The sequence below is a fragment of the Flavobacterium sp. WC2509 genome (assembly GCF_052683105.1).
This window is the reverse complement of record NZ_JBQZFG010000001.1, coordinates 1,787,815-1,845,485: the sequence shown is the minus strand read 5'-3', so window position 1 is coordinate 1,845,485 and position 57,671 is coordinate 1,787,815. Positions and strand designations below refer to the sequence as shown.

At 33.4% G+C, this 57,671-nt stretch carries 47 protein-coding genes, 4 tRNA genes and 3 rRNA genes (2 of these 54 only partly in view); 35 read left to right on the top strand and 19 right to left on the bottom strand.

The features are described from left to right. The 4 genes from ACUN3A_RS07700 to ACUN3A_RS07685 all read left to right on the top strand — a co-directional run. Positions 1–592, top strand: partial view of a hypothetical protein gene (locus ACUN3A_RS07700; protein WP_445550719.1) — the 3' portion only. The gene continues 8 nt to the left of window position 1, outside the view; only the last 592 of its 600 coding nucleotides appear in the window; its start codon lies beyond the left edge, outside the window; it ends in the stop codon at positions 590–592. Positions 593–615: 23 nt separating this feature from the next. Next, a complete protein-coding gene (locus tag ACUN3A_RS07695; protein ID WP_445550718.1) occupies positions 616–1,023 on the top strand; it encodes a GNAT family N-acetyltransferase in 408 nt (135 codons plus the stop codon). Further along, on the top strand, positions 1,023–1,388 hold the full coding sequence (locus ACUN3A_RS07690; protein ID WP_445552819.1) for an MmcQ/YjbR family DNA-binding protein: 366 nt from the start codon (positions 1,023–1,025) through the stop codon (positions 1,386–1,388). Before ACUN3A_RS07695 ends, ACUN3A_RS07690 begins: the two co-directional genes overlap by 1 nt. A gap of 84 nt (positions 1,389–1,472) precedes the next feature. Then, positions 1,473–2,183, top strand: a complete 711-nt coding sequence (locus tag ACUN3A_RS07685; protein WP_445550717.1) for a PH domain-containing protein — start codon at positions 1,473–1,475, stop codon at positions 2,181–2,183. Between the two features lie 102 nt (positions 2,184–2,285). Here the strand turns inward: ACUN3A_RS07685 and ACUN3A_RS07680 are convergent, their stop codons facing one another. The 6 genes from ACUN3A_RS07680 to ACUN3A_RS07655 form a co-directional block, all read right to left on the bottom strand. Beyond that, positions 2,286–3,386: a DUF4407 domain-containing protein gene (locus tag ACUN3A_RS07680; protein ID WP_445550716.1), complete on the bottom strand. Its 1,101-nt coding sequence runs from the start codon at positions 3,384–3,386 to the stop codon at positions 2,286–2,288. Between the two features lie 265 nt (positions 3,387–3,651). Next, positions 3,652–4,734 carry a phytase gene (locus ACUN3A_RS07675; protein ID WP_445550715.1) on the bottom strand — a complete coding sequence of 361 codons (1,083 nt, stop codon included), beginning with the start codon at positions 4,732–4,734 and terminating at the stop codon, positions 3,652–3,654. A gap of 29 nt (positions 4,735–4,763) precedes the next feature. After that, a complete protein-coding gene (locus ACUN3A_RS07670) occupies positions 4,764–6,032 on the bottom strand; it encodes a right-handed parallel beta-helix repeat-containing protein (RefSeq protein WP_445550714.1) in 1,269 nt (422 codons plus the stop codon). A gap of 23 nt (positions 6,033–6,055) precedes the next feature. Next, entirely contained in the window at positions 6,056–8,824 is a 2,769-nt protein-coding gene (locus tag ACUN3A_RS07665; RefSeq protein ID WP_445550713.1) for a TonB-dependent receptor domain-containing protein, read from the bottom strand. Positions 8,825–9,173: 349 nt separating this feature from the next. Then, on the bottom strand, positions 9,174–10,775 hold the full coding sequence (gene pckA, locus ACUN3A_RS07660) for a phosphoenolpyruvate carboxykinase (ATP) (RefSeq protein ID WP_445550712.1): 1,602 nt from the start codon (positions 10,773–10,775) through the stop codon (positions 9,174–9,176). A 78-nt stretch (positions 10,776–10,853) separates the two neighbouring features. Beyond that, entirely contained in the window at positions 10,854–11,243 is a 390-nt protein-coding gene (locus ACUN3A_RS07655) for a DUF423 domain-containing protein (RefSeq protein WP_445550711.1), read from the bottom strand. A gap of 278 nt (positions 11,244–11,521) precedes the next feature. Here ACUN3A_RS07655 and ACUN3A_RS07650 point away from each other — a divergent pair, with 278 nt between their 5' ends. After that, a complete protein-coding gene (locus tag ACUN3A_RS07650) occupies positions 11,522–12,892 on the top strand; it encodes a saccharopine dehydrogenase family protein (protein ID WP_445550710.1) in 1,371 nt (456 codons plus the stop codon). Positions 12,893–12,991: 99 nt separating this feature from the next. On the opposite strand, the gene ACUN3A_RS07645 is transcribed toward ACUN3A_RS07650, so the two are convergent. After that, positions 12,992–13,522 (bottom strand): energy transducer TonB, encoded by a 531-nt coding sequence (locus ACUN3A_RS07645; RefSeq protein ID WP_445550709.1) that lies wholly within the window; start codon positions 13,520–13,522, stop codon positions 12,992–12,994. A 316-nt stretch (positions 13,523–13,838) separates the two neighbouring features. Next, positions 13,839–15,227 (bottom strand): dipeptidase, encoded by a 1,389-nt coding sequence (locus ACUN3A_RS07640; RefSeq protein ID WP_445550708.1) that lies wholly within the window; start codon positions 15,225–15,227, stop codon positions 13,839–13,841. 110 nt (positions 15,228–15,337) lie between these two features. Here ACUN3A_RS07640 and ACUN3A_RS07635 point away from each other — a divergent pair. The 7 genes from ACUN3A_RS07635 (at position 15,338) to rrf (ending at position 22,806) form a co-directional block, all read left to right on the top strand. After that, positions 15,338–15,419 (top strand) — tRNA-Leu (locus tag ACUN3A_RS07635). Between the two features lie 307 nt (positions 15,420–15,726). Next, positions 15,727–16,653: a glycoside hydrolase family 130 protein gene (locus tag ACUN3A_RS07630; RefSeq protein ID WP_445550707.1), complete on the top strand. Its 927-nt coding sequence runs from the start codon at positions 15,727–15,729 to the stop codon at positions 16,651–16,653. 907 nt (positions 16,654–17,560) lie between these two features. Next, positions 17,561–19,074 (top strand): 16S ribosomal RNA (locus ACUN3A_RS07625). A 165-nt stretch (positions 19,075–19,239) separates the two neighbouring features. After that, positions 19,240–19,313 (top strand) — tRNA-Ile (locus ACUN3A_RS07620). An 89-nt stretch (positions 19,314–19,402) separates the two neighbouring features. Then, positions 19,403–19,476, top strand: a tRNA-Ala gene (locus ACUN3A_RS07615). Positions 19,477–19,657: 181 nt separating this feature from the next. Beyond that, a 23S ribosomal RNA gene (locus ACUN3A_RS07610) occupies positions 19,658–22,540 on the top strand. A 156-nt stretch (positions 22,541–22,696) separates the two neighbouring features. Continuing rightward, a 5S ribosomal RNA gene (gene rrf / locus ACUN3A_RS07605) occupies positions 22,697–22,806 on the top strand. Together the 16S, 23S and 5S rRNA genes with 2 tRNA genes alongside form the textbook arrangement of a ribosomal RNA operon. Positions 22,807–22,868: 62 nt before the next feature. Here the strand turns inward: rrf and ACUN3A_RS07600 are convergent. Further along, positions 22,869–23,069, bottom strand: coding sequence for a transposase (locus ACUN3A_RS07600; protein ID WP_445552818.1), 201 nt, complete (start codon positions 23,067–23,069; stop codon positions 22,869–22,871). Positions 23,070–23,312: 243 nt separating this feature from the next. Here ACUN3A_RS07600 and ACUN3A_RS07595 point away from each other — a divergent pair, with 243 nt between their 5' ends. From ACUN3A_RS07595 to ACUN3A_RS07570, 6 genes are all read left to right on the top strand, one after another. After that, positions 23,313–23,720, top strand: a complete 408-nt coding sequence (locus ACUN3A_RS07595) for a secretion protein (RefSeq protein ID WP_445550706.1) — start codon at positions 23,313–23,315, stop codon at positions 23,718–23,720. A 764-nt stretch (positions 23,721–24,484) separates the two neighbouring features. Then, complete coding sequence (gene pgmB / locus ACUN3A_RS07590; RefSeq protein WP_445550705.1) at positions 24,485–25,144, top strand: beta-phosphoglucomutase; 660 nt, start codon at positions 24,485–24,487, stop codon at positions 25,142–25,144. A 90-nt stretch (positions 25,145–25,234) separates the two neighbouring features. After that, complete coding sequence (locus ACUN3A_RS07585) at positions 25,235–27,538, top strand: glycoside hydrolase family 65 protein (RefSeq protein ID WP_445550704.1); 2,304 nt, start codon at positions 25,235–25,237, stop codon at positions 27,536–27,538. A gap of 143 nt (positions 27,539–27,681) precedes the next feature. Then, the gene (locus ACUN3A_RS07580; protein WP_445550703.1) at positions 27,682–28,368 is read left to right on the top strand and encodes a glycerophosphodiester phosphodiesterase; all 687 of its coding nucleotides are present in this window, start codon (positions 27,682–27,684) and stop codon (positions 28,366–28,368) included. Between the two features lie 78 nt (positions 28,369–28,446). Further along, positions 28,447–29,655 (top strand): NAD(P)/FAD-dependent oxidoreductase, encoded by a 1,209-nt coding sequence (locus tag ACUN3A_RS07575; RefSeq protein ID WP_445550702.1) that lies wholly within the window; start codon positions 28,447–28,449, stop codon positions 29,653–29,655. 81 nt (positions 29,656–29,736) lie between these two features. Then, positions 29,737–30,474 (top strand): hypothetical protein, encoded by a 738-nt coding sequence (locus ACUN3A_RS07570; RefSeq protein WP_445550701.1) that lies wholly within the window; start codon positions 29,737–29,739, stop codon positions 30,472–30,474. A gap of 17 nt (positions 30,475–30,491) precedes the next feature. Here the strand turns inward: ACUN3A_RS07570 and ACUN3A_RS07565 are convergent, their stop codons facing one another. Then, a complete protein-coding gene (locus ACUN3A_RS07565) occupies positions 30,492–30,968 on the bottom strand; it encodes a TspO/MBR family protein (protein WP_445550700.1) in 477 nt (158 codons plus the stop codon). 109 nt (positions 30,969–31,077) lie between these two features. Here ACUN3A_RS07565 and ACUN3A_RS07560 point away from each other — a divergent pair, with 109 nt between their 5' ends. From ACUN3A_RS07560 to ACUN3A_RS07545, 4 genes are read left to right on the top strand one after another with little or no spacing between them, the layout of a single operon-like run. Beyond that, positions 31,078–32,160 (top strand): diphosphomevalonate/mevalonate 3,5-bisphosphate decarboxylase family protein, encoded by a 1,083-nt coding sequence (locus tag ACUN3A_RS07560; RefSeq protein ID WP_445550699.1) that lies wholly within the window; start codon positions 31,078–31,080, stop codon positions 32,158–32,160. A gap of 40 nt (positions 32,161–32,200) precedes the next feature. Next, positions 32,201–32,395: a hypothetical protein gene (locus ACUN3A_RS07555; protein ID WP_445550698.1), complete on the top strand. Its 195-nt coding sequence runs from the start codon at positions 32,201–32,203 to the stop codon at positions 32,393–32,395. A 47-nt stretch (positions 32,396–32,442) separates the two neighbouring features. After that, positions 32,443–33,381 (top strand): mevalonate kinase family protein, encoded by a 939-nt coding sequence (locus tag ACUN3A_RS07550; RefSeq protein ID WP_445550697.1) that lies wholly within the window; start codon positions 32,443–32,445, stop codon positions 33,379–33,381. Positions 33,382–33,424: 43 nt separating this feature from the next. Next, a complete protein-coding gene (locus ACUN3A_RS07545) occupies positions 33,425–34,381 on the top strand; it encodes a geranylgeranylglycerol-phosphate geranylgeranyltransferase (protein ID WP_445550696.1) in 957 nt (318 codons plus the stop codon). Between the two features lie 85 nt (positions 34,382–34,466). Here ACUN3A_RS07545 and ACUN3A_RS07540 read toward each other — a convergent pair whose 3' ends face one another. Beyond that, complete coding sequence (locus ACUN3A_RS07540) at positions 34,467–36,113, bottom strand: hypothetical protein (protein ID WP_445550695.1); 1,647 nt, start codon at positions 36,111–36,113, stop codon at positions 34,467–34,469. A gap of 374 nt (positions 36,114–36,487) precedes the next feature. Between ACUN3A_RS07540 and ACUN3A_RS07535 the strand changes: the two genes are divergently transcribed. Then, on the top strand, positions 36,488–37,396 hold the full coding sequence (locus tag ACUN3A_RS07535) for a pseudouridine synthase (protein ID WP_445550694.1): 909 nt from the start codon (positions 36,488–36,490) through the stop codon (positions 37,394–37,396). 78 nt (positions 37,397–37,474) lie between these two features. After that, positions 37,475–37,837, top strand: coding sequence for a nuclear transport factor 2 family protein (locus ACUN3A_RS07530; RefSeq protein ID WP_445550693.1), 363 nt, complete (start codon positions 37,475–37,477; stop codon positions 37,835–37,837). Between the two features lie 66 nt (positions 37,838–37,903). Here ACUN3A_RS07530 and ACUN3A_RS07525 read toward each other — a convergent pair whose 3' ends face one another. From ACUN3A_RS07525 to ACUN3A_RS07505, 5 genes are all read right to left on the bottom strand, one after another. Further along, entirely contained in the window at positions 37,904–38,512 is a 609-nt protein-coding gene (locus ACUN3A_RS07525) for a DUF937 domain-containing protein (RefSeq protein ID WP_445550692.1), read from the bottom strand. A gap of 273 nt (positions 38,513–38,785) precedes the next feature. Next, positions 38,786–39,121, bottom strand: a complete 336-nt coding sequence (locus tag ACUN3A_RS07520; RefSeq protein WP_445550691.1) for a response regulator — start codon at positions 39,119–39,121, stop codon at positions 38,786–38,788. Between the two features lie 443 nt (positions 39,122–39,564). Then, positions 39,565–40,500: an ISAon1 family transposase gene (locus ACUN3A_RS07515; RefSeq protein ID WP_445552817.1), complete on the bottom strand. Its 936-nt coding sequence runs from the start codon at positions 40,498–40,500 to the stop codon at positions 39,565–39,567. Between the two features lie 40 nt (positions 40,501–40,540). Then, positions 40,541–40,891 carry an ISAon1 family transposase N-terminal region protein gene (locus ACUN3A_RS07510; RefSeq protein ID WP_445550690.1) on the bottom strand — a complete coding sequence of 117 codons (351 nt, stop codon included), beginning with the start codon at positions 40,889–40,891 and terminating at the stop codon, positions 40,541–40,543. 135 nt (positions 40,892–41,026) lie between these two features. After that, positions 41,027–41,102: transfer RNA gene (locus ACUN3A_RS07505), tRNA-Phe, on the bottom strand. 97 nt (positions 41,103–41,199) lie between these two features. On the opposite strand from ACUN3A_RS07505, the gene ACUN3A_RS07500 reads away from it, so the two are divergent. The 7 genes from ACUN3A_RS07500 (at position 41,200) to ACUN3A_RS07470 (ending at position 48,252) form a co-directional block, all read left to right on the top strand. Continuing rightward, positions 41,200–41,934: a type III pantothenate kinase gene (locus ACUN3A_RS07500; protein ID WP_445550689.1), complete on the top strand. Its 735-nt coding sequence runs from the start codon at positions 41,200–41,202 to the stop codon at positions 41,932–41,934. Continuing rightward, complete coding sequence (locus ACUN3A_RS07495) at positions 41,927–43,177, top strand: hypothetical protein (protein ID WP_445550688.1); 1,251 nt, start codon at positions 41,927–41,929, stop codon at positions 43,175–43,177. The genes ACUN3A_RS07500 and ACUN3A_RS07495 overlap by 8 nt, the downstream gene beginning before the upstream one ends. Before the next feature lie 46 nt (positions 43,178–43,223). Continuing rightward, a complete protein-coding gene (gene lptC / locus ACUN3A_RS07490) occupies positions 43,224–43,778 on the top strand; it encodes an LPS export ABC transporter periplasmic protein LptC (protein WP_445550687.1) in 555 nt (184 codons plus the stop codon). A 15-nt stretch (positions 43,779–43,793) separates the two neighbouring features. Beyond that, positions 43,794–43,985, top strand: coding sequence for a hypothetical protein (locus ACUN3A_RS07485; protein ID WP_445550686.1), 192 nt, complete (start codon positions 43,794–43,796; stop codon positions 43,983–43,985). 5 nt (positions 43,986–43,990) lie between these two features. Beyond that, positions 43,991–45,250: a hemolysin family protein gene (locus tag ACUN3A_RS07480; RefSeq protein WP_445550685.1), complete on the top strand. Its 1,260-nt coding sequence runs from the start codon at positions 43,991–43,993 to the stop codon at positions 45,248–45,250. Positions 45,251–45,360: 110 nt separating this feature from the next. Further along, positions 45,361–47,460 (top strand): peptidylprolyl isomerase, encoded by a 2,100-nt coding sequence (locus ACUN3A_RS07475; RefSeq protein ID WP_445550684.1) that lies wholly within the window; start codon positions 45,361–45,363, stop codon positions 47,458–47,460. Between the two features lie 438 nt (positions 47,461–47,898). Beyond that, a complete protein-coding gene (locus ACUN3A_RS07470) occupies positions 47,899–48,252 on the top strand; it encodes a hypothetical protein (protein ID WP_445550683.1) in 354 nt (117 codons plus the stop codon). 54 nt (positions 48,253–48,306) lie between these two features. Here the strand turns inward: ACUN3A_RS07470 and ACUN3A_RS07465 are convergent, their stop codons facing one another. Together ACUN3A_RS07465 and ACUN3A_RS07460 are read right to left on the bottom strand one after the other, a co-directional pair. After that, a complete protein-coding gene (locus tag ACUN3A_RS07465) occupies positions 48,307–49,218 on the bottom strand; it encodes a GYDIA family GHMP kinase (protein ID WP_445550682.1) in 912 nt (303 codons plus the stop codon). Between the two features lie 141 nt (positions 49,219–49,359). Continuing rightward, the gene (locus tag ACUN3A_RS07460) at positions 49,360–50,676 is read right to left on the bottom strand and encodes a hydroxymethylglutaryl-CoA reductase, degradative (RefSeq protein WP_445550681.1); all 1,317 of its coding nucleotides are present in this window, start codon (positions 50,674–50,676) and stop codon (positions 49,360–49,362) included. 466 nt (positions 50,677–51,142) lie between these two features. Here ACUN3A_RS07460 and ACUN3A_RS07455 point away from each other — a divergent pair, with 466 nt between their 5' ends. The 4 genes from ACUN3A_RS07455 (at position 51,143) to ACUN3A_RS07440 (ending at position 57,266) form a co-directional block, all read left to right on the top strand. Further along, positions 51,143–53,320 carry a S9 family peptidase gene (locus ACUN3A_RS07455; RefSeq protein WP_445550680.1) on the top strand — a complete coding sequence of 726 codons (2,178 nt, stop codon included), beginning with the start codon at positions 51,143–51,145 and terminating at the stop codon, positions 53,318–53,320. Between the two features lie 37 nt (positions 53,321–53,357). Further along, positions 53,358–55,049, top strand: coding sequence for a peptide MFS transporter (locus ACUN3A_RS07450; RefSeq protein ID WP_445550679.1), 1,692 nt, complete (start codon positions 53,358–53,360; stop codon positions 55,047–55,049). 91 nt (positions 55,050–55,140) lie between these two features. Further along, positions 55,141–56,652: a peptide MFS transporter gene (locus ACUN3A_RS07445; RefSeq protein WP_445550678.1), complete on the top strand. Its 1,512-nt coding sequence runs from the start codon at positions 55,141–55,143 to the stop codon at positions 56,650–56,652. A 110-nt stretch (positions 56,653–56,762) separates the two neighbouring features. Beyond that, on the top strand, positions 56,763–57,266 hold the full coding sequence (locus ACUN3A_RS07440) for a thioredoxin family protein (RefSeq protein ID WP_445550677.1): 504 nt from the start codon (positions 56,763–56,765) through the stop codon (positions 57,264–57,266). Positions 57,267–57,272: 6 nt separating this feature from the next. On the opposite strand, the gene ACUN3A_RS07435 is transcribed toward ACUN3A_RS07440, so the two are convergent. After that, a protein-coding gene (locus ACUN3A_RS07435; RefSeq protein WP_445550676.1) for a ComEC/Rec2 family competence protein crosses the window boundary here: on the bottom strand, positions 57,273–57,671 show its end. Its footprint extends 1,638 nt past the window's final position; the window shows 399 of its 2,037 coding nt (coding positions 1,639–2,037); its start codon lies beyond the right edge, outside the window — the gene reads right to left on this strand; the stop codon is at positions 57,273–57,275.

The following is a 57,671-nucleotide window of genomic DNA, read 5'->3' as shown; positions in this document are numbered from 1 at the left end:
TAAATTTGGATTATTAGCTTTAGTTACTTGTGTGCTGTTGTCTTGCGGAGACAAAAAACAAGATGTAAAAGTTGAGGAAGGCATAGCAAAAGATGGTGCTAGTACATCAACCGAAGCAAAGGAAAAAACTCCAGAAGTAATAATGGATTCGACAGAAATCAAATTGAAAAATTTCATGATTAATGATTATGTAAAAGGCGATATAAAATTTTTGACAGAAGCGGATCATAAATTTCAATATGAAAATATTGATTTGAATGATGATAATATACTAGAGACTTTCGTTCGTTTTTCTTCTCCTTACTATTGTGGTTCTGGCGGTTGTACCTTTTTACTTTTAGACAATCACCAAAAAATAATTACTAAATTTACAGTTATGGAAGCCCCGATTTATGTCGAAAAAATGACTAAAAATGGCTGGGCTGTCTTATTAGTAGATGATCGAGGTGTTTTTAAAGAATTATCATTTAATGGAAAAAAATACCCTTCCAATCCGTCTCTTTTGCCAAAATCTGCTTATGATGACACAAGTGACCATTCGACAATTTTATTCGAAAAGCCTTTTGCAGAAGGAAAAATAAGTACATTTTAAAATTAAAAATTTCAAGCGTTCGTATGGAGAATACTATTTATGTGTCTACCGATAAAAATAAATTAGATGTTGCTTTTATTCAACATTTTTTGAAGGATATTTATTGGGCAGCAGGAAGAACGATTGATGAAGTACAAAGAACAATTGATGCTTCGGTTTGTTTTGGAATTTATTTAGATGAGGTTCAAATTGGTTTCGCCAGAGTGATTACCGATTATGTAGTTTTTGCATATTTAATGGATGTTTTTATTACCGAAGAACATAGAGGAAAAGGATATTCTTCCATTTTAATTGATACAATGATGAATGAACCGCAATTGCAAGAAGTGAAAATATGGCGTTTAGCAACATCCGATGCTCATTTTTTATATGAGAAATTTGGTTTTAAAGCCTTGGCACACCCAGAAAAAATGATGGAAAAAATAGTATGATGAATCTAGAAACTTATTACGAATATTGTCTTTCTAAAAAAGGAGTTACCGAACATTTTCCATTTGATGAAGATACTTTGGTTTTTAAAGTAGGTGGCAAAATGTTTGCTCTTTCCTCTTTGTTGCAATGGGAAAAAGGAAATCCATCCGTTAATCTTAAATGCGATCCGGAACGGGCACAAGAATTACGAGCAGAGTATGATTCAATCCAACCAGGTTTTCACATGAACAAAGTGCATTGGAATACGATCGCAGTAAATGATATTTCAAATGATTTATTAAAAGAATTGATTGATCATTCTTATGAATTGGTTTTTAAAAGTTTAACCAAGAAAATTCAGATCGAAATTATTGACTCGAAGTAAAATATTTATCGTACAGGCGAAGCAATTAGAAAATTAGGCATTACTTTTGCTTAAAAAATATCAGACACTTTCAAATAAAATAGTATGATTGATAATCTTAAAAAATTTCTTAACGAAGAACAAGATCCAAAAGCCATTGAAAAAATCACTTCAAAGTTGAATGATTTATTGATGAAAAATGAAGAAGTTGGTTATATCGCTGTTCAAAAAAAACCAGCTATTACCGTTTTTCCAGATAGCATTGTGGTGACTAATAAAAGAATTATTATTTGTCAGCCCAAAAACATGGGACTTTCAATGAATTTTACCGATTTTACTTGGGACGAAATTGAAGGAACTTTTATGAAAGAGAATATTTTGGGTTCTGAATTTTCATTTTCAACCAAAACACAGATTCAGGTTTCCATTGATTATATTCCAAAAATTCAAGCCAGAAAAATTGCTACGTTTGCCAAAGAACAATTGGATATATTGAAAAATGGTGTAACGACAACTGCAGTTCCTGAATCAGTAATAACCGAAGAAATTGCTCCTTCATTAATAGAAGAATCAGAATTGATTGAAGAAATGGAAACTGAAGAAGTAACCGATTTTGCTGAAATTATGCCTGTGGTTTCTAATTATGCTGAACCTATTATAGAAAACACAACTGCTTCAACAGAGAAAAAAACTAGCGAATTGACACAAGATGAACTTTTTGCAAAGCTTCAAAATTATAAAAAACTCCTTGACAACGGATTGATTCTACAAGGGGAATACGATTCTTTCAAAAAGGAGATTTTGAGTTTGATGTAAGTCAAAAACTAAAAGCCAAAAAAATATAAAGTCGGGAATAGTAATTTACTATTCCCGACTTTTTTTGTATCCTAACAAATTCTTTTGACTTTTAGAGTTATACTAAATCGTCTGTTTTTGTTTTTCTAAAAAGCCATTCGATTGCAGTTCTAGTAATTCTTCAGCATTTTTTCGTTGTAAATCATATAGTCTTTTGTCTTGCGCAATATCTTCGTAAACCTTGTCATGCATTGAGGCATTCGTTTTAATCAACAGTTCGCGTTGGTATTTATTTTGATCCAAAGTCGCTTTGAGAGCCGTTTCCAAATCTTCTAGTTTAAAATCGTATTCTCCTTTTGGAGATAATAATTTGGCAATAATGGGGGAAGTTTCAATCGCTAAAAACAAAAGCATTATAAAAAATGAAGGAATCCAAGGCAGTTGATTCAAAGCGTTGATTCGCGCCATCAGCCCATCAAAACCATCAATGATAGGTCGTGTTTCCGTAACTTTTTTGTCTAAATCGGTTTGCAGTGTTTTGGTGCTTTTTTCCAATACAGCAATTTTGGCTAGATTGTTTTTTCGAATCGTGTCAAGTTCTTGAGAAGCCAAATTATGTTTTGCAATTTTTTCTTTAAAAACAGGGCCTTTACCCATTTTTTTGGTTCCAGCAGTTCCTTCTGCTTCTTGAATATAGGTTTGGTAAAGCGTATTTACTTCTTTTTGTTTATTGGTAATTTCGGCTTTAAGACTTGCAATTTCGGTTTTGTTTTTATCTAAATCCGATTTGAAATAATTAGCAACTTCTTTTTTGTTATTCAAAGCCATCGCATTTTTCTCTTTCAATAAAACGGTGTTGATTTCCTTTTCGAAGATTTTAATCTCCAAAGGTTTTGAAATTACGATTGCAATAATAATCGCTAAAATAATTCGAGGCGTAGCTTGCAGCAATTCACTGCTAAAACTGTTTCTTTTTCGAATAGTGGAAACAATAAAACGATCCAGATTAAAAATAAGTAAACTCCAAACAAATCCAAAAAGTAACGCCGGAATAATATTGTCAAAGACTGTGAAAAGCGCATAAGCACTAGCAATAAAAGCCATAACTGCTGTAAAAAAAACAGTAGCGCCAATGCCGACAAATTTGGTTTGTTCACCTTCGGAACAGCCTCCGAGCAGCGGTTTGTCTGCGCCTGAGCACAGGATGAAAAATTGTTTTAACATGATTGATTGATTTTTGATTGATAATTTTGATTGGTACAAATTTAACGTCAAAAATCCATATTTTTCTCAATTGACTGATTTCTTTTATGTTAAAAGCATTTACCCTATACAAAACTGTTGAGGATTGTTTATTGGCAAGAGCATTACAGCCCATAAGATAAAAAAGGACTGATGTCAATTTTTACCTTATGGGCTGTAATAGATTGTATAGAAAAATGTAGAATGATTGGGATTAGGTTAGAAACTTTAAATACGGCAAAATAAACTATTTTATTTTTAAATCTTTGCCAGCTATATCTTCCCAACGATAAAAGTGAAACGTTCTATCGGTACTCATTACAACAAACAGACCATGTTTAAAGGTTGTGTTTAAAGGAATGTTAGTTACTTCAGAACCATCACTTTCCATGGCTGAAACATTAACGGTCTTTAGGTGTTTGTGTTCAAATGGGTTGTCTTTTGTGCCTTCGCGGCTAAAAATCTGGAAACGGTTTGCTCCTTGATCCGAGACTAAAATATAGCCTGTTGTAGCAGTAAGTTTATAAATAGAAATGCCTTCGTGATCTTCGGCAAAACCTGTTGTACCAAATAAAGATAATTGTTCGTTTCCTTTGGCTGGATCAGCATAATACTGGCGCACGCCAAATTGCTCATCCGAATAGTAAACATATCCTAATTCGTTATCTACAGCAATTGATTCTATTTCTTTTTTGCCACTGTATTCTCCAAATTTGCGTACTAAAGTGGCTTTTACATTTCCACTTCCGTCGTCCTCCAATAAATATTGAAAAAGATAGCCGCCTGTTTTTGGCCCGCTTTTACGACCAACAATGGCATATATTTTTGCATCTTTTGCGGTATAAACAGCAATGCCCATTGGGCCATTATAATCGGGTTCGGTTTCATTTTCAAATACTTTTATGCCTCCGTTGTCGACAGGTTTCATATCCGGAATAGAAAATATTCTAATATCCTGGCCTAGTCTTTCGGTCGTAATGGCAACGTCAGTTGGTTTTCCGTTAAGTACCAATCCGTAAGCAATATCTACATTGTTTGGTCTTTTTAGATTTTTAACGGTTTTATCTTTCAGCATCTTCCCTTGTAGGTCAAATATATAAAGTCCTCCATTTATATCTTTATCCGTTCCTATAACCAAACTTTTTGAAACATCAGCTTTATTAATCCAAATTGCTGGATCGTCACTGTCAAATTGTACGGGTTCAGAAATAAAAATTGGTTTTACTACGTTTTTTGGGGTGATTCTGGTTCTTTTTTTATCGGTTTGACAGCTGGCGGATAGCCCAACAAGCGTAAATAAACCTATAGAAAATATTATTTTTTTGATCATTTTGTAAGTGTTAATTGAATGGTTTTGATTTACTTAGTTATGCCATAAGCACCAATAAAAGTTGCTGGCGCTGGTGAAGCGTAAGCCAATCCGTTACTAAAAGTGATAGGATTACTAAAATGTCTCACAAAATTAGTAGTTCCTTTACCAAGTGCAATAGAATTTGATTTTAAATGAAAATCCCAACTGGTATCAAAATCTGGACTGCTCATAGGATTGTTTAGTGGGTAATTAACAAAACTTGGGTCGTTTTGACCAGCAGTTGCTCCTCTTACTTCGTTTGTGCCACCAATTATATCTGCAGACAGTTGAAATTGATTAACGGTTGTTTGATCATAGCCATAATAAAGGTTATTGCTGATTGTAGTACGAGCGTCTTCTTTGTTTTTAGTATCTCTCTTGATACCAAAGCGTGTATTAGCAAACAAATTATTATAGATGTGCGCTATTACTGCACTTTCTACCCAAATTGATCCTCCTTTTGCGGTTGGTCTACGCCAGCCTGTATTGACAAGAGTATTGTTATAAGCAACAATATCAGTTTGTGGGTCTTTTACTCCTGAGTTTGATAATTTAAAAGCATTTGTATTTGTACTATAAACTAAATTGTAAGCAGCATCAATTAAACAACCTGATTTGAAATTCATCGCCTCACCTCCAGAAACTCCCGTAGTGTAGAAAATATTATTCGAAAAAATAATATTTCCACCTTCGATATAAGTACAGTCTTCTTGAAAATTTCTAATAATAGAGTTGGTTACCACCAGTTTTCCCTTAACATTAGAAAACCACAAAGCTGGTAAATTTTCGCCAGCAACGGCTTTGTATAATCCTAATTTTACTGATGTAGATGCATCTGAAGTAGTGCTTCCTCCGTATTCTAAAATAGTATGGTCCAAAATGAGTTCGGCACAAGTTTTAGCAGCTAAAATTCCACCCCATTTTTTTCCAAATTTATTGTCTGCAGTTCTGTCTTTTTCCTGTATAGTAAATTTCACAGGATTATCAGCTGTTCCTAACGAGTATAGATTTCCTTTTACAATAAATTCAGTTTTCGCCACAGGATCCATAATTACAGTAACACCTTCTTCTATGGTTAGCGATTTTCCTTCTGGAATAATCACATCTCCAGTAATGTTGTGCGTAGTTCCTTTTTCCCAAACTCCTGAAATTTCCCCTGAAGAAGCTCCGCTATCTACATTAGTGTCTACGTCGCTATTCGCACTTTCGCAACCTGCTACAATTATTAAAATTATTAATAAAAGAGCAGTACTGATATTTTTAAAGATTGTTTTCATCTGTATATTTTTTACTGTATTAACTAATATTTGTAACGTACTCCAATAAGGTAACTTTGGCCATAATAATCATCTCTTATCATTGTTCGGCCATTATTTTCTAAATTATTTTCTGCAATGTTTGCGTTTGCTGGGTTTGTACCTTTTATAAATAATCTATTTGGTGTGTTTAAGAGATTGTTTGCTTTTACGTAAATACTAATCTTTGATTTAAATTGTTTTTCAATCGAGGCATCCATTTGTACGAAACCTTCTTGCCATAAATCATTATTAACAAATTGAGAAACAGTGTTGATACGAGGACCTGTATATCCAACAGAAAGTTGACCATCCCAGCCTTTTTTGGTGTCTTTATAAAGCATAGAGGCATTGGCGATATGAGCCGATTGTCCATAAAGCGGTCTAGTTTGCATTACTGATATTTTTTCTAAATTTCCGTTAGCATCTAAAACTTTTTTGTCTTTTGGCGTGGTAATTTTAGAGTCGGTATAAGTGTAGTTTACTTTAAAACCAATCTTGTTGAAAAATGTGATATAATCTAATTCTACTCCGAAGTTTTTTGCTGTACCAAAGTTACCAGGACTATAATAAGTGTCTTGTCCACGAGTGGCATCGGCCAAAAAGGTATATTCGATTGGGTCTTTAATGTTTTTATAAAAAGTACCCAAAAATAATTGTGAGCCAGCTTTTGGAAAAAACTCATATCTAAAGTCATAATTATCAGCAACTGCAGGTTTCAAGTCAGGATTCCCTCTTTCTTGATATTCTTCGTTAACTACTTTACTTGGTACAATTTCATAAAATCCAGGACGATTTAACGAACGGAAATAAGAAGCGTGTAATTGTTGTTTGTTGCTTAAAAAATATTTTAAAGTCATGCTAGGCAAAGTGTAGGTGTAAACTTGGTTTCCTGTTGGGCGAGATTCTCCAGCAGGAAAAAGCAGATTGTAACCTTGGTCGGTGTTCTCTATGCGGACACCTCCAATTGCTTGCCACTTGTCTGTTTTAAAATTAAACATTCCGTAACCAGCAGCTGTTTTTTCACTTGCATCATAAGTCAAAGAGTTATTTACTGCTCCTGTTGGGTTACTTACTACTAAATCTAGTTCAGTATAATCTGTAAAATCTATCCCATAAGTGGCATCCGGATTTTTTGGTGCCAAAGTATAATTATTGTAAAAACTGCTTCGCTGCTTGTCTCTGTAAAGACCACCTGCAGAAATATCGATATTGCCACCAAATAAAGGCAGGGTATAAGTTAAATCTAAATATCCTGCTAAATCTTTGTCTGTATTGCGTTCCCAACGATGTGTAATTGGGTTTATAGCTAGTTTTGTGCGCGTGCTTACATAGTTTTTCTCTTCGCCATTAACATTAATATTGGTGTTGTCTGGAACTTGATTACTCGCAAAAGAGTAAGCAGCCGACCAATGAATTTTGAATTTATCATCCAATAAAGAATTATTTCCTTGTAAAGTGTTGTTGATAATTTGCTGTTTTGTAAAACGTGTTCGTGTGGAGTAAAGTAATTTTGCGTTACCAATTTCTGGATGATACTCGGAACTATAATCGGTAGTAAGCGTATTTCTAGTCTGAATATTATCAAGATTTAAGAACACACTGTATAAACTGATTTTATTAGATGGATTGAATTGGTAATCTGCCTTTCCTTGTACACCGTATCTTTTTTGCTGTTCCGAATATTCGCGGTAATTTTTGTTGACAATGCTGGCAAACTCATCCGTACCAACAAGCTGGGTGCTGTAAAGTGTAGAGTTGCTACCTCGGTAAGAGTTTTGGAAACTTCCCGCAAAAAGAACACCAAATTTGTTATCAAAAAACCGTTTTCCTAATGAGATATTAGATAAAAAATTGGGTGCTGGATTGGAGTAAGTATAAGCTAATGTCCCTTTTGGAAAATCTTGAGAAGTGGCTTGATAGCCTTTTGGATTTACTTCATAAGGAGATTTTTTATGTATTTCATTGAATCCGTATGCCATAAATTTTCTATCGAAAAAAATCTGGTTGTAGCCTTCAGAAATATTAACGCTGAAAAGTGGTTTAGTAGCCGGCGCATCTTTCATTACCATATTTACGGCACCACCTATGGCATCGCCTTCCATATTTGGAGTTAAAGTTTTATAAACTTCTAATCGATCTAGTAGGTCCGAAGGGAAAATATCCAAAGGCACATAACGGTATTTATTATCAGGGCTAGGAATTTTTACCCCATTAATCAGCGTGTAGTTATATCTTTTATCCATTCCTCTAATAATTGCATATTGCCCGTCTCCATTGCTGTTTCTTTCTATCGAAACACCCGAAACGCGTTGAATTACATTCGCTACGGTAAGATCCGGAGATATTTCTATTGCTTTACCAGATACGATGTTGACCACTTGGCTATATTCTTTCTCTAATCTTCTAGCAGTATGTTCATCATTTGCACTGCCTTTACCATCTACGATGACTTCATGCAATGATTTACTTTCAGGCTGCAGATAAAATTTTAAATCTTTAGAATTTTCTTTATCAATTGTGATTTCTTGCGAAACATTTAGATAAGATGCATAACTAATTTTTAATGTATAAATTCCAGCGGATAATTCGTTAAGTTTAAAAGAACCATCAAGCCCAGTAATGGCGTTTTGGTTTGTTTTGGTCAACAAAACTGAAGCACCAACTAAAGGTTCCCCTGTTTCCGAATCATAAACATAACCTTTAATGGTTGATGCTTTTGCAGACATTGTAAGAAAAAAAGAAAGTGTAAAAAGAAATATAAATTTTTTCATGTAGTTAATTTTTGTGCAAATGTAGAAGCACGATGTTAAGCCAATGCAACCGAAGGGTTAAAAGTAGTTTACGGTATACGCTGAATTAATTTGTAAGAATAGTATCTTTTAAAATAGATATAGGAATGAGTTAAAAAACTGAATGTATTATGGTTAATGTAACTACTTTGAATTTAGGAGGTAAATTTCAAAAAGCAGATTATTACTTTATCATGTTAAGCAGTGTTTAATTTATTCTATTACTCTTGCTATTCCTTTCTGAAACTTCTGAATTTCTCAAATTGATATCAAAAAAAAGCTGTTCATTACGAACAGCTTTTTTAATTGAATCAATGAATTAACAATTAACTTAGGAAATTGGTGCTCCTGCTAAAATTTCAGCATTAGCAAATGCTGCAAATTTCATAAAATTGTCTTCGAATTTATGCGCTAATTCTATAGCTTTAGCATCATACAATTCGGTATTTGACCAAGTATTTCTAGGGTTTAAAATTTCATTTGGAACCTCTGGACAAGTTTGCGGAACTGCAATTCCAAATACGTCGTGGTTAACAAATTCAACGGAGTCTAATTCTCCTTTTAAAGCTGCAGTAATCATTGCTCGAGTATATTTTAATTTCATTCTGCTTCCAGTACCATAAGGCCCACCGGTCCATCCTGTATTGATTAACCAAACTTTTACATCGGCATCTTTCATTTTATTACTCAACATTTCTGCATATTTTGTTGGATGCAAAGGCATGAATGGAGCGCCAAAACATGCCGAAAAGTTGGGTTGAGGTTCAGTAACACCAGCTTCTGTTCCAGCAACTTTTGCAGTATAGCCTGATATAAAATGATAGGCAGCTTGCCCAGGAGTCAATTTGGAAATTGGGGGTAAAATACCGTAGGCATCGGCAGTTAAGAAGAAAATATTTTTTGGATTTTTACCAATAGAACCCGGCTGAATGTTATCAATATGCTCAATTGGATAGCTTACTCTTGTATTTTGTGTAATAGAAATGTCTTCAAAATCTACTTCATTGGTTCCTGATTTGAAAACTACATTCTCAAGAATAGCTCCTTTTTTGATAGCTCTAAAAATGTCTGGTTCGTTCTCTTCGGTAAGATTGATTACTTTGGCATAGCAGCCACCTTCAAAATTGAAAACAGTATTTTCATTCGTCCATCCGTGTTCATCATCACCAATCAGTTTTCTGCTAGGATCTGCAGATAAAGTAGTTTTTCCGGTTCCAGATAATCCAAAGAATATAGCCGTATCTCCATCTTCCCCAACATTGGCACTGCAATGCATTGGCAACGTATTTTTGAAAACAGGCAAGATAAAATTCAATGCCGAAAAGATTCCTTTTTTCATTTCGCCAGTATAGCCAGTTCCTCCAATTAGTGCTATCTTTTTTGTAAAATTTAAGATGGCAAAATTACTTTGGCGTGTGCCATCAACTGCTGGATCTGCTTCAAATCCTGGTGCACAGATTACTGTCCATTCTGGAGTAAAATTCACTAATTCGTCATTGGTTAGTCTCAAAAACATGTTGTGACAAAATAAATTAGCCCAAGCTGTTTCTGTGACTACACGTACATTTAATTTGTAATTTGGATCTGCACAAACATAAGAATCTCTAACAAAAACTTTTTTATTTGATAAGTAAGCGGTAACTTTTTTATAAAGTGAATCAAAAGCAGTAGGCTCAAAAGGAATATTTACTTTTCCCCACCATACTTTATCTTCGGTAATACTGTCTTTAACGATGAAACGATCTTCTGGAGAACGCCCTGTAAATTTGCCAGTATTAATTGCCAATGCTCCAGTATTATTTTCAAGTCCCTGTCCTGATTGAATCGTAATGTCATGTAACTCATTAGGACTTAGTTGATACTGAATTGCAGCATTTTCAATTCCTAGTTCTTTTAACGAAATCGATTTCGTAAACAAAGCATAATTGTCCATAAAAAAATAAATTTTGTGAGTGTTGTTTATTTCACTGCAAAAGTATAATTTTTTTTATAACTGCATTATGTTTTATTTTTATTTTTTTAAAGGCTTTATTAAGTCAAAAAACAATAAGAACCATGAAAAAATAAGAAATACGCCTCCTATTGGTGTTATGAATCCAAATGGTTTAAAATTAATTGATGTCAATGAACTGGTTGCCAAAAGATAAATGGAACCTGAAAAAAATAAAACTCCTATAATAGTCAAATTGAGAATTGTTTTTTTTAATTTTTGATTAATTAAAGTAGTTGTTCCAACAAATAATAAAAACAAAGCATGATACATTTGATATTTTACGCCTGTTTCGAAAGTAGTAAGTTGTTCAATAGTTAGCACTTTTTTTAGAGCATGTGCACCAAAGGCACCTAGTATTATCGCAATCATTCCAAAAATAGCTGCCGTCGAAATTATTTTCTTATCCATTTCTCTTTAATTTAATTTTAAACAAAAGTATTTCATATATTTTTAAGCTGAAAGCATTTTTTATATGACTTTTGCAGTATTTTTTCGGAAGACAGAGCAATTCTTAAAAATAAAAGCCATCAAAACATTTGTTATAAATAAAACAATAATGTAAGTTTGTGTTATATTTTTATATTTAAAAAATAGCAAATACTTTAAATAAGGATATAAAGCATCCTGATTTTCGATAAACGCATACAGAAATGCCAACTGTTTGAATTTTGAATTAAAGACAACTTATGAGAACAATTCTAATTATAGGAGCGGGAAGATCTGCTTCATCTTTGATACAATACCTTTTGAATAAATCGGTAGAAGAGAACCTGCATCTTATTATTGGAGATTTGTCTTTGGCTTTAGCTCAAAAAAAAACAAACAATCATCCCAATGCGACTCCTATTGCTTTAGATATATTTGATGAAAATCAAAGGAAAACGGCGATTCAAAAAGCAGATATAGTAATTTCAATGTTACCAGCTCACCTTCATATTGAAGTAGCAAGGGATTGTATTGTATATAAAAAGCATCTTGTAACGGCATCCTATATAAGTGATGCGATGCAAGAATTAGATGAAATTGCCCAAGCCAATAATTTAATTTTCATGAACGAAATTGGACTTGATCCAGGTGTCGACCACATGAGTGCCATGAAAGTGATTGACAAAATTAGGGAACAAGGAGGGAAAATGCTTTTGTTCGAATCTTTTTGTGGTGGTCTTGTAGCGCCAGAATCCGATGATAACTTATGGAATTATAAATTTACTTGGGCACCAAGAAATGTGGTGCTTGCAGGTCAGGGAAGAACGGCCAAATTCATACAGGAAGGAACTTATAAATACATACCATATGTGAATTTGTTTCGCAGAACCGAATTTTTGGAAGTAGAAGGGTATGGTAAATTTGAAGCCTATTCGAATAGAGATTCGCTTAAATATAGGAGTGTTTATGGTCTTGATGATGTGCTTACCTTATATAGAGGAACGATTCGAAGAGTTGGTTTTTCTAAAGCTTGGAATATGTTTGTGCAATTAGGCATGACAGATGACAGTTATATGATGGAAAACTCAGAAAATATGAGCTACCGACAATTTGTTAATTCTTTCTTGCCATATCACCCAACAGATTCAGTTGAAATTAAAATGCGTTTGATTTTAAAAATTGACCAAGATGATATCATGTGGGACAAACTTTTGGAATTGGATTTATTCAATCCCAATAAAAAAGTAGGTTTAAAAAACGCTACACCTGCACAAATTCTTGAAAAAATACTCAGCGATAGTTGGACTTTAAAACCAAATGATAAAGATATGATTGTGATGTATCATAAATTTGGATATGTCCTTAATGGTGAAGAAAAGCAAATAGACTCAAAAATGGTTTGCCTTGGTGAAGATCAAATGTATACCGCTATGGCGAAAACAGTGGGATTGCCTGTGGCTATGGCGACTTTGTTAATTTTGAATGGTAAAATCACAACTCCAGGAGTACAGCTTCCGATCAAGAAAGAAGTATATCTCCCAATTTTGAAAGAATTAGAGGAGTATGGTGTTGTTTTTTATGAACAAGCGATGCCTTATGTAGGTTATAATCCTGATAAAGTTTTTACTTAATTTTTTAGACAAAACCGCATTGAAAAATGCGATTTTTGTTTTTTATATAAGTATTTAATCGACCGATTTAATACTTATTAGGCAGCTTAATATATTAGTTTAACGAGTAACAGATTTTTCTTGTAGTGCAATAATGATAGGCAAACTATATGAAACTCTAACGGGGTTGCCGTCTATTTTTCCAGGCATCCATTTTGGAGATAATTTCACAACACGTACGCCTTCTTCTCCAGTTCCAAAACCTATGTCTTTAGTTGATTTAATGTCAGTCAGACTACCATCTTTTTCAATTATAAAGGAGATGTAAATTTTTCCTTTTAAATTGGGTTCATTAGGGGCGGCAAAATTTTTTCCTATAAGTCGGTAAAATTCGGCCATACCGCCTGGGAATGTTGGTTTTTCTGTCACTTCGGTAAGTTTGTAGATTTTATTTTCTTCAATTTTTATTGTTTTTGTCTCAACGGGCTGAATGATGCTTTTTTCAGTTTGAGCTGTGCTATTAAGCGGTGTAACAGATTTTTCCTGCGCTACACTTTTTATACACATAAAGAATGTAAGCCCTGAAAATAAAGGGAGAAGAGCTGTTTTAGAAAGTAGTGCATTGGTTTTGGAAACGGTTTTGGTTATCATAATGTTTTTTAGTTATAGAATAGCTTAAATTAATGGTTAGTGCGAATGTAGGATTTTTATCTAAATGAGGAACAATAGATTTTGATAAAATGGAATGTCTTTTGGATAAATAATGCAATTGTAAATAAATCAAAGTCTTATGAAAACCAAAAGCCCTAGCCCAGATGGGAACGGCATCCTGTTGTCCCGGGGTTCGGGACAACAGATATAGTGGACAGCTGGAGTCAGCTCCTAATTAATAGTAAAATCATTTTGGAAATAGCATAAAAAAAACCGCTCATTGCTGAACGGATTTAGAATTTTATGTTTGATGAAACTATTTGGATAGCTCCACAAAATATTTGTAAAACAACGGAATGGTTTCAATCCCTTTCAGATAATTAAAAATCCCGAAATGTTCGTTTGGTGAATGAATAGCATCGCTGTCCAGACCAAATCCCATTAAGATAGTTTTGCTTTTTAGCTCTTTTTCGAATAAAGCTACAATAGGGATACTTCCTCCGGAACGTACAGGAATTGCAGGAATTCCAAAGGTTTCTGTGTAAGCCATATTCGCCGCTTTGTAACCAATACTGTCTATAGGAGTCACATAGCCTTGGCCACCATGATGAGGTGTAACTTTTACGGTAACTCCAGCTGGCGCAATGCTTATGAAATGTTTGGTAAATAAATCGGTTATGACTTCCCAATCTTGGTTGGGAACTAAACGCATGGAGATTTTTGCAAATGCCTTGCTAGCAATAACTGTTTTTGCTCCTTCTCCAGTGTATCCTCCCCAAATTCCATTCACGTCTAATGTTGGTCGGATCGAATTACGCTCATTGGTAACATATCCTTTTTCACCATAAACATCCTTTAAGTCTAATGCTTTCTTGTAATTGTCAAGGTTAAAAGGAGCTTTGGCCATTTCGGCTCTTTCCTCAAGAGACAATTCTTCGACATTGTCATAAAAACCAGGAATGGTAATGTGATTGTCTTGATCGTGTAAAGAAGCAATCATTTTGGCCAAAATATTAATCGGGTTGGCAACAGCACCTCCATACAAACCAGAATGTAAATCACGATTTGGACCTGTAACTTCTACTTCGACATAGCTTAAACCTCTAAGACCAGTAGTAATGGAAGGTTGTTGATTAGAAATCATTCCAGTATCCGAAATCAAAATCACATCATTTTTAAGCTTTTCGGTATTGTTTTCTACAAACGTTTTAAGATTGACACTACCCACTTCTTCCTCGCCTTCAATCATGAATTTCACGTTACAAGGCAGAGTATTGCTCTGAATCATATACTCAAAAGCTTTTACGTGCATGTACATTTGACCTTTGTCATCACAAGAACCTCTTGCAAAGATGGCGCCTTCGAGATGAATATCCGTTTTTTTAATAACGGGTTCAAATGGGGGAGAAGTCCACAATTCTAAAGGATCTGCAGGTTGTACATCATAATGCCCATATACTAAAACGGTAGGTAATTTGGGATCGATTATTTTCTCTCCATATACAATTGGATAGCCTGCAGTCTCACAAATTTCGACAAAATCGCATCCTGCCGTTACTAAACTTTCCTTTACAGCTTCGGCAGTGTCAAGAACATCCTGAGAAAAAGCACTGTCTGCACTTACGGATGGGATTTTTAATAGTTCAATTAATTCGCTGATAAACCGATCTTTGTGTTGTGTAACGTATTGTTTTATATCTTCCATTAAATCAGATTTTAGTAAGAGTCAAAAATACAAAAAATAGAATAAATATTTTTTTTTTAAAAAATGCTTTGTTAATTAGAAGTTATGATTATCTTTGCACCCACAATTACGCGGATATGGTGAAATTGGTAGACATGCCAGACTTAGGATCTGGTGCCGCAAGGCGTGTAGGTTCGAGTCCTATTATCCGCACAAAAAAAGCTTCTCAATTTGAGAAGCTTTTTTGTTTTAACACCTTTTCGTTTCCGAAATATACTTTCTTTCTAAAATCATTCATACCTTTAGTGCTAAAAATTAGAGTATTGCAAAATAATATTCAACTTGCTATATGTGTTTTTAGTTCAAAATTGAAATAATTTAGAATAATATGAAAGATATTGCAAAGCGTTTTCCTGTAAATCCATTACTTTCCCCCTCTGATATTCCGCCTAGTCATAAAGATCTAGAAATAGCCTGTATTCTTAATCCAGGCGTGTTCCAATTTGATGGAAAAATATGGATGATTCTTCGTGTAGCCGAAAGACCAGAACAAAAAAATGATACAATCTCATTTCCAATCTTGTCCGAAAAAGGCATTGAGGTCATTGAGATTTCTAAAAATGATCCAGAATTAATTAGTACAGATGCAAGAGTTGTCAATTACAAAGGAACCGATTATTTGACAACGCTATCCCATTTGAGATTAGTATGCAGCGATGATGGGGTTAAATTTTATGAACCCGAAGGCTATTCTTTATTAATAGGTGAAGGATTGTTGGAAACATTTGGAATTGAAGATTGTCGCGTGTCTTATATAGAAGGTGTTTATTATTTAACCTACACCGCAGTTTCTCCCAACGGTGTTGGTGTTGGTCTTCGGACTACTGTCGATTGGAAGCGCTTTCAATCGCACGGAATGATATTGCCACCACATAATAAAGACTGTGCTATTTTTGAAGAAAAAATTAATGGATTGTTTTATGCATTACATCGTCCAAGCAGTGTTGCGATTGGGGGAAACTTCATTTGGATAGCCTCATCTCCCGATGGAATCCACTGGGGGAATCATCAATGTATTTTAAAAACAAGAAAACACCTTTGGGATAGTGCAAGAATTGGGGCAGGAGCATCACCTATAAAAACCAAGAAAGGGTGGCTTTCTATATATCACGGAGCAAATGAAAATAATCATTATTGTTTAGGTGCGTTTTTAATGGATCTCGAGAATCCCACAAAAGTAATTGCAAGAACAGAATCCCCGATTATGATACCCACCGAAGAGTATGAGCTTTCAGGTTTTTTTGGTCACGTTGTTTTTACCAACGGCCATATAGTAAAACCAGATGGGGATTCGGTGACTATATATTATGGTGCATCAGATGAATTTGTTTGTGCTGCCGAATTTTCAATCAAAGAAATATTTTCGCTTTTACAATATAATAGTTAGGAGCTATTTCCTGCTATCCGCTTCAATCTTGTGGGCCGAACCCCGGCCCGCAAGGATTTCCGCTGCTATCAGGGCTAGGGTACCAGGTTTCATGATAAAGAATGGTATACATATATATAGTATAGAAGCATTAAAAAAAAATCCGCACAATCCTTTAAATCTGCGAGCAGTACCAGCGCAATACACGACACTGCCAATCAAGAACCCCAACAATAAAGGAAAGATCCGTGTAAATCCGCTTGATCTGTAAAATCTGTGTGCTATTTGAGTGCAATATCCCCCGCATTAAAACCAAAAAACTGCATCAAATCCCATCAAAACGGCAAAAGCTGCGATAAAAGGCACTACTAAATTACGAAGTCGTCAAAAAGCACCACCTGTAACCCACGACAAACCAGGCTATTAAAAAATAAACAAAAAATAGTTAAGAAAAGGCATTGTTTAAAGGAATAAACGTGGTACTTTTGCACCCGCAACAAGCGCTACGCTCTTAGAAACACTGACAAGTTAACAAAATCAAAGTGAAAAAATATTTTCAAAAAAAGATTTAAAAAAGCTTGTGAGATTTAAAAGAGTAGTTTACTTTTGCACCCCGCAAAACACGCAACGTTCCTTGATATACTGATAAGAAAAAGAGAAGAAATTGAGAATTAAATTTTTCAAAAAAAAACTTTAAATTTTCTTGCCAGTTAAAAAGAAATTGCTACTTTTGCACCCGCTTTGAGAGACAATCGAAAAGCGAAATAATAAAGAAGACACGTTCCTAGACATATTGAATTGACAGCCGTTCTGATGTAAATCAGAACAAATAAAATAAGAGTAATAGAATCGTATAGATTTGAATAAAGACCAATAGAGACTGAGTCGAATAATAATTAGAATTAGATTAATCTAATTCAAACAATATACGATGAAGAGTTTGATCCTGGCTCAGGATGAACGCTAGCGGCAGGCTTAACACATGCAAGTCGAGGGGTATTGTTCTTCGGAATGAGAGACCGGCGCACGGGTGCGTAACGCGTATGCAATCTACCTTTTACAGAGGGATAGCCCAGAGAAATTTGGATTAATACCTCATAGTATTACGACCTGGCATCAGGATGTAATTAAAGTTACAACGGTAAAAGATGAGCATGCGTCCCATTAGCTAGTTGGTAAGGTAACGGCTTACCAAGGCTACGATGGGTAGGGGTCCTGAGAGGGAGATCCCCCACACTGGTACTGAGACACGGACCAGACTCCTACGGGAGGCAGCAGTGAGGAATATTGGACAATGGGCGCAAGCCTGATCCAGCCATGCCGCGTGCAGGATGACGGTCCTATGGATTGTAAACTGCTTTTGCACAGGAAGAAACAACATTACGTGTAATGTCTTGACGGTACTGTGAGAATAAGGATCGGCTAACTCCGTGCCAGCAGCCGCGGTAATACGGAGGATCCAAGCGTTATCCGGAATCATTGGGTTTAAAGGGTCCGTAGGCGGTTTAGTAAGTCAGTGGTGAAAGCCCATCGCTCAACGGTGGAACGGCCATTGATACTGCTAGACTTGAATTATTAGGAAGTAACTAGAATATGTAGTGTAGCGGTGAAATGCTTAGAGATTACATGGAATACCAATTGCGAAGGCAGGTTACTACTAATGGATTGACGCTGATGGACGAAAGCGTGGGTAGCGAACAGGATTAGATACCCTGGTAGTCCACGCCGTAAACGATGGATACTAGCTGTTGGAAGCAATTTCAGTGGCTAAGCGAAAGTGATAAGTATCCCACCTGGGGAGTACGTTCGCAAGAATGAAACTCAAAGGAATTGACGGGGGCCCGCACAAGCGGTGGAGCATGTGGTTTAATTCGATGATACGCGAGGAACCTTACCAAGGCTTAAATGTAGATTGACCGGTTTGGAAACAGACTTTTCGCAAGACAATTTACAAGGTGCTGCATGGTTGTCGTCAGCTCGTGCCGTGAGGTGTCAGGTTAAGTCCTATAACGAGCGCAACCCCTGTTGTTAGTTGCCAGCGAGTCATGTCGGGAACTCTAACGAGACTGCCAGTGCAAACTGTGAGGAAGGTGGGGATGACGTCAAATCATCACGGCCCTTACGCCTTGGGCTACACACGTGCTACAATGGCCGGTACAGAGAGCAGCCACTGGGTGACCAGGAGCGAATCTACAAAACCGGTCACAGTTCGGATCGGAGTCTGCAACTCGACTCCGTGAAGCTGGAATCGCTAGTAATCGGATATCAGCCATGATCCGGTGAATACGTTCCCGGGCCTTGTACACACCGCCCGTCAAGCCATGGAAGCTGGGGGTGCCTGAAGTCGGTGACCGCAAGGAGCTGCCTAGGGTAAAACTGGTAACTAGGGCTAAGTCGTAACAAGGTAGCCGTACCGGAAGGTGCGGCTGGAACACCTCCTTTCTAGAGCCTTAGTGTTAGTTGATTTATCAACACGGTAAGGAAAGAAGACAAAGAATTTATGGGTTACAAATTAAAGATTATATTACTCTTGCTGTTAATTTAAAAAAAAAGAATAAATGTATAGACGTTGCATTGCAACGACTGTTACAATTTAAGAATAAAGAGTGTCTCGTAGCTCAGCTGGTTAGAGTACTACACTGATAATGTAGGGGTCGACAGTTCGAGTCTGTCCGAGACAACTATTTAAGCTTAATAAAAAGGAAATTCTAGAGTTGAGAGGTTATGAAACAAGATTCATAATTCATAATTCACAATTCATAATTAAATTGGGGGATTAGCTCAGCTGGCTAGAGCGCCTGCCTTGCACGCAGGAGGTCAACGGTTCGACTCCGTTATTCTCCACAAATCAAAAGTTGATTTGTTTATTTGTTGAATCGGTTAAACGATTAAACAAAAATAGGATTAAACTAGCGATAAAAGTTCATTGACATATTGAGATAAGAAATAATAAAAGTAGAAAGCGTTTTTTACTATTTATAGTAAAAGACAAAAACAACGGTCATAATTGATTTTATGATTGGTACAATAAGCAAAATAAGGGCGTATGGGGGATGCCTTGGCTCTCAGAGGCGATGAAAGGCGTGATAAGCTGCGAAAAGTTACGGGGATTGGCACACACGATACGATCCGTAAATACCTGAATGGGGCAACCCACTATGTTGAAGACATAGTACACCGATAGGTGGGCAAACCCGCTGAACTGAAACATCTAAGTAGGCGGAGGAGAAGAAAACAAAAGTGATTCCGTAAGTAGTGGCGAGCGAACGCGGATTAGCCCAAACCAATGTTGTTACGGCAATGTTGGGGTTGTAGGACCACGATATTTTATGCAAACTGAACAAGAAGTTACTGGAAAGTAGCGCCAAAGAGAGTGATAGCCTCGTATTGGTAAGGGATGTAATAGATAGTGGTATCCTGAGTAGGGCGGGGCACGTGAAACCCTGTCTGAATTTGGCGGGACCATCCGCTAAGGCTAAATACTCCTGAGAGACCGATAGTGAACCAGTACCGTGAGGGAAAGGTGAAAAGAACCGTGAATAACGGAGTGAAATAGATCCTGAAACCATACGCTTACAAGCGGTCGGAGCCCTTTTGTGGGGTGACGGCGTGCCTTTTGCATAATGAGCCTACGAGTTAACGTTGCTGGCAAGGATAAATGGTTAAGCCATGGATCCGTAGCGAAAGCGAGTCTGAATAGGGCGCTTTAGTCAGTAGTGTTAGACGCGAAACCGTGTGATCTACCCATGGGCAGGATGAAGCGCTGGTAACACAGTGTGGAGGTCCGAACCGGTTGACGTTGAAAAGTCTTCGGATGACCTGTGGGTAGGGGTGAAAGGCCAATCAAACTCGGAAATAGCTCGTACTCCCCGAAATGCATTTAGGTGCAGCGCATATTATAAGTTATATAGAGGTAGAGCTACTGATTGGATGCGGGGGCTTCACCGCCTACCAATTCCTGACAAACTCCGAATGCTATATAATGTTTTTATGCAGTGAGGGCTTGGGTGCTAAGGTCCAAGTCCGAGAGGGAAAGAACCCAGACCATCAGCTAAGGTCCCCAAATATATGTTAAGTTGAAAGAACGAGGTTTGTCTGCCCAGACAGCTAGGATGTTGGCTTGGAAGCAGCCATTCATTTAAAGAGTGCGTAACAGCTCACTAGTCGAGCGGACGAGCATGGATAATAATCGGGCATAAACATATTACCGAAGCTATGGATTTGTAATTTATTACAAGTGGTAGGGGAGCATTCTAACAGGGTTGAAGGTGTGTTGTAAAGCATGCTGGACTGGTTAGAAAAGAAAATGTAGGCATAAGTAACGATAATGCGGGCGAGAAACCCGCACACCGAAAGACTAAGGTTTCCACAGCTATGCTAATCAGCTGTGGGTTAGTCGGGACCTAAGGCGAACCCGAAAGGGACAGTCGATGGACCACGGGTTAATATTCCCGTACTACTAATTACTGTGATGGGGTGACGGAGTGATGAAAGCGCCGCGAACTGACGGAATAGTTCGTTGAAGTACCTACCTATAAGCTGCGCAGGCAAATCCACGCGGCTTGGGGAAATACGATAGTACTCGGAGTCTTCGGACAAAGAGATAGTGCGCCTAAGGGCTTCCAAGAAAAACCTCTAAACTTCAGGTAATTAGTACCCGTACCGCAAACCGACACAGGTAGTCGAGGAGAGAATCCTAAGGTGCTCGAGAGATTCATGGCTAAGGAATTAGGCAAAATAGACCCGTAACTTCGGGAGAAGGGTCGCCCCGAGTAATCGGGGCCGCAGTGAAGAGGTCCAGGCGACTGTTTATCAAAAACACAGGGCTCTGCAAAATCGTAAGATGAAGTATAGGGCCTGACACCTGCCCGGTGCTGGAAGGTTAAGAGGAGATGTTATCTTCGGAGAAGCATTGAATTGAAGCCCCAGTAAACGGCGGCCGTAACTATAACGGTCCTAAGGTAGCGAAATTCCTTGTCGGGTAAGTTCCGACCTGCACGAATGGTGTAACGATCTGGACACTGTCTCAGCCATGAGCTCGGTGAAATTGTAGTAACGGTGAAGATGCCGTTTACCCGCAGTGGGACGAAAAGACCCTGTGCACCTTTACTATAGCTTAGTATTGACCTTGGATAAATGATGTGTAGGATAGGTTGGAGACTGTGAAGTGGCGTCGCTAGGCGTTGTGGAGTCATTGTTGAAATACAACCCTTTGTTTATCTGAGGCCTAACCCCATTTTGTGGGGGACATTGCTTGGTGGGTAGTTTGACTGGGGTGGTCGCCTCCAAAAGAGTAACGGAGGCTTCTAAAGGTTCCCTCAGTACGCTTGGTAACCGTGCGTAGAGTGCAATGGCATAAGGGAGCTTGACTGAGAGACATACAGGTCGATCAGGTACGAAAGTAGAGCATAGTGATCCGGTGGTTCCGCATGGAAGGGCCATCGCTCAAAGGATAAAAGGTACGCCGGGGATAACAGGCTGATCTCCCCCAAGAGCTCATATCGACGGGGGGGTTTGGCACCTCGATGTCGGCTCGTCACATCCTGGGGCTGGAGAAGGTCCCAAGGGTTGGGCTGTTCGCCCATTAAAGTGGCACGCGAGCTGGGTTCAGAACGTCGTGAGACAGTTCGGTCTCTATCTACTGTGGGCGCAAGAAATTTGAGTGGATCTGATTCTAGTACGAGAGGACCGAATTGGACTAACCTCTAGTGTATCTGTTGTCCCGCCAGGGGCACCGCAGAGTAGCTACGTTGGGAAGGGATAAGCGCTGAAAGCATATAAGCGCGAAACCCACCACAAGATGAGATTTCTTTTAAGGATCGTGGGAGATGACCACGTTGATAGGCTATAGATGTAAAGGCAGTAATGTCATAGTCGAGTAGTACTAATAATCCGTAAGCTTATGTACACCCTTTTCCCCCGATGTAAATCGGGGGGAGAAACTTTCTAATAAAATACTTTTATATTCTTTATCTCAGTATGTTAAGATATTGGTTTATGGTTGATAGTTGTCGGTTGACAGGCTATCATCAATAAACAAGTTGTCCAAAGCAACTAACAACCTTAAGGTGGTTATTGCGGCGGGGCTCACCTCTTCCCATCCCGAACAGAGTAGTTAAGCCCGCCTGCGCAGATGGTACTGCAGTTATGTGGGAGAGTATGTCGCTGCCTTTTTTTATAAAAACCCTGTTTTAATTTGAAACAGGGTTTTTTTGTGGAAAAAAATCAGTTTTTTATTAAAGAATGAACAGACTAGAGATCAGTTGCAAAAGTTGAGGATTAAGCAAAAAGATTAGATAATCTGAATAAGAAGAAATCTTGTTTCTTACTCCTCTAAACTGACTTCTAAAAGCTTTTATTTTGGCATTAAAAGATTCCGTTGAGGCATTGGTAGTTCTATTGTTAAAATAGTTTAAATAAGTTGATACTCTTGAAATAAGTACGGGAACAATTTTTTTTGAGTTATTTTTTTAATTAGAATATAATTTAAAGCTATTATAAAAATCAATTTGATAATAATTTTAGAATTCAAAATAAATGGTATTTTATCTAATATGTAATACATCGTTTTCGTAAAAGGTAAAATAGCATATATTTAAGAGAATATAGTTGTGTTTTGTAAGATATTGTAGAGGTAATTTAGCAGTAGAAAATAATTACTAATTTAAAACGATGGTATTATGAAAACGATTTTAAGACTTAGTTTAGTGGTATTGATAACTCTGGTTAGCTTGAATACATATGCAGATAATGGAAATTTTTTACTTAATGTAAAAAACGGAGAAGGTAAAAAGATTGTTTTTTTGGTCAATGGGATTCAAAAAGCCAATGTAACGATTTATGATAAATTTCATAATGTGGTTTATAGTGAAATTCTAACTGGTAAAGAAGGAATCGAAAGAGCATATAATCTTGAGGACTTTTCGGATGGTGTTTATTTTTTGGAAGTTGAAACTAACTTAAAAAAAGTAACTCATGAGATTGTAGTTTCTGATAATGTTTCTACATTGTCTAGAAAATCTGTAGCTGAAGTTACTAAAAGCGATGTGAAAGTAAAGAATCAAAATCTTGCAGTAACTAATGAATAATATCTTTTATTAGAAGATTGTATTTGAATATATGAAAAACAGCTTTTGGGGCTGTTTTTTTGTTTAAAGTTTTTAATTATTACCGAGAAGTTGTTTTGAAACCGGATTTGCATGAGGGATGGAAATGGCATCCTTTTCTTTTCCTCCTTTAGGAAAAGAAAAGATATAATGGACAGCCCGACCCTTGGGACATGCCCAAAATATTTTATTTCAATTTTAAATAAATTAAATGTATCAGAACTTGATTTGATAGCAAATCAAAAGAGGATTGTTAAAAATTTAGTTTAATAATCAAAACGGATGGGTTTATCTATTCTTTATTTTGAGAGAATAATTTAGGAGTTTAAAAACATGTTTTTAGTAACTACTATAACGGTGTAGTTGAAAAAATGGGGTGATTTTTTATTTTAATAAATATTAGATAAAAATAATTTTATATATTTAGTCTCAGTCTCACTTATCTTTAAGTTCGAAAAATGAGTCTCGTTTTTTTATAATATTAATTACAGTTTGTTTACTAATTAAATATGTAAGTTTTTAATAATGGAAAAGCGTAAATCAAGTTTCTATGAAACATGGAATAAGAGTTTTGATATACAAAGCTTCTTTATGGTTACTGGAGCTGATATAGTTTCTGTCTTGGCTTATTTTTTTACATTTTTTTTGAAGTTAATAATATACTCCCATAGAACTTCAAGCCCTTGAAGAATATGCTAAAAAAGATCTAGTGGAAATTATAAATATCCAAACTAAAACTGAAATTCATGAATAGGAAAAAAGCATTTATATTCGACCTTGACGGCGTAATAGTAGACACAGCTAAATACCATTTTTTAGCGTGGAAAAAGATCGCAGATGGATTAGGAATTGATTTTACATTAGAACATAATGAATTGTTGAAAGGAGTAAGTAGAGTTAGATCTTTGGATATCATTTTAGAATTAGGAAAAGTCGAAGTTTTTCAGGAAGAAAAAGACAAGTTATTGGTTCAAAAAAATGAAGATTATCTTTCCTATTTAGTTGATATGGATGAAAGTGAAATTTTACCTGGAGTGATGCCTGTTTTAAATTTTTTGAAAGAAAAAAATCAGCCAATTGCCTTAGGTTCAGCTAGTAAAAATGCCAAGCCAATTCTTGAAAAAACTGGAATTCTATCTTTTTTTGATGCTATTGTTGACGGTAATGATGTTGTTAATGCAAAGCCAGATCCCGAAGTTTTTCTTCATGCTGCCCGTTTATTAAACGTGGACAATGAAGATTCAATCGTTTTTGAAGATTCTGTTGCAGGGGTTCAAGCGGCAAATATTGCCAAAATGATCAGTATTGGTATTGGAGACAAAGAAACGCTACACGAGGCACAATACAATTTTAAAGATTTTACCGAAATGAATTCCACTTTTTTGGAATTTTTAATTAATGAGTAATTAGTCAATTAGGAAATGTGAGAATTAGATAATTTACAAGGGGGTTAATTTTTTAAATTATCTAATATTCAAATTAATACATTCGAAAAAATGAATCAAGATTATATAAAACCTGATAATTGGTCTATCATAGAAGAAGGATTTGATAGAGAGACAGTAAAATCTTCCGAAAGTTTATTTAGCATTGGTAACGGTGCGATGGGACAGAGAGCCAATTTTGAAGAAAATTATACAGGTGAAACTTTTCAGGGAAGTTATATTGCAGGAATCTATTATCCAGACAAAACAAAAGTTGGCTGGTGGAAAAATGGGTATCCAAAATATTTTGCCAAAGTATTGAATGCACCAAACTGGATTGGAATTAATATTGAAATCAACGGTGAAGATTTTGATTTGAATACGTGTACCGAAGTTTCAAATTACCGTCGTGAATTGAATATGAAAGAAGGTTGGTACCATCGTTCTTTTCAGGCTATTCTTAAAAACGGAACAGAAGTTGCTGTTGACGTTCGTCGTTTTTTATCATTAGATTTAGATGAAGTTGGGGTGATTAATTATGAAATCACGCCTTTAAATAAAGATGCTAAAATTATTTATAAGCCTTACATCGATGCAGGTGTAACAAATGAAGATGCGAACTGGGAAGAAAAATTCTGGGAACCATTAGATGTTAAAAAATCAGAGAATGAAGCTTTTGTTACAGCTCAGACTTTCAAAACACATTTTAAAGTAACAACCTTCATGCAAAACACAATTTTTGTGAAAGGTGAAAATCAAAATTTATCTCCAAAATCGGTTGATACAACATCTGATAAAATTTTATTTGATTATGATGTTATTGTAGCCAAAGGAGAAAAATCGGCAATCCAAAAAATTGGTGGTTATACCGTTTCTTTAAATCATGAAGACACGATTTTGGCCGCCGAAAATGTTATTCAGTCAGCATTATCAAAAGGATACAGCCAATTATTGCAAGACCAAATTGATGCTTGGGCAAAGATTTGGGAAATGTCAGACATCACAATTGATGGTGATGTGAAAGCGCAGCAAGGAATTCGTTTTAATATTTTTCAATTGAATCAAACGTATTTAGGGAAAGATTCTCGTTTGAATATTGGACCAAAAGGATTTACCGGAGAAAAATACGGAGGATCTACTTATTGGGATACTGAGGCGTATTGTATTCCATTTTATATGGCTACAAAAGACCAGCAAGTAGCTCGTAATTTATTGACATATCGTTACAATCAATTAGACAAGGCTATCGAAAATGCCGAAGTAAATTTAGGCTTCAAAAATGGAGCTGCTTTGTACCCGATGGTGACCATGAATGGGGAAGAATGTCATAACGAGTGGGAAATCACCCATGAAGAAATCCATAGAAACGGAGCTATTGCTTTTGCAATTTATAATTACCATCGTTTTACTGGCGACTACTCTTATATTCCAGAGAAAGGATTGGAAGTGTTAATTGGTATCGCCCGTTTTTGGCACCAAAGAGCTTCTTTCTCCAAAAACAAAAATCAGTACATGATTTTGGGAGTAACTGGACCAAACGAATACGAAAACAACATCAACAATAATTTCTACACTAATTATATTGCTAAATGGTGTATTGATTATGCTACGGCACAAATTCAAAAAGTTTCATTAGAATATCCTTTAGATCATAAACGTATTATAGAAAAAGTAAAACTTTCTGAAGCTGAATTACAAGAATGGAGTAAAGTAGCAGGAAATATGTATTTTCCAAAATCAGAAGAATTAGGAATCTACCTGCAACAAGATGGTTTTCTGGATAAAGATTTAGTTCGGGTAAAAGATTTAGATCGTTCGCAAAGACCAATCAATCAAAAATGGTCTTGGGATAGAGTATTGCGTTCGCCATACATTAAACAAGCTGATGTATTGCAGTGTTTTTATTTCTTCGAAGATCATTTTTCTAAAGAAGAATTGGAGCGAAATTTTGATTTCTACGAATCATTTACGGTGCATGAAAGTTCACTTTCTCCATGTGTACACTCCATTCAGGCTGCTTTGTTAGACAAAATGGATATGGCGTATGCTTTTTATTTAAGAACTTCTCGTTTGGATTTAGATGATTATAACAAAGAAGTAGAAGAAGGTTGTCATATAACATCAATGGCAGGAACTTGGATGAGTATCGTTGAAGGATTTGGAGGAATGAGAGTGAAAAATGATGCACTTCATTTCTCTCCAAAAATTCCTAAAGAATGGGATGGTTATTCTTTTAAAATTAATTTCAGAAACCAGATTGTGAAAATTTCGGTTGATCATAAGGAAACTAAATTATCTTTGGAAGGAACTCAAGAGCTAACTGTTTATGTAAACGGCACAGCAGTTTTGGTTCAGCCTAAGAACAAAAAAATATAAAATGTCTTAATTCGATTGATTTTTGTAGTAAGAGCTAAGAGTAAACACAATACCTCTTTCTTATTATTCACAATTGAAATAGATTAATAATAAAATTCCAAAACGTCTTTAGTAATGAAGGCGTTTTTTATATCAATATACTAATGAACAAAATTCTCAAAATAGGACATCGTGGAGCCAAAGGATATGAACCTGAAAACACATTAATTTCTTTTGAAAAAGCAATAGAAATGGGAGCCGACGGAATTGAACTGGATGTGCATGCTACAGTGGACGGTCATTTGGTTGTTATTCATGATGAAACTGTAGATCGAACAACTAACGGAAAAGGCATTATAAATCAATTGACATTAGCTGAATTAAAGTCTTTTCGAATCAATGAAAAGTTTGAAATATCAACATTAGAAGAGGTTTTGGATTTGGTCAATAAAAGATGTTTTGTAAATGTTGAATTGAAGAACCAGGACACGGCCGAGAAAGTTGTTCAATTGATAGAACGTTATATTTCTGAAAAAAATTGGAGTCATAACCATTTTATAATTTCCAGTTTTGATTGGAATGCATTGCAACAAGTTCGGTTTTTAAATGATACTATTCGGATTGGAGTTTTAACAGAAACCGATTTGGATTTAGCTATTTCTTTTGCCAGATTTATGAAAGCTGAAGCATTACATCCTGACTTTCAATTGTTGACTGATAAATATGTCGAGACAATAAAAGAAAAAGGAATTCTCATTTTTCCTTGGACTGTCAATGAAATTGTCGACATTCAAAAAATGAAAGATTTTGGTGTGGATGGAATAATCACTGATTTTTTAGACAGAATTTAAAGAAGTTACAACAGACATTCTTTAAAAAACGAATGCTTACCTTTGCATTTCAAATTTTTTCAACTTCTTTACTATATCATGAATCAAAATTTCGACATAATTATTGTAGGTGGCGGTGCTGCTGGGTTTTTTACAGCTATCAATATCGTAGAGAAAAATCCAAAAATTAAAGTTGCAATTTTGGAAAGAGGTTCAGAAGTGCTGGGTAAAGTTCGTGTTTCTGGAGGAGGACGATGTAATGTAACTCACGCATGTTTTGAACCGAATGAATTAGTGAAATTTTATCCTCGTGGTGAAAAAGAATTGAGAGGTCCTTTTCATCAGTTTTGTTCTGGTGATACGATCGAATGGTTTGAAAAACACGGAGTAGAGTTGAAAATTGAAGATGATGGACGTATGTTTCCAGTATCGAATTCTTCTCAAACCATTATAGATTGTTTCTTAAAAGCGACCCAAAAATTAGGGATTGCAGTGCTCACGGGACAAAGCGTGCAGTCGATTTTTAAAAAGGATAATTTTTGGAAAGTAGAAACTCAAAACGAGAATTACATTGCCGAGAAATTGGTTCTTGCTACGGGAAGCAATCCTAAAATTTGGGAAATGCTCCAAAAGGAAGGTCATGCAATTGTGAGTCCGGTTCCTTCTTTATTTACTTTCAATATAAAAGATCCCCGAATAAAAGAATTACCTGGCGTTGCAGCTCAAGTTACGGTAAAAGTAAAAGATACCAAATTGGTTTCAACAGGCCCATTGTTAATCACGCATTGGGGAATGAGCGGTCCGGCAATTTTGAAATTATCAGCTTGGGGAGCGAGGATTTTATTCGATAAAAATTATCAGTTTACTATTTATGTGAATTGGCTCAACGATTTATTTGCCGAAGACGCAGAGAAAATCTTAAAAACATTAAAACAGGAAAATGCTAAAAAAGCAGTTTCTAAAAAATCGCCTTTTGACTTTCCAAACCGTCTTTGGGAAAGTTTAGTTTTCGCATCAAAGATAGAAGCCGAAACCAAGTGGGCAGATTTATCCAAAGTTCAATTGCAGAATTTAGTTAATCAATTAACTAATTGTACTTTTCAAGTGAATGGGAAAAGTACTTTTAAAGAAGAATTTGTAACTGCGGGCGGAATCGATTTAAAAGAAATCAATTTCAAAACTATGGAAAGTAAACTTCATGAAAATCTTTATTTTGCAGGTGAAATCGTTAATATTGATGCGATTACAGGTGGATTTAATTTTCAAAATGCTTGGACTAGCGGATTTATTGTAGCGAATGCAATATAGTTAATTAACAAAAAATTACATCAATTCTAAGCTTTTCTTAAGTGTAATTGGGATACATTTACTTTCAGTAAATTTTTATAAATGAAAGTAAAATTACTTATTACATTGTCCTTATTTGTTTGTCAATTCGGTTTTTCCCAAGCTAGAGAATATCTTGGAGGTGTTGTTTCGAGTGATGAATTTTTACTTCAGAATGTAGATGTCATTAACAAAACATCGGAAAAGAGCACAAGAACAAATGAAAATGGCGAATTTTTAATTGTTGCTAAAGAAAATGATAGTATTTTTTTCTATTCTAAAAATTTTTATTTAAAAAAAATAAAGGTTTCAAAAGCTCAACTTGAACAAAACAAGCTGAATGTTTTAATGATCGTAAAACCCGAAGAATTAGATGAAGTTGTAGTTGAACGCGTACAAAGTTTATCGTTTAGAGGTAGTAAGGCATATGAACAAGAAAAGATTGATGAATATAAGACTAAAAAATTTGACAATAACGAGGGGTATCAAGCTATGAGGCGAGGGACATTTGTTAATGGATTGAATTTTGCGGAAGTTGGTAAAAGACTTTTAAGATTATTAAAAAAAGATAAAGAAACAATAAAAGAAGCTCCAGAAACTGAATTTGCGATTTTAGCAAAAAATACCTGCGATCAAAAATTCTTTACGGATAGCTTAAAATTAAAACCCGAAGAAATTGATCTTTTTCTTCAATTTTGCGATTTAGACTCTAGATCAAAAAAACTAAAAGAGAATAACAATGTGCTCAGCATGATGGATTTTTTATCGGCCAAGAATATTGAATTCCAAAAACTAAAATAAGGTAATAAATAGTAAGTTTATTTATTAAGCCACCAAATACTTCCGTTTAAAACCGTTGCAAAACTTACCCAAAGCAAATAAGGAATAAACAAGTAACCTGAAATTTTATTAATTTTGGCGAATTGAATGTACGTTTCGTAAATCATTAACCACAAAATGATTATTTCTAGTCCAGCCAGCATTGGGTTTTTTAAACTAAAAAACAAATACGACCACAAAGCATTTAATGCGAGTTGAATTGCGAAGAATTGCAATGCTTTTTTAACGATTTCTTTTTCAAAATCAATTCTGTCCCAAACCAGTCCCGCTGCAATTCCCATCATAATGTAAAGCATACTCCAAACAGGAGCAAAAATCCAATTAGGAGGATTAAAACTCGGTTTTATTAAAGTGGGATACCAAGTTGTTATAGAAGAACGGGTAACTATCCCAGAAAAATATCCCACAACCAGGCAAGTAACAACAATAGATAATATTCGGGTAATCTTATTCATTTCTTATGATTTTAGCGAAGCCAAAATTACTTAAAACTTTCGAAGGATTATCAAATAAAGAAATAAACGATTTCAGCAAAAAAAGTATCTTTGCCGAAAATTACTATTTATGTTCAAAGCTGACGATTTTATTCCACCACAATATAACCATTCAATAGACCAGGGAAGTTTTTCTTGGAACGCACCTAGTAATATTGCTTTGGTGAAATATTGGGGAAAAAAAGAAAATCAGATTCCGGCAAATCCATCGGTTAGTTTTACTTTAAACAATTGTAAAACCATTACTACTTTGGCTTTCGCCAAAAAACAAAACGATGGAAATTTTTCTTTTGATTTGCTTTTTGAAGGAAAACCGAAAGAAGATTTCAAACCAAAAATTCAAAAATTCTTGGAGCGCATTGAAATATACCTTCCGTTTCTAAAAGATTATCATTTTACGATTGATACCGAAAATACTTTCCCTCATAGTTCTGGAATTGCTTCATCGGCGTCGGGAATGGCGGCTTTGGCGATGAATTTCATGAGTTTGGAAAAAGCGTTGAATCCTGATATGGCTGAAGATTATTTCAATAGTAAAGCTTCATTTTTGGCACGTTTAGGTTCAGGAAGTGCTTGTCGAAGTGTAAAAGGACAAGTGGTAGTTTGGGGAAATCAAGCGAATATAAAAGGGAGTACAGATTTGTATGGAGTAGAATATCCGTATGAGATTCATGATATTTTCAAAAATTTTCAAGATACTATTTTGCTCGTTGATAAAGGTGAAAAGCAAGTTTCGAGTACTGTAGGTCACGATTTAATGCACGATCATCCCTTTGCCGAAAGACGATTTGCCCAAGCCCATGAAAATCTAGACAAATTGATTCCTGTTTTTAAAAATGGAAATTTGGAAGAATTTGTAAAGATTGTAGAAAGCGAAGCTTTGACTTTACACGCAATGATGATGACGTCTTTGCCCTATTTTATTTTGATGAAACCAAACACTTTGCAGATTATTAATGCACTTTGGAAATTTAGAAATGAAACTAAAATACCAGTTTGTTTTACTTTGGATGCAGGAGCAAATGTGCATGTTTTGTATCCAAATGAGGTTAAAGAAAAAGTGTTGCAATTTATTAAAGCAGAATTAGTTGGCTATTGTCAAAATGGTCAGTACCTTTGCGACGAAATAGGGAATGGCGCTTTGTTGAGTTGATTGTTTATTTTTGTATATTTAGGTTTTAATTGACACAATCATGGACTTGAATGCTGAAAAATTAGAATTAATCAAGAAGATAGTAAAGACAAAGGATATTAATCTTCTAAAGAAAATTAGTGCTGTTTTTGAAGAAAAAGAAAAAGAGGTTTGGGAGGAATTAACGCCCGAACAGCAGGAAGAAATAAACATCGGAATACAAAATGAAAATCGTGGAGATGTAGTCGATTTTTAAAATAAACAATATAATTGCCAACCCCAATTGATAATTAAAAAAAATACATGAAAGGACCTTTATTTTATTCAAAAATATTACTCTTTGGAGAGTACGGAATTATTCGTGACTCCAAAGGATTATCAATACCTTATAATTTTTACAACGGAGCCTTAAAGAAAAACACTAATCCTACTGCTGAAGCAATAGATTCAAATGGGCATTTGAAACGATTTGTTGTCTATTTAGAAAAATTACAAAAAGAGCAACCTGATTTAGTAACTTTTGATTTGGAGGCTTTAAATAATGATGTTCAAACAGGAATGTATTTTGATTCTAGTATTCCGCAAGGATATGGAGTAGGTAGTAGTGGCGCTTTGGTAGCGGCTATTTATGATAAATATGCTCAACATAAAATCACAGTTTTAGAAAATTTAACTCGTGAAAAATTATTAAAGTTAAAAACAATTTTTTCTCAAATGGAGAGTTTTTTCCATGGAAAGAGTTCTGGACTTGATCCATTGAACAGTTATTTGAGTATTCCAATTTTAATAAATTCAAAAGATAATATTGAAGCGACAGGAATCCCTACTCAAAGTCTTGATGGGAAAAGAGCGGTATTTTTACTAGATTCAGGAATAGTGGGCGAAACGGCTCCAATGGTTAATATTTTTATGGAAAACCTAAAAGACCAAGGTTTTCGTACGATGTTAAAGAATCAATTTGTAAAATATACAGATGCTTGTGTGGAGAATTTCCTAGGTGGCGATATGAAGTCATTATTTGAAAATACTAAAAAACTATCAAAAGTTGTTTTGAATAATTTTAAACCAATGATTCCTGAACAATTTCACGGAATTTGGCAAGAAGGAATTGATTCAAATGATTATTATTTGAAGTTGTGCGGTTCTGGCGGCGGCGGTTATATATTAGGTTTTACAGAAAATTTAGAGAAAGCTAAAGCATCGTTGAAAGACTTTAAATTGGAAGTAGTTTATCAGTTTTAATATTTAATAATAATAAACGCCCCATAAAATCTAAACAAATTCCATGTTAAGCAGAAAGCATAAACTTTTTATATTAAAAATTATCAGTTTATTCTCTGTCGTTAGAGGTTATAATATACCCATTATAGCTTTAGCACAATATTTATCGGCTATCTTTATATTGGCTCCAGAGCAAAGAGCTTTGTCAATATTATTAGATTTTCGTCTTTTTATTATTGTGATGTGTTCTAGTTTGACTATTGCTTCTGGTTATATTATCAATAGTTTTTATGATAGTAAAAAAGATTTAATTAATCGTCCGAATAAATCAAAATTGGATCGCTTGGTGAGTCAAAAAACGAAGTTACAAGTGTATTTTAGCCTTAATTTTTTTGTGGCTATAATTGCTTTTTTTGTTTCTTTTAAAGCTTTTTTATTCTACTCATCTTATATCTTTCTGATTTGGTTTTATTCCCATAAAATTAAAAGGTATCCTTTAATTGGAAATTTAATGGCGGCATTTTTAGCAGTCCTTCCATTTTTTGGAATCTTATGGTATTATTATTTAAGAATGCCTTTGTATGAAATCGAAAGCAATAGTAGTAAACTTGCAGTGGTACTTTCGCATGGTATTTTCTTGTTCTTGTTGATCTTAATTAGAGAAATGATAAAGGATTTAGAAAATTTAAAAGGAGATTTTGCCAATGATTACAAAACCATTCCAATTATTTATGGAGAAGACACATCCAAAAAAATAATTACTGGATTGACATTATTAACTGTTTTGCCTGTTTATTTTTTAATCAATATTTATGATGTTGGATACATGGATATTTACTTTTATTTTGGCTTTATAGTTTTGATTTTTTTTCTGTTGTATTTATGGAAATGGCATACTAAGGCTCAGTATGTAATGCTCCACAATTTATTGAAATTCCTTATTGTAGCTGGTGTTTTTTGTATTGTTTTGATTAACCCAAGTGTTTTATGGCACGGAAAAAAAATATTGCTGTCGATTTAATTTGTTTTCCAGTCCTTTATTAATCACAAGAGGAATAATTTAATCGATTATTTATGAGAAATGAGGCAATCTTTAATTACGGACATTATTTGACAGATTCATATATATAAAGATTTTTAAACTGCCCTACAAAAGTGTTTCTTATTGAAAGCAATTTTGATTTATAAAATTGTTCCTGAAATTTAAATTTTATTTCATGTGTTTTAATGTTGTTGAGATAAATTTTTAGGAATCCGTTTTCATATGTTATTTTACAATTATTCCAGTTTTTTTTAATAGTATTAGAATTGAAAGGTTTAATGATTGATTTTTTGTTGTTAGTTTTAAAAATCAAATGATTATCTACAATTGATAAATCAATTTCAGAATATTTAGTATATACTCCTAAAGCAATTAAATCTTGTTCTTGTTTGTTATTGGTTAAAAAGTCAAAATCCATTTCAAATGAATCAGTATTGAATCCTGAAATACTTTTTGTAAAAGCAAATTCATTATTAGGATCAATCTCTTTTATGTTTAATTCGAATGGAGGTATGAATAATGCTTCTAATACTCCTTCATTTATTGTGTCAATTGAGCTATTATTTTTCTGGAAAGTTAAAGAAGGGTTTGTAATCTTTTTAGGAATAACATTGTTTGCAACTGTCAAACTTTTAAAAATATTTGATGGCTTCTCTTTTTTAGAAATCACAAAAATTTCGTTTTCTGTTTCTAATATTTTTTCATTATAATAGTCAAATCGAGTAGTCAAAATAACGTTATCATCTATCGACATTTGTAACAGATCATTGTTAATTATGATTTCAATTTTATATTTATGTTCTGGAACTAATTGTAAAGCACTTAAATAACTGATTCGATTATTGTTTATTGAAATTGAAGCAGTATCGTTTATAGTGTGAAAATCAATAATTTTCCATTTGTCTCCAATGATTAATTTATTTTCATCATCGGTATGTATGTAGTCAAATTGAACTTTAAAGGATTTCCAGTTAAGGTTCAATAGTTTGTATTCATTTGTTTTTTGAAAGACATTTTCAGTTTTTGAAAATACTAGATTTTCGTCATTATATTTCGAAGCGTATTTTTTATGGATTTTTTCAGAAAATTCAAGATTTCCATTTTTGATATAAATGATATTTCTTAGGCCTCCATCAAAAGCAATTCCGTTGGAATAGTTTACAGAAGATATATTATTTTGGGAATTATTTTTTGCGTCTTCGTCAATTTGAATTTGAAATTCTCCGATTTTTGTTTCATTAAGGTATATCTCAGTGTTGTTGTTGAACTTTACAATTTTAACATGATACCATCTGTTGGTTTCATATCTACCTTGAGTTTGATAGGTTTGTTTTTGGTTATTTGCCGTGATCTCAATTGTCATATTCTTGTTAAGTAAAAAACCAATTGATCTGGTAGCAGTCCCCATCATTATTGGCCATTGCTCTCTTTTTTTATTGGTAAAAAAATCAAAATCAAGGGTAAAATTATCCCATTCAATTGGTTCATCATAATTTTGTTCGAATTTACACTTGCCTTCTCCATTATTATAAACTCCATCAGTATAAATGAAATCATACGGCATGTTATGCGCTATAAAACCAATTTCTGGTTTGATTTGGTTAATTGTAAAAATAGATAATTTGTTAGAAGCAAAAGAATAGCTAATGAAGGGAATAATAAAGATAAATAGTAGAATACTCTTTTTTAAAATAGGTTTTGCAAAACTCATAATAATAGAACTTAGTGTTGATTTTATTTATAAATGGAATTCTAAAAGCAATACTGACTTCTTAGATCTTCTGTTATGCACGAATTTATAAATAATAGATTGCAAAAACAATTTTAAAAATTAATAAAATATTTACAGAATGAAAGCTGTTTTTTACTGAAGAGTTGAGGAGATCAAGAAAAACTCTTTTAAAAACCACATAAAATATTTTGGATCAAAATATTAAAACGAATTATAAAGATTGGCACCTAAAAATTATTTTTGAAGAAAAATGATTCTTTAATACCTTAACGTTTAGTCATCATAACTTAATGATTTGCAGTTGTGATTGGCAATGATATAAATAGTATCTTTGCACCAAATTATAGAATATTATGAATAACAAGGAAGGCAATAATAAAAGAAGTGGTGCTAGACCAACTAGTTCTAGACCAAGTTCCAATAAGCCAAAACCTGCGATGCAAAAAAGGGCTCAGGGACCTAAAAAAGTAAAAATAAATACTAAAGCTGCCGAAGTAGAGGCTAATAAAGTAGAAAAGAAACCAAATCAAGCGCCAAAGAGACCTAAGGTAAAAGATGAAATCCGTTTGAATAAATATATTTCAAATTCTGGAACTTGCTCTAGACGTGATGCCGATATTTATATTCAATCAGGTAATGTAAAAGTTAATGGAATTCCAGTTACCGAAATGGGATACATGGTAAAACCTGGAGATGTTGTGAATTTTGATGGTGTTGTTTTGACTCCAGAGAAAAAAGTCTACATCTTATTAAACAAGCCTAAAAACTTTACAACTGCACTCGATGAAGGTCAGGAATATAGAAATGTTTTAGAACTAGTTAAAGGTTCTACTAACTCTAAAATCGGACCTATTGGTAGAATGGATAAGAATACAACAGGTTTGTTAGTATTTACTAATGATACTGATATGATTCGTAAATTCTCTTTACCGAGTCAAAAATCTTCTAAAATCTATCAAGTTTCGTTAGATAAAAATCTGAAATTTGAAGATTTAGAAAAAATAAATAAAGGACTTGTGTTAGATGGACACCGTGTTTTGGTTGAAGATGTAAGTTATATTGATGGTGAAGCCAAAAGCGAAATAGGAATTCAATTAAAATCTTCTAATATAAAAGTAGTTCGTGCTATTTTTGAACATTTTCAATACAATGTTCTTAGAGTTGATCGCGTAGCTTTTGCTGGATTAACTAAGAAAAATTTACCGAGAGGAAATTGGAGGCTACTTACAGAACAAGAAATTATCAATTTGAAAAACGTATAATTTTTTTAAATCATAAAATTTCAAATCCCTTTCATTCATTTGCAAAGGGATTTTTTAATGTAAAAAATAGAGAAAGGAATGACAACAGAAAAATTACAATCCATAGCTTATAAATGGTTTGAGGCGTTTAATGACCATAATTTAGAACAATTATTATCTTTATATGATGAGGAAGCAGCTCACTTTAGTCCAAAATTAAAAATACGAAAACCAGAAACTGAAGGTTTAGTTGTTGGACAAGAAGCTCTAAGAAGTTGGTGGCAAGATGCTTTTGACAGATTGCCTAGTTTGCATTATAAAGTAACATCTTTAACCGCTAATACAGATCGCGTATTTATGGAATATGTGCGTTCAGTTGATGGTGAGATGGATATGCTTGTTGCTGAAGTTCTGGTTGTAAAAGAAAATAAAATTGTTGCTTCGAGAGTATATCATGGATAATATAAAACCAATTCTAACTTAGAAAAATCCCATTTGACTTAGAAAAGTGAAATGGGATTTTTTTAATTATAATTTGAAAATTTTACTAAAGAAATGAGGTTTTAATTTTGTTTTGACTAAAGTATCAGAACAGTAGTATGTGTCTTCACACTCAAAATTAGGATATCCAAGGATGATTCTGATTCCTTCTGGAACGGTATTTAATATTGCTTTTTTTTCAGCGTTTAAATAGTCTTGAATATTTGTAATTTGTTGTTTTTCGTTTTTTAAATGTGACAGGATTAACATAGCTGCAAAGTTTAAAATGGCCCCGGCAGTTTCACTTTTGATACCAATTTCATTAGAAATCATTTCGGATATGCGTCCTTTTTTAACCGAAAAAATTAAATTTAAAGAATTAAAGCCTTCATATTCAAATGAATAATTTAGTGAAGATATTTTTCCGTTATTATATTCTGTTGTTTTATAGAATTCGGTAGAAATTATCGATTCAACGACTTCGTTATATAACACAATATTATCTATTACATTATTAAGACCAATAAGTACCGAACAGATACTGGTGTCAATTGATTTTCTCATTAAAACTTCATTCTCTTCAAATTTTTTGCAAAACATTGAAATTAATGGAGAAGTTATCATACTCCGTAATTGATTAAGTAAAATTGGGGTCATATTTTATCTTTTATCAAGTAAATATTTATTTGCATTATTTTTAAATAATCGACTAAGTGCCTTTTTTTGTCGATTATCGGATAAATATATGTAAAAAAATATAACATTTAACAAAAAATTATATTTTATGATTTATTCTTAATTAAAAAACATTTTTTTAAGTATATTAATGGATGATTTGATCAGGTTATCCGATAAAATATTCATCCAAAACAGATGTCAGCCCTTCCATTGTAAGGATTTTGCTTTGAAACCCTGAAACTACAGAAAGTTTCAAGGCTCTTTCTTTGTCATCTGGGTTAATGGAGCTGGTGAGCATAATAATTTTTGTATCTCCTTTTGATTTGAATCCAATTTAGAAAAAGCTTCAGCAAATTCCCATCCATTCATATTAGGCATATTGATATCAAGAAAAATTAGCATAGGTTGTGGGTATATTCCATCTGCTTTTTTGTATTTTCCTGAGTTAGTTAAGTAATCTAATGCTTCTTGTCCATTTAATGTAGTTTCAACATGATCTGTTATTTTTGCTTTCTTGATGAGCATTTTGGTGATAAAATTTATTGCTTTATCGTCATCAATTAACAATACAGAGTTTAATTTTTTCATTAGTTATTTTTATGGATTTTAATGTGTAAAATTAAGATATTAGATGTAATCAATCTAAACTTTCTGTATAGTAAAGTATGTGATTGTGTCGTGTTTTAACGAAGATTCTGCCTAGGTATTTCCTTTATGTAAAATAATATTCTTTTTGAAAATGGTTAGGTTTTTCTCGTTTTACGACATTTTCTCTGTTGTTCAATTATTTAAAAATAATAATTATTTTTTCGATGTTTTGTTCTTTAATTCCAACTCCATTATCATTTATAGCAAATCGATAATTATTATTAGCTTCCTTTATTTTAGAGGAATGTCTTTTTTTAAATTTAAGGGAATTATTACCTTATATAAGTTGGTTTATATATAGAATACTCGTTTGCAATAGAGATATTAGCAATGGTGAATTTTGAATTAGATCCTTTTTTGGGATCAGGTGCAAAAGTTGGGGATTAGGCAAAAAGATTAGATAATCTGAATAAGAAGAAATCTATCTTTCTCACTCCCCTGAATTGAGATCTAAATGCTTTTATTTTGGCATTAAAAGATTCCGCAGAAGCATTAGTGCTTCTATTATCAAAATAATTTAAGATTGACTGATAGTTAAAAGTTATGGTGTTGAGCAGGATATTAAAGTTTTTAAAACCAGATTCCTCTACATTTCTGTACCAATGTGCCAGTTTAGTCATGGCAACGTGTTTATCATTGTTGCTGTTGTAAATGCCTCGAAGTTGTTGAACCAGGTTATAGGCTGTTTTTATATCTGGATATAGCCCAAATAACATTTTAGCTCTTTCATTTTGGTTCTGGGTCCATTTTTCGCGGGATTTATACAGTACATATCTGCTTCTTGCCAATAGTTGTTTTATAGAATCCCCATTAGGTAAAAGCTCTGGGACATATGTTTTATTCTCTCTTTTTGCTTGTAATATCAATTGGTTATCAAAATCCATAGCTTCCCATCGATGTTTGATTCTAATCTCCTGTAATGCTTCCAAGGCTAATTTTTGAACATGAAATCTATCTGTAACTTGTATAGCTTTCGGGAAGCATCTCTTTGAAATTAGCTTCATAGAATTAGCCATATCGAGTGTTATTTCTTTGACACAGCATCTGCTTTTATAATCAATTTTACAGATGTGCTCTATGACCTTATCAGCCTTAGTTCCAGCAATAATAGCCACTAAAGAACCTTTTTTGCCCTTGAATGTTTTGTTGGTTACAATTGTATAAAGTTCTCCCTGAGACAAAGCCACTTCATCAATTGACAAATGTGTACCCATATTTTCAGGATAAACAATCCATTGATGAGCATGTTCTCGGGGAGCCCAAGTACTGAAGGAACTCAGATGTTTTTTATATTGTCGTTGAAGTTTTTTACCGTTGATTCCGAAGAAACCTCCAATGGTGTTACAATCGATAGCGCTGTTATCGATTAATTTCTTTTAAAAAAGCCGCAAACTCATGTGTCATGCGGGTTCCTTTGGCAACTAAAGTCCAATCTCTTTTAATGATTTCTTGGGTAGTTTTGTTTGTCCAACGTCGTCTTTTAATATGTAAATAGACAAACTTACCTCTTAAAGGAAAATCCTGAATAGTAATTTCATCCAAAAAGCCTTTTGAGACTAATTCTATTGAAGCAAATTCTTTTGGAGCAGTAGCTTTTTCCTCAAAATACAGATGCAGATTTTCTTCTGAATTTTTGAAGGAAGTAAGATTAAAATTTTCAATCAAAAACTCGGGTAAGATTAATTTCAATAATTCTATATACGATTCCAATTCTTTGCTGTTTTTTACAAATATCAGACTTTTTAATTATTCCTCCCCAGATTTTGGGATTGATCCCTTTTTTGTTTTATTATTAGATCCAAAATGGAATAAAAACAAAAAACCCACTAATTTCTTAGTGGGTTTTGGTGGTGCCTCCAGGGATCGAACCAGGGACACATGGATTTTCAGTCCATTGCTCTACCATCTGAGCTAAGGCACCATGCTAACGCGGGTGCAAATATAGAACCATTTTTAATTTATCCAAAACAATTTTTAAAAAAAATCAATTCGTATCTTCGCATCGTTAAATATGAATTATGATTCTAGCTATTGATGTTGGAAATACCAGGATTAAAACTGCTGTATTTGAGGGCGATACAATTTTAGAAATTTTTGTTTTTTTTAAAACAGAGCTTTCAAAAAAAATTAAAAATATTTTAAAAAAATATAAAGAGGTAACTTATTTAGTTGTTTCCTCGGTTTCTGATGTTGAAAAAGATGTTTTTTTAGAGTTTGAAAACCTTGTTGGTGTTCATTTCGTTTCTCATAATGATTTATTTCCATTTGTTAATCGTTATAAGACACCTCAAACTTTAGGTGTGGATAGAATGGTGCTTGCTGCAGGTGCAACACTTCAATTTCCGAATCAAAACCGTTTAGTTATTGATGCAGGTACTTGTATTACATATGATTTTGTCGATGAATTAAATAATTATCAGGGTGGAGCAATTTCACCTGGGTTACTTTTGAGATACAAAGCTTTGCATGACTTTACGGCAAAACTTCCTTTATTGCAATTAGAAGATCCAGAATATTTTATAGGTAAATCAACCTCAGAATCGTTGCATTCTGGAGTGGTAAATGGATTGGTCTATGAAATAAGCGGTTTTATAGAGGAATATAAAGCATTGAACTCAAATTTTATAATAATTTTAACTGGTGGAGATGCAGTTTTTTTGGCTAAACGATTAAAAAATACCATATTTGCCAATTCAAATTTTCTGTTAGAAAGTTTGAACCAAATTTTTCAATATAAAATAGAAAATGATTAAAAAAATTATTGTTATTGCATGTTTCTTTTTTTCACTAATGTCTAATGCTCAAAGTGGATCAGCTTCACCTTATTCTTTTTTTGGAATTGGGGAGGCCAGATTTAAAGGAAATCTTGAAAATCGTTCTATGGGAGGGTTGAATATTGAACAAGACAGTCTTCATATAAATATTTTGAATCCTGCGAGTTTTGCAGCTATGAGGTTTACTGCTTTTACCATTGCATTGAATTATACATCTACTCAATTGAAAACGGATTCGAAAAGCGATAATGCACAAAGAACTACTATAGATTACTTGGCAGTAGCTTTACCTTTAGGAAAAATAGGGGTTGGATTTGGATTGTTGCCGTATACCTCAGTGGGATATAATATCCAATCAACTAATCCTGAGATAGATGGTAATAATAATGTGTTGAAAGGGACTGGTGGGTTAAACAAAGCCTTTTTTTCATTGGGATACACAATCATTCCTAATCTATTAATTGGAGGTGATATACAGTATAATTTTGGAAGAATCAATAACTCAAATTTAGAATTTTTAACGGGTGTTTTGATTGGAACCGAAGAAAAAAATAAAGCTGATTTGAATGGGTTTTCTGCTAATTTTGGAGCAATGTATAAGTACAAAATTCATAAAAAAACTAACTTGTATACTAGTTTTACATACGCTCCTCAAGGAATACTATCTTCTACAAATACTAAAACAGTTTCGACAGTGACTTATAATGCTAATTATGATGTTGCCGTTTACGATGCTTTAGCTGAAAAAGAAATTAGAACCGATTTGAAAATTCCTCAAAAAGTAACTTTTGGTTTTGGAGTAGGTGAAACTAGGAAATGGTTGTTAGGAACACAGTTGGTTTTTCAAAATGTTGGAAAATTAGCCAATGACTATAATACTGCAGATAATGTTACTTATGGTAAATATTCTAGTTATAGTTTAGGAGGGTTTTATGTTCCTAATAATAATCTTTTTTCAAAATATTATCAAAAGATAGTTTACAGAGGAGGTCTGAAATATACCAAAACAGGAACGGTAATCAACGCTGAAGAAATTAACGAAAAAGCAATTACTTTCGGAATGGGTTTACCAATTCTTGGAAGTATCTCTAATGCAAACATCGGTTTAGAATATGGACAAAGAGGTACAACTTCTCATGGATTGGTTCAGGAGAATTATTTTAGTCTTTCGGTGAGTTTTTCTCTTAACGACAAATGGTTTGGGCATAGAAAAATTGACTAATTTTGAATCGGAGAAAAGATTCTTCTGTGCTGTTTAAATACATACTATGATTTTTTTAAATAAGGATGTTTCATTTGTTTTATCGCTTTTCATCATTATAGGTGTTTTTTTTGGTTGTGAAAGTAATTTTAAAGAAGTTCATAAAAATGACTATTCCGAATTTGTTCCAAGTGGGGATGCTGATTTTGTGAATTTAAAATATACTGATTCTGGGAAAATAAAATCTATATTGGTGAGTCCAAAAATGTTCGATTACTCCAATGTCGATTTTGCATTTACAGAATTTCCTAAGGGTGTAGATGTGACTATTTATGATGATAAAGGGAAGAGAACATTCATCAGGTCCAATTATGCGATTTCTTATAAACAAACCAATATTATAGATTTACAGGGGAAGGTAAAAATCACTTCTGAATCAGGGCAAATACTAGAAACGGAGCAATTGTATTTCGATCAAAAAAATCAATGGTTTTATACAGAGAAAAAATATAAATTGACCGATGCTAAAAATGGTTCAACAGGTCAAGGAATTGATTTTAGTAAAGATTTCAAAACTATTAATTCACAACGAATACAAGGGGAAATTGAATCCTCAGAATAATATAAAACAAAACACATGAATTTTTTAAAATATACTTCTTATTTATATTTGGCTTTTGGAATCTATTTTTTATATGATGGATATACAAAATGGAATACTACTGAAACTCCATTGTTGAGTTTTGTTATTGCGGGACTTGCTATTTTTATGTTTTTCTTTAGAAGAAAGTTTGCTAAAAAATTTGAAGATAGAAATAAACAATCTTAATTAAAATGGAAATAGGTATCATAATATTGTGCTTAATACTATGTGCTTTTTTTTCAGGAATGGAGATAGCTTTTATCTCCTCCAATAAAATTTATCTTGAATTAGAGAAAAAACAAGATAGTTTTCTTTCCAGAACACTTACTAAACTTACCGAGAAACCATCCAAGTTTATTGCAGCTATGCTTATTGGGAATAATATAGCATTAGTGGTTTACGGTTTTTTTATGGGTGAATTATTGATGAGTTTATTGTTGCGCTTTGAATTGCATATTTCGGCATTGACAAGTCTTTTAATTCAAACGGTAGTTTCAACTTTAATAGTTTTAATTACGGCTGAATTTCTTCCTAAAGTTTTTTTTCAAATTTATGCCAATTCACTGATTAAGTTTTTTGCAATACCTGCTTATTTCTTTTATAAGGTATTTTATTTTATTTCTTCTTTTTTAATTTGGATTTCAGATTTCGTTTTAAAAAGATTTTTTAAAACCGAAGGTGATCAAGTACAGCTTTATTTCAGTAAAATAGAATTGGGGAATTATATTACCGAACAAATGAGTACTGTTGAAGATCATGAAGATGTAGATTCAGAAATACAAATTTTTAGAAATGCGTTGGATTTTTCAGGTGTAAAAGCAAGAGATGTTATGACTCCAAGGACAGAAATTGCTGCTATTGATGTAAAAGAGTCGGTAGAAGATCTTAAAGCGTTATTTATTGAAACAGGTTATTCTAAAATGGTGGTTTACCAAAATTCATTAGACGATATTATTGGGTATGTACATTCTTTTGATTTGTTTAAAAAACCAAGCAGTATTGCGGAAATTGTAATTTCTGTAGAATTTATTCCAGAAACTATTTTTGTAAAAGATGCAATGAACTTATTGACCAAAAAACGAAAAAGCGTAGCGGTAGTTTTGGATGAATACGGTGGAACATCCGGGATTGTGACGATTGAAGATATTGTTGAAGAACTTTTTGGGGAAATTGACGATGAACACGATTTAGATGAGAAATTAATTGAAAAAGAATTGGCTGATAACTCCTTTTTATTCTCTACGCGCTTAGATGTGGAATATTTGAATCAAACTTATAAATTGGCAATTCCAGAGAGTGATTCCTATGGAACGCTAGGAGGATTTATCGTAAATTTTACCAAGGAAATTCCTCAAAATAATGATGAAATCACTATTGAAAATTTTCATTTTACCATTGAAGAAGCAACAAATAAGAAGATTGAATTGGTTAAAATGACAATCAAAGACTAGGTTTGTTTTTTTTAATTAAAAAAAAACAAAAAAAAAACAGTAGTTCTATAATTATTAATTAGATAATTGTATTTTCGCAAACAAAATTTTAAAATAAATAATAATATACAATGGCAGTTTTATCAAAAATTAGACAACATTCCGCTATAATGATTGGAGTTATTGCTCTAGCATTATTTTCATTTATTATACAAGATCTTTTTACAAAAGGGAATTTTGGTAAAAGCTCAAAGGATGTTGGAAGTATCAATGGAAAAGATATCGCATTTGAAGACTTTAGACTTAAAGTGAGTAATGTCGAGAAAAGTGGGCAAGGAATTTCTGCAACAGAAGCGTCTAGAAGAGTATGGGATCAAGAAGTGACTATCGCTTTGCTATCTGCCGAATTTGATAAATTAGGATTAAGAGTAGGAGAGAAACATATCATGGATATTCTTAAAGGAGATCAAAATATTGGTAAAAACCCAATGTTTTTGAACGCAGCAGGGATGTTTGATGTTGCAAAATTTAAAGAATATTTTAAATCAAATCCTGAGCAAGCTCAATACTTAAAAGATAGAGAAAAAGATGCAGAATTGAATGCAAAATTTCAAATCTATAATACTTTGATTAAATCGGGTATTTACACAACTGAAAGCGAAGGGAAATTCAATTATGAATTAGCGACTAACAAAGTTAATTTTGATTATGTTGCTGGTTTGTTTTCTACCATCAAAGACAGTGAAGTAAAAATTACTGATGCTGATGTATTAGAGTATATGAAAGCGAGTCCAAAGAAATTCAAGTCAGAAGAAACTCGTAGTGTTGAGTACGTTTTGGTAGAAGATAAAGCGTCTGCTGCAGATATTAATGATGTTAAAACTAAACTTACTTCATTGTTGTCTGGAAGAGTAGAGTATAACCAAGCAACTGGTAAAAACGATACTTTGGCTGGATTTAAAACGGCTAAAAATATTGCGGAATTTGTAAATTCAAATTCAGATTTGCCTTATGATTCTACTTATGTGGCTAAAAAAGATTTGCCAGCTGTTGATGCAGACAAATTATACAATTTAGCACATGGAGAGATTTACGGACCTTATGTTTATGGTAAATACTACTGTATTTCTAAATCTTTAGGTAAAAAAGCAGGTGTAAATGCTAAAGCAAGTCATATCCTTATTAGTTATGAAGGAACTCAGGTTCCTAATCAAAAAGAAAAAAGAACTAAAGCAGAAGCAAAAGCAAAAGCAGAAGCTATTTTAGCTCAAGTAATTGCAAATCCAGATAGTTTTTTAATGTTAGCTTTTACAGCTTCTGATGATTCTTCTTCTCAACAAGGAGGTGATTTAGGTTATTTTGGACCAAATCAAATGGTAAAACCTTTTAATGATTTTGTTTTTAATAACGGAATTGGAAAAATTGGATTGGTTGAAACGCCTTTTGGTTTCCACATTATTAAAGTTACTGATAAACAAGACGGTGTGCGTTTAGCAACTGTAGCTCAAAAAATTGAAGCTTCAGAAGCTACTTCTGATAAAGTATTTGAAAAAGCAACTAAATTCGAAATGGAAGTTGCGGATAAAGATTTTAATACTGTTGCAAAAACAGAAGGACTTACTGTATCTCCAGCTGTTTCTGTAAAAGGAATGGATGAAAATTTTGGACCTTTAGGAAATCAAAGGACTATTGTAAGATGGGCTTTTGAGAAAGATACTAAAGAAGGAACTGTTAAAAGATTTGAAGTGGCTAATTTAGGGCATGTAATTGCTAAACTTAAGTCTATTGATAATTCAGGATTAGTTCCAGTTGAACAAGCAAGACCGTATGTAGAATCAATTCTTAAAAACAAGAAAAAAGCGGAATTGTTAAAAGCTAAAATGAACGGAAGTTCATTAGAGGCGATTGCAAAAGCGACAGGTTCTACTGTTCAAAAAGCAACAGATATTACTTTAGAAAATCCAGTTTTACCTGGTGGTGTTGGGCAAGAAGCTAAAGTAGTTGGAAATGCATTCGCTTTGGGTGCAAATAAAGTTTCTGCACCAATTGAAGGAGTTACTGGGGTTTACGTAGTGAAAAATACAAGTACAGTAAAAGCTCCAGCTTTAAAAAGCTATGCTGATAATGTAGCTAAATTAAAAGCACAAAGCGCTTCAGATGCAAATCGAGTATTGCCAGCTTTGAAAGAAGATGCTGACATCAAAGACAACAGAAAAGATTTTAATTACTAAGTAATTTTATATCATACAAAAGAAAAGCCTGATACTTTAAACTGCAAGTATCAGGCTTTTCTTTGGATAATCTTTACTGTGTTTGAATAATTTGCGCTATATAAATTATTTAGTGCAAATGATATGTTTCAAGGATTCAGTAGGTTAAGGATTTTTTATTATAAGATTTTGTGTCTCTTTTTTTGAAAAATATTGCCGTTAAAAGTTTTTTTTGGTATATAATCTAGAGAATTTGTCTTATTGAAAAATTTGTCATTAATTTGCTACAGAAATTTTAAAGTAATAATGTCGTATAAATACTGTTATTTCTATAAAATGAAGATGGATTACTTGGAATATTTTAATTAAAAAATAATTTGTATGTTTAGTTTTTTTAAAAAAAAGCCGAAAGAGTATTCCAAAATTGAGAATCATATTTTTGGAATAATTACTGAGTTATTGAAACTTAGTACCACAGATATAAACTGTGACGAATTAGGAGGAAAATATTATTTGAGTAATGAAGAACAGCACTTTAGAGTTACTGTGTTTAGTAATGATGATGTTATTAGACTAACAAATACACATGACTCTGTTTCTGAGAAATATGACAAAAGTTTTGTTGAAGATGTTTTGAATGCTATAAAAGAAGAAAAGCATCATAGAATGGAATTGGTCTGCGATTCTATTACATCTAGTATTGAAAAGATGGCAGAGCGTTTACATAAGACGCTTGTTGAATCACACGAGAGTGAAAAAGAAACTATTCAACTAGAGGCATCAAAATTTAGTGAGAATAAAAAAGTTAATTAATTAATCTATCTAATTAATATTGCATTTGATGGATTTATAAATTTCTATTGTAATTTATAGAATCATTTCGCTATAATCAATAATTGTTTCATATCCTTTATTTAAAAAATATGATTTAGGATTTTCTCCTGAAACAACTAATACAAAATCGCCACCCCAAGCTCCAAGGCTTTTTATAGTTCCCTTAAAATCTGGAAATAAAGTTTCTTTAACCGTTTTGGTTTCAAGGATAGTACTCAGTATTTTTTCGTGATTTTCTAGTGCTTCTGTAAAAGACAATTCATTTTCAGCGTTTAAAACTGTTTGTGTTATTTGATTTATAATTTCTCTTTGAGTTTCCAAATCATTTTTTTTCTCTTTATAAGAAGCTATCGCACTTTTGCTACTTTGCTTTTTATTGAGATAAACAAAATAAAGATCTGATAAAAAGTTAGGGTTAAATTTTACTTTTTCAACAATAGGTTTTTCTTGGGCAATATGGTATAGAATAGGATTGTTATTTTGAGCACAAGCTATATCATAGCCACTACCTCCAAAGCTGTTTTTTAGCAGTGTAAAAGCGTCAATTTTGAACCATTGTGCAATATTATTTATTAATGTAGAAGACGTTCCGAGACCCCATTTTCTTGGAAAAGTTAATTGAGTTGATACGATGAAGCCTTGCGAATTTAAAAGCTCATTCGGATTGAGCTGGTAGGCTGTTCTCAAAATGGTAATTAAGATATTTTTTATCGATTCTTTCTCAAAAGAAGTTGTAGAAGTAATTGCAGAAAACGGAATTGTTTCATCAAACCAAACGCTTCCATCGGAATCATAACTTGTCCATTTAATTCCTTCATTATTATTCTTTTCAACGATCAGGTTTTGTCCAAACTTTGTTGGCAAGGCTAATGCTTTTGCGCCATCAAGAACGAGATATTCTCCTGTTATTAAAAGTTTGCCGTTGCTGTAGTAAGTTGTTTTCATTTGAAAAGAATATGAAATAAGATTATGTTTTTTATAATTGACTTTGTTTTTTTAGCCCCGATAGTAGTGGAAATCCTTTTGTGCCGGTGTTCGGCACAAAAGATTGTAACGAATAGCGGGAATAGCTCTTAATAAAAATAATTATTTCCTTAAATTTTCTAGAAAATCTACAACTCCACTATGTGAAACGACATGATGTTTGAAGTGTTTTTTTGTTAAAAGACGTTCCTCTTCATTGGCTTCAAATTGGTTGAGGATATTATTTAAGTGCATTTTCATGTGTCCATCTTGAATTCCGGTGGTGGTCAGGGAACGTAATGCAGCAAAATTTTGTGCCAATCCTGCAACTGCGACTATTTGCATCAGCTCTTTGGCGGAAGGTTTTTCGAGCATCTCCAATGATAGTTTGACCAAAGGATGAAGTGATGTTAAGCCGCCGACAGTTCCTAGTGCTAAAGGAATTTCCATCCAAAAACTAAATATTCCATTTTCTATTTTGGCATGGGATAAGCTAGAATATTGTCCATCTTTTGAAGCATAAGCATGAATACCAGCTTCAATGGCTCTAAAATCATTTCCTGTGGCAAGAACAACAGCATCGACTCCGTTCATGATTCCTTTATTATGGGTTACTGCACGGAAAGGTTCGACTTCGGCAATTTGAACGGCTTGTATAAACTTGGTTGCAAAATCTTGTGGATTTTCGATGTGTTTCTCAACTAAATCTTCTATTGGGCAAGATACTTCAGCGCGAACTATGCAATTTGGAACATAGTTGGAAAGGATGCTCATGACCACTTCTATATTTTTTTCTTCTTCTGAAAATTGCTCAAAAGTGTGGGCTTCTTCTTTTAATGTTTTGGCAAATACTTCCAAACAAGAGTTGATGAAATTGGCTCCCATGCTGTCTTTTGTTTCAAAAGTGGCATGGAGTTGAAAATAATTGTCAAGTAAATCAGTTTTGTCTTTTAGGATGATATCCAAAATTCCACCGCCACGCTTTTGCATGTTTTTGGTGATATTTTCGGTTGCATCAAATAATTTTGATTTTAATTGGCTAAAGAATAATGCTAATTTTGATGGGTCTCCTTTATAGATAAAATGAACCTGTCCTATTTTTTCGGTATCAATAACGGTTGCTTTAAATCCGCCACGAGTAGACCAGAATTTGGCTGCTTTTGAAGCCGCTGCTACTACTGAACTCTCTTCAATTGCCATTGGAATGGTATGATATTTTCCATTTATTAAAAAATTGGGAGCCACACCCAAGGGGATGTAAAAGTTCGAGATGGTGTTTTCTATGAATTCATCGTGTAGTTTCTGAATTTTTTCGTCAGCATTCCAATAGTTTTTAAGTAATGTAACTGCTTCACTTGGAGTTGAAAAATAGTGATTAGCAATCCAGTTTATTTTTTCTTCTTTGGATAATTTAGAAAATCCAGCAACCGCGTTGTTCATACAAAATAGATTATAGCTTTATAGGGCAAAGATACACATTCATTTATTTTTTTGTTGCAATTGATTTTGTGGATTTATTTTGAAAATTAGAGGATTGATTTTCTCAAAAAAAGAAGATTTTGAATTATGAATAGTGTTGAAATTATTTTCAATCACATGAGCTGTGAAAATTTACTTTCATTACTGTTTTGTGTGTAATTTTTAATATAACATATTTAATAGGAAGAATGTTTGGTATTTATTCAGTTGTTGAGAAACATTCATAAGGACTGTTAAAAATGTTTTTTTATAACATTTAACAGCATAAAAGTGTTTTAATTGTAAAATTTTCACTAAAATTGTCGTTTTTATAACTTAATCGATATAATAAAAAAGCTTTGCTATAAATTCGTTAATACTATTATGTATATACAAGTTATAATAGGCAATTCTAAAGCCTTCTATATGAAACAAATTTTACCTATATATGAATTCTAATAAGATTACTGCGTTATTTTTCTTTTTGTGTGTATCTGTATTTGGACAACAAAAAATCACTATTGATGAGATTTTTACAGGTGCTTTTCGTGCCAATGGAATGGATGAATTACAATCATTGCAAAATACCAATCAATATACGGTATTGAATTTTGATAGAACAACTAGAAGTATGCAAATCGATTTGTATGATTTTGCAACTTTAAAAAAAGAATCAAACTTAATTGATACTAAAAATTTTGCAGCGCTTGCTGATGGAATAGATAGTTATACGTTTGATGCTTCTGAAAAAAAGATTTTAATCGCTTGTAATTTGGATAAAATTTTCCGCCATTCTTTTATTGCTGATTATTTTTTATATGATCTTACAACCAAAACTCTAACTAAGCTTTTTGATTCTAAGGTGCAAGAACCAACTTTTTCTCCTGATGGAAATAAAATTGCTTATGCTAAAGATAACAACTTATATGTTTATGATATAGCGACCAAAAAATCAACGGCTATTACTACGGATGGAAAGAAAAATGCTGTCATAAATGGTATTACGGATTGGGTTTATGAAGAAGAATTCGCTTTTGTGCGGGCATTTGATTGGAGTAAAGACAGTAAAAAAGTAGCTTATATTCGTTTTGACGAAAGTGAAGTTCCGGAATTTTCAATGTCTATTTTTGAAAAAAGTTTGTATCCAACAATTGAGACTTTCAAATATCCTAAGGCAGGAGAGAAAAATTCGCTAGTTTCGTTACATATTTATGATGTAAATGCGAGTACGGCTAAAAACATAAATTTAGGAAACTACACGGATTTTTATATTCCAAGAATAGAATGGACGAATGATGCTAACATTTTGTCCGCGAAAGTGCTTAATCGTCACCAAGATAATTTGGATTTGCTATTTATTGACGCAACAACTGGTGTTGCTAAAGTGGTTCTGAACGAAAAAGATAAAGCATATATAGATTTTGTCGATACAGACAATCTTACTTTTTTACAAGATAATAGTTTTATCTGGACAAGTGAAAAAGACGGTTTTAATCATATTTACGTCTATGATAAAACTGGAAAACTTAAAAATCAAGTTACAAAAGGAAACTGGGAGGTTACTTCATACTACGGCTTCGACGAAAAAACAAAAACCATTTTTTATCAATCTACAGAAAATGGTTCTATCAACAGAGATATTTACCGCATAGGAATAGACGGAAAAAACAAAGTGCGTTTGTCTAAAAATACGGGTACAAATATGGCGACTTTTAGCCCTAATTTTCAATTCTTTATTAACACTTTTTCAAGCACTTCTCAGCCTACAACTTATACGTTAAATGAGTCTAAAGTAGGTAAAGAAATTCAAGTTATCGAAAATAACCAAGTACTTACTTCTAAATTAAAGTCTTATAATTTACCTTCTAAAGAATTTTTTGTTTTAAAAACGGCAAAAGGAAACGAACTAAATGCTTGGATTATGAAGCCAAAAGATTTTGATGCTTCAAAAAAGTATCCAGTTTTTATGTATCAATATTCTGGACCAGGATCACAGCAAGTTAATAACGATTGGAATGCTGCAGATGATTATTGGTTTATGATGTTAACACAACAAGGTTATATTGTTGCATGTGTTGATGGCAGAGGGACTGGTTATAAAGGTGCTGATTTCAAAAAAGTGACACAATTGCAATTAGGAAAATATGAAGTTGAAGATCAAATAGACGCCGCAAAAGTGTTAGGAACTTATCCTTATGTTGATGCATCAAGAATTGGTATTTTTGGATGGTCTTATGGTGGATTTATGGCATCAAATTGTATTTTTCAAGGAGCTAATGTTTTTAAAATGGCAATCGCTGTGGCTCCTGTAACCAACTGGCGTTTTTATGACAGTATTTACACAGAAAGATATATGCAAACTCCACAAGAAAATGCTAGTGGTTACGATCAAAATTCCCCAATAAACCATGTTAGTAAATTAAAAGGGAAGTTTTTATTAATTCATGGTTCTGGTGATGATAATGTGCATGTACAAAATACGATGCAAATGATGGAAGCATTGATTCAAGCTAATAAGCAATTTGATTCTCAAATTTATCCAGACAAAAATCACGGAATTTATGGAGGAAAAACAAGAATTCAATTATATAATAAAATGACTAACTTTATAAAAGAAAATTTATAATACTAATCGCAAATACAAAAATAAATACCCCAAAAATATGACTGAAACTCAAAAGAATACTGCACATCCAAAAGGGCTTTGGGTGTTATTTGGAACCGAAATGTGGGAACGTTTCAACTTCTATGGAATGCGGACCCTGTTGACTCTATTTTTAGTAAATTCTTTATTGATGAAAGAAGAAGATGCTTCTTTGATATATGGAGGTTTTTTGGGTCTTTGTTATTTGACTCCAATGTTAGGAGGTTTTATTGCAGATCGTTTTTTTGGAAATAGAAATTGTATTTTGCTTGGTGGATTGTTAATGGCTATTGGTCAGTTATTATTATTTACCAGTGCAAGTATTTTTGGAGATAATATAGGTTTAGCTACAGCCATTATGTATTCTGGGTTAGGAGTAATCATTTTTGGAAATGGTTTTTTCAAGCCAAATATTTCTAGTATGGTAGGGAGTTTGTATCCAAAGCAAGAAAAAAGCAAATTGGACACAGCCTTTACTATTTTCTATATGGGAATTAATATAGGAGCTTTTCTTGGTCAATTCATTTGTCCATTAGTAGGAGATGTAAAAAGCGTAGGCGGTGTTAGAGATATTCACGCTTTTAAATGGGGATTTCTTGCTGCTGCGATAGCAATGCTTATAGGAACGTTGGTGTTTTATGTCTTAAAAAATAAATATGTTGTTACTCCAGAAGGAAAGCCATTAGGTGGACTGCCTTCTAAAAATGAATCATCTGATTATGAAGAGGGAGAGGCGCAAAGTGCTGTTTTTTCTCCTAAAGCATTAATGGTTTCAGTAGTCGCTTTTATTGGAATGTTCTTTTTATTTCATTTTTCAGTAGATGGAGATAATGTTGTAAAAACTATTATTTACCCAATTATCTATGCCTGTGGTATTACTTTGGCAGGATTGATTTTGTCGGATAGTTCATTGACTAAAGTTGAGAAAGACCGAATTTGGGTTATTTATATTATCTCTTTTTTCATAATTTTCTTTTGGGCTGCATTTGAGCAAGCGGGTTCATCTTTAACTTTTATAGCGGATAATCAAACGGATAGAGACTTTTTTGGCTGGGCAATGCCGGCTTCAATGGTTCAAATTTTTAATGGAATGTTTGTTGTCGCATTAGCCGTTCCGTTTAGTATGTTGTGGGATAAATTAAGAGCCAATGATAAAGAACCAATTTCTCCAGTAAAATTGGCTTTAGGGTTGTTAATAATTGCTATCAGTTTCTTTATGATTGCCAATCAGGTAAAAGATTTAGGTAACTCTGGATTATTGGCTGTAAAATGGTTGATTCTATTGTATTTATTAAACACTTGTGCAGAACTTTGTCTTTCACCAATTGGTTTATCATTGGTTGGAAAATTATCGCCAAAACGTTTTTCTTCATTATTATACGGAGTGTTTTTCTTGTCGAATGCATCTGGATATGCCTTAGCAGGAACTTTAGGAGCTATATTGCCAGCGACGGGAGATAAATTTGCTAAAGCAAAAGAATTGGGTATTGATTTACAGGCTGTTTTGGACAAAAAAATAACACCTACAGCAGAGCAATTACAATTATTAGATAAAAATCAAATTATGGATCATAATCCAGTTTTTGTTGGTTTTGAAATTCATAATTTATTCGAATTTTTTATGGTTTTTGTTTCGTTGACAGGACTAGCTGCAATATTATTATTTTTATTAACTCCGTTTTTGAAAAAAATGATGCACGGTGTTAGATAATGCTATAAAATAAAAAATACTTAAAAACATCATCCTTTTGATTCCATCAAAGTGATGATGTTTTTTATTTATCACACTCAAAATAATTACAATGAAAGAAGATTTAAGTTTAGAACAAATTCAAAATTTTAAAGGAAAATATCCTAAACAATTGTGGTATTTGTTTTTTAGTGAAATGTGGGAGCGTTTTTGTTTCTACGGAATGAGAGGGATGTTAGTTGTATTTATGGTTGGTCAATTAGGCATGAATGATACAGTTGCTAATCTACAATATGGGGCAACACAAGCGTGGGTATATGCTTTTACTTTTATTGGTGGATTGTTTGCTGATAAAATTTTGGGATTAAGAAAATCATTATTTTGGGGAGGAATTTTAATGATTATTGGAAGTGTTATCTTGGCAATTGATCCAAAAAGCTTATTTTTTATCGGAATAGGATTTACTATTGTTGGAACTGGATTTTTTAAACCCAATATTTCTTCAATGGTTGGACAGCTATATCAAGAAGGAGATCCCAGAAGAGATGCAGGGTTCTCATTCTTTTATATGGGAGTAAATCTTGGTGCATTAATTGGAGGGTATATCTGTATAGCGGTTGCTGAAGGTTCTATGTGGCAATCGATGGTTCCTGAACATTTGCGCTGGAATGTTGGTTTTGGTTTTGCAGCAATTGTAATGATTATTAGTCTTTTGACATTTACACAAACTCAAAAGACATTAGGAACAATTGGACTTTCCCCATTAGCGAACATCGATAGTTCCAAAAAGAAAAAAATGGAAAGGCTAACGTATCTTGGTTCATTGTTGATTATTCCTGTGATTATTATTATGGTTGCCAATACAGTTTATACGGATTATTTTATGATGTTTATTGGTCCGGCTTCCATTTTATATTTATTATATGAAATGAAAAACTTTTCAAAAGAAGAAAATAAGAAACTGTTTGCGGCTTTAATTTTTATCATATTCTCTATTTTCTTTTGGGCATTTTTCGAACAAAGCGGAGGATCATTGAGTATTTTCGCAGTAAATAATCTGAACAATACTATTCTTGGAGTGCCGTTGAGTCCAAATGGAGTGAATAATTCGGCGAATTCTTTCTTTGTAATTGGTTTTGCAGCTTTAGTAGGATTGGTTTGGTTATGGATGGCAAAAAGAAAAATGGAGCCTAATACTGTAATTAAATTTGGATTAGCATTTTTATTTCTTGCGGCGGGTTTTTGGATATTTTACTATACCAAATTCTTTGCAGGATCAGATGGTAGAACTTCTTTAGGTGTGTTTACTTTTGGTTGGTTTGTTATTACTTTTGGGGAACTTTGTTTGTCACCGATTGGTATGTCTGCGATGACAAAACTATCACCTTTAAAAACGCAAGCTGTAATCATGGGAATGTGGTTTTTAGCTAGTGCTTATGGTCAGTATTTTGCGGGTCTATTAGGTGCCAATATAGCAGAAGCTTCTGAACATGCTACCAACCTTGAAAAATTAAATGTATATGCTGAAGGGTACAAACAATTAGGTGTTTATGCTTTGATTGCCGGGATAATTTTAATACTGATTTCTCCTTTGGTAAAAAAATTAATGCAAGAAGTAAAGTAGTAGATAACTTTTGGCGTTATTTTTGTATAAATTTGTATTAAATAAATATGTTTTTGGGATAATAAAGCTCAGTTTTTTATAAATTTGACATTGATTAAAAAATTAAATAGATGAAAAAAATATTTTTAGTTGCATTTTTCTTTATTGGGATCAGCATTTCTCAAGCGCAAGAATTAAAATGGTACACAGATGTAAAAGAAGCTACTAAAGTTTCTAATAAAGAAAAAAAACCATTATTACTTTTTTTTACTGGAAGTGATTGGTGTGGATGGTGTATTCGTTTGCAAAAGGAAGTACTTACAACACCTGAGTTTAGTAAATGGGCAAAAGAAAGTGTAGTTCTTGTAGAGTTGGATTATCCTAGAAGAACAGCTCAATCTGAAGAACTAAAAAAACAAAATAACGAATTGCAACAAGTACTTGGAATACAAGGATATCCAACAGTTTATTTTGTGAATGCTAAGTTAAACAAGGAAGGAAAAGTAAATTTAGAACCTTTGGGGAGTACAGGTTATGTAAATGGAGGACCAGCGGCTTGGATTGCTACAGCTGAACCTTTTGTGAAAAAACCTGTTTTAGGTCCAGAGCCTAAATCAAAAGCTAAAAAAGCATAAAAATTATTAGTTAATTTTGAAGAATCCCTTTTCGTTCGTTGAATGGAAAGGGATTTTTTGTTGAGAACAAGTTATTGCCCATTTTTGTTGAATCGATTTATAATTCGACGCATCAGCTACAATAATTTTGGGTTTTAATGATTTTAATAGTCTGTCAAGATTAAGTTTTGGTGATTGTGTAAGTAATAAAACATCTGGATGAATATTATTCGGGTATACCATTGAACTATCAATCAAGAGTATTTTGTTTCCTTTAAAATAAAATAGATTTTTTAATTTAGACTGCTGTTTCAAAGAGCTAAAATTAGCGGTGAGATACGAGGTTAACAAGGTGTTGTTTTTAATATTCTTTAAAATAGCATCATTTGCATACAAACTTACTATAGTTCCATTTCTTTCAATGAG

Excerpts from the sequence above, each read along its gene's own strand:
- ACUN3A_RS07695 (WP_445550718.1), top strand. The coding sequence starts at position 616 with ATGGAGAATACTATTTATGTGTCTACCGATAAAAATAAATTAGATGTT.
- ACUN3A_RS07690 (WP_445552819.1), top strand. The coding sequence starts at position 1,023 with ATGAATCTAGAAACTTATTACGAATATTGTCTTTCTAAAAAAGGAGTT.
- ACUN3A_RS07685 (WP_445550717.1), top strand. The coding sequence starts at position 1,473 with ATGATTGATAATCTTAAAAAATTTCTTAACGAAGAACAAGATCCAAAA.
- ACUN3A_RS07680 (WP_445550716.1), bottom strand. The coding sequence starts at position 3,386 with ATGTTAAAACAATTTTTCATCCTGTGCTCAGGCGCAGACAAACCGCTG.
- ACUN3A_RS07675 (WP_445550715.1), bottom strand. The coding sequence starts at position 4,734 with ATGATCAAAAAAATAATATTTTCTATAGGTTTATTTACGCTTGTTGGG.
- ACUN3A_RS07670 (WP_445550714.1), bottom strand. The coding sequence starts at position 6,032 with ATGAAAACAATCTTTAAAAATATCAGTACTGCTCTTTTATTAATAATT.
- ACUN3A_RS07665 (WP_445550713.1), bottom strand. The coding sequence starts at position 8,824 with ATGAAAAAATTTATATTTCTTTTTACACTTTCTTTTTTTCTTACAATG.
- pckA (WP_445550712.1), bottom strand. The coding sequence starts at position 10,775 with ATGGACAATTATGCTTTGTTTACGAAATCGATTTCGTTAAAAGAACTA.
- ACUN3A_RS07655 (WP_445550711.1), bottom strand. The coding sequence starts at position 11,243 with ATGGATAAGAAAATAATTTCGACGGCAGCTATTTTTGGAATGATTGCG.
- ACUN3A_RS07650 (WP_445550710.1), top strand. The coding sequence starts at position 11,522 with ATGAGAACAATTCTAATTATAGGAGCGGGAAGATCTGCTTCATCTTTG.
- ACUN3A_RS07645 (WP_445550709.1), bottom strand. The coding sequence starts at position 13,522 with ATGATAACCAAAACCGTTTCCAAAACCAATGCACTACTTTCTAAAACA.
- ACUN3A_RS07640 (WP_445550708.1), bottom strand. The coding sequence starts at position 15,227 with ATGGAAGATATAAAACAATACGTTACACAACACAAAGATCGGTTTATC.
- ACUN3A_RS07630 (WP_445550707.1), top strand. The coding sequence starts at position 15,727 with ATGATTCTTCGTGTAGCCGAAAGACCAGAACAAAAAAATGATACAATC.
- ACUN3A_RS07595 (WP_445550706.1), top strand. The coding sequence starts at position 23,313 with ATGAAAACGATTTTAAGACTTAGTTTAGTGGTATTGATAACTCTGGTT.
- pgmB (WP_445550705.1), top strand. The coding sequence starts at position 24,485 with ATGAATAGGAAAAAAGCATTTATATTCGACCTTGACGGCGTAATAGTA.
- ACUN3A_RS07585 (WP_445550704.1), top strand. The coding sequence starts at position 25,235 with ATGAATCAAGATTATATAAAACCTGATAATTGGTCTATCATAGAAGAA.
- ACUN3A_RS07580 (WP_445550703.1), top strand. The coding sequence starts at position 27,682 with ATGAACAAAATTCTCAAAATAGGACATCGTGGAGCCAAAGGATATGAA.
- ACUN3A_RS07575 (WP_445550702.1), top strand. The coding sequence starts at position 28,447 with ATGAATCAAAATTTCGACATAATTATTGTAGGTGGCGGTGCTGCTGGG.
- ACUN3A_RS07570 (WP_445550701.1), top strand. The coding sequence starts at position 29,737 with ATGAAAGTAAAATTACTTATTACATTGTCCTTATTTGTTTGTCAATTC.
- ACUN3A_RS07565 (WP_445550700.1), bottom strand. The coding sequence starts at position 30,968 with ATGAATAAGATTACCCGAATATTATCTATTGTTGTTACTTGCCTGGTT.
- ACUN3A_RS07560 (WP_445550699.1), top strand. The coding sequence starts at position 31,078 with ATGTTCAAAGCTGACGATTTTATTCCACCACAATATAACCATTCAATA.
- ACUN3A_RS07555 (WP_445550698.1), top strand. The coding sequence starts at position 32,201 with ATGGACTTGAATGCTGAAAAATTAGAATTAATCAAGAAGATAGTAAAG.
- ACUN3A_RS07550 (WP_445550697.1), top strand. The coding sequence starts at position 32,443 with ATGAAAGGACCTTTATTTTATTCAAAAATATTACTCTTTGGAGAGTAC.
- ACUN3A_RS07545 (WP_445550696.1), top strand. The coding sequence starts at position 33,425 with ATGTTAAGCAGAAAGCATAAACTTTTTATATTAAAAATTATCAGTTTA.
- ACUN3A_RS07540 (WP_445550695.1), bottom strand. The coding sequence starts at position 36,113 with ATGAGTTTTGCAAAACCTATTTTAAAAAAGAGTATTCTACTATTTATC.
- ACUN3A_RS07535 (WP_445550694.1), top strand. The coding sequence starts at position 36,488 with ATGAATAACAAGGAAGGCAATAATAAAAGAAGTGGTGCTAGACCAACT.
- ACUN3A_RS07530 (WP_445550693.1), top strand. The coding sequence starts at position 37,475 with ATGACAACAGAAAAATTACAATCCATAGCTTATAAATGGTTTGAGGCG.
- ACUN3A_RS07525 (WP_445550692.1), bottom strand. The coding sequence starts at position 38,512 with ATGACCCCAATTTTACTTAATCAATTACGGAGTATGATAACTTCTCCA.
- ACUN3A_RS07520 (WP_445550691.1), bottom strand. The coding sequence starts at position 39,121 with ATGAAAAAATTAAACTCTGTATTGTTAATTGATGACGATAAAGCAATA.
- ACUN3A_RS07500 (WP_445550689.1), top strand. The coding sequence starts at position 41,200 with ATGATTCTAGCTATTGATGTTGGAAATACCAGGATTAAAACTGCTGTA.
- ACUN3A_RS07495 (WP_445550688.1), top strand. The coding sequence starts at position 41,927 with ATGATTAAAAAAATTATTGTTATTGCATGTTTCTTTTTTTCACTAATG.
- lptC (WP_445550687.1), top strand. The coding sequence starts at position 43,224 with ATGATTTTTTTAAATAAGGATGTTTCATTTGTTTTATCGCTTTTCATC.
- ACUN3A_RS07485 (WP_445550686.1), top strand. The coding sequence starts at position 43,794 with ATGAATTTTTTAAAATATACTTCTTATTTATATTTGGCTTTTGGAATC.
- ACUN3A_RS07480 (WP_445550685.1), top strand. The coding sequence starts at position 43,991 with ATGGAAATAGGTATCATAATATTGTGCTTAATACTATGTGCTTTTTTT.
- ACUN3A_RS07475 (WP_445550684.1), top strand. The coding sequence starts at position 45,361 with ATGGCAGTTTTATCAAAAATTAGACAACATTCCGCTATAATGATTGGA.
- ACUN3A_RS07465 (WP_445550682.1), bottom strand. The coding sequence starts at position 49,218 with ATGAAAACAACTTACTACAGCAACGGCAAACTTTTAATAACAGGAGAA.
- ACUN3A_RS07460 (WP_445550681.1), bottom strand. The coding sequence starts at position 50,676 with ATGAACAACGCGGTTGCTGGATTTTCTAAATTATCCAAAGAAGAAAAA.
- ACUN3A_RS07455 (WP_445550680.1), top strand. The coding sequence starts at position 51,143 with ATGAATTCTAATAAGATTACTGCGTTATTTTTCTTTTTGTGTGTATCT.
- ACUN3A_RS07450 (WP_445550679.1), top strand. The coding sequence starts at position 53,358 with ATGACTGAAACTCAAAAGAATACTGCACATCCAAAAGGGCTTTGGGTG.
- ACUN3A_RS07445 (WP_445550678.1), top strand. The coding sequence starts at position 55,141 with ATGAAAGAAGATTTAAGTTTAGAACAAATTCAAAATTTTAAAGGAAAA.
- ACUN3A_RS07440 (WP_445550677.1), top strand. The coding sequence starts at position 56,763 with ATGAAAAAAATATTTTTAGTTGCATTTTTCTTTATTGGGATCAGCATT.